The following is a 57,671-nucleotide window of genomic DNA, read 5'->3' as shown; positions in this document are numbered from 1 at the left end:
CAGCAAGACAGGGCGCCCAGCACGTCGATGGATTCCACCGGGGCATCCGAAGCGCCGGCCACGCGCACGCCCGCGTCGACCAAGGCCCGCAGCGGATAGACCCATCGGGCGCGTTCGGGTCCGAGGCATTTTTCCAGCCAGTGCTTTTCCGAATGAATGAACATCGGCTGAGTTGAAACCAAGACGCCCAGCCGCGCCATTCGGGCGATCAATTCCGGATTCAGCAGCGAGGCGTGCTCGATGCGGTGACGCGCGTCAGGTCGCGGATGTTCGCGCTGCAGTTTCTCGATGACGTCCAAACATAGCGCCACCGCGCGGTCGCCGATGGCGTGCGCCGCGATTTGCAGGCCGCCGACGTGGGCCAAACGCATGCGGCCGACGATTTCCTCTTCGTCGCACAGCAGAAAGCCGCTTCGCTCGGGCGCGTCGGCGAAGGGCTCGGTCATGTACGCCGTGCGCGAACCGAGGGTGCCGTCCACGATGATCTTGAGTGCGCCGAGGTAGTGCCCGCCGCGCTCTTCCCGGTGCAACGGCGACTGCCGCGCGACTTCGATCTTCGCGAGCGAATCGGCAAAAAGCAGGCCGTAAACGTTTAGCGGCGCCGCCTCGCCAAGCAGCATGGAAAGGCCCATCACGTCCATCGCCCCGGCTTCCCCGGCCGGGCCGTAATCGTCGGTTTGCAGCACCGCGCCGATCGACGTGATGCCCGCCGCCGCCAAGCGACCGAAGGTGTGCCGCGCCCCCTCGACCAGCGATTCGACCGCCGGAAGGGGCGCGCCGGCCTTAGCTATCGTGGCGGCATTTTCCCGGAAGGGTCCCGCGGGAAAGCCCGACGGCTCGCGGTCGATCCGCCCTCCCGGTGGGTCGGGGGTCTCGGCGGTGACGCCGCAGCGGCTGATGGCCTCGGTGTTGGCGATCACGGTGTGTCCGTCATGCTTGATCAGCAGCACCGGCCGGTCGGGGCAGGCGACATCGAGATCGTGGCGGGTCGGCAGGCGGGGTTCGTCCAGGTTCGCTTCGTCGAAGTCGAGGCCGACGATCCACTCGTCCGGTCCCTTTTCGGCCGCGATGACGCGCAGCTTGTCCTGCACCTCGGCCATCGTGCCCGCGCCGCGCAGGTTAAGGTTCATGTCGTAATAGATCAGCACCGTGGGGTGCATATGCGTGTCGATAAAACCGGGCAGCAACGCCGCGCCCCGCAAATCGTGCGTCTCGTCAACGCGACCGAGCGCCCGGCGGCATTCGCTTTCGGACCCCACGGCGATGATGGTTTCATCGGCGATGGCGACCGCGACCGCGTGGGGCTGATGTTCGTCCACGTTGTAGACATCGGCGTTGTACAAGAGGTGATTCATGCTTTCTCCCGGCTGCGCCGCGATGAAACCATCATTGTAAGCTCGAACCGGCGGCGGTCAATGTTTTCTTGCGATACGGCGCGTGCTAGCTTACAGTCGTGAGCGCCGAAAACCGGGGGGGGAATCATGTCCGACAGCAAATCCCGCGTCGTGCGACGCCGCAAGAAGAAAGAGCCGCCCGCGCCGGCGGTCGAGACGAAAGATCTGACCGCGCCGCCCGTGGGCGAGAAAGCGCCGCCCGCACCGCCGGTCGGAAAGAAAGACATGTCGGCCTATATCGATCACGAGGCGATGACCGACACCAACTTGTCGGATAAACCGCGTGGGAGCGCGGCCGGCAAACGCAAGGGTGTGGTGCCGCCGCGGCGGGACTACAAACTCATCGACGGCATCGATCCCTTCGCGCTTTTCGCGGCCTATCATCTTGGGCTGACGGCGGCCGACGGCTACCGCCCGCAAAACATCCACGATTTAGGACGCCGCTTCCGTACGACGCCCGAACGCATCAACGCGGCGCTCAAGGCTTACGAGATCGATTCCGAGACGGTGTTGAATACCGATTTCGACCTCAGCATGGCCGAATACGATATTCGGGTGGCGCCGACGGGAATCAGCCGCACCGAACTGGCGCGTCAACTCTACGAGGATTTCCGCGACTCGCCGCGCGTGGCCCGGGACTGGGGCGCCGAATTGGCCGCCGACGCCGCGTACAACGATCGCATTTTCAGGAAATTGAAATAGATCACTTGCCGCTTAAGAAGTCGATGACGGCCGGGTTGACCACCTCGGGCCGTTCGGCCTGCACCATGTGACCGCAGTCGTCGATCACCAGCAATTCCGAATCGGGCACCAGCGCGTGCAGGCGTTCGCCGAATTCCAGCGGGATCCACGGGTCCTGCTTGCCCCAAATGATCAGCATGGGGCGCTTGATCGTGTCGTAGTTGGCGACCATGCGCGCGAACTCGGGCGAGAAGAAATCGCTCATCAACCGGCGTATGAACTGGTTGAAACCGGGCTTGGTAAGCGGCCGCGTGTATTCATCCACGAAGGTCTTGGTCAGGAAATCGCGCTGCACGGTGATTTTTTTCAGCGAGTTTTCCACCGTCCAGCGACCGTTTACCTCGGCCAGGACGGCGCCGAGACCCGGCGTGGTGAGCATTCGCAGGACGAGGGGGACTTCCTGGTCGAAACTTGCCGGGTCCAAGACGACGGAGCGCTTGATGCGGTCGGGGTGTTTCCAAGTCAGGTACAGTGTCAGCCCGCCGCCCATCGAAACGCCCACGACGTTGAACTTATCGAGTTTTAGGTGATCCGCCAATTGCAGCACCGCGCCGGCAATATTCTCCACGCTTGCAGCGTAATTTTTGGGCGGGACACCGGAAAAGCCTTGCCCCGGCAGGTCGACCAGGATCACCCGGAAACCCGCGTCGACAATCGGTTGCGCATTTCGTTTCCACGAATACGTGTTGGCGGCGAAGCCGTGCAGCAAAAAGACCGGCTCGCCGCGTCCGATGTCGATGTAGTGGAGCTTGTAGCCGTCCAAGGCAAGATCGTGCCGGTGCGGGCCGACGTAGGCGTTCCATTCCTTGTCGGCGACCTTGCTGTCGGCCAAACAACCAACCAGAGAAATCGCCACCGTGAGAATGAGCAGACGAACCAAAGAGCGCGGGAGGTAGTGCATGTTGTTCCTCGACAGGAATTATCGTTTCGACAATGTGCTGGTGATGTGCTTCTTGATCAGCGCGATGTTCTTCTCCACCGGCTGCAACGTATCGATGGCCAGAAAGGGATACGGATTCGCATCCCAGTTTTCCATGAGTTGGTCGTAAGTTTCCGCGCGGGCGTCGGACTCGGGACTAAAGCGTGTGCGAATGCGCGAGATCGCCGTCTCCCGGTCGCATTGGCATTCCACGAAAAACAGCGGCGTGTCGATGCGGCCGGCCAGTTCCACGATTTGCTTGCGCAGCATATTGCGCGTGAAAGTACTGTCGATCACCACGTCAATGCCGTATTCGTGCACCAATTCGATGATGTAAAACAGCGCCCGGTAAATCATCGCGCGCTCTTCGAAGGTATAGGTTGGATTGGGCAGGATGCGGCGCCGCACCACGTCCGTGCCCAGCGAAGGACAGTCCAGTTGGCGGGCCAGGGCGCGACCGACGGTCGTTTTACCCGTGCCGGGCAAGCCGTAACAAACGACGATCATTTCTCTCGCTCCAAACCGATGACGTATGAGAGTGTGCCGCTAACGGGCAGGCGACTGTAGCAGAGACTCGCCCCCCGCATCAATATCTGCGCCGGTCGCCGCCTCACTTGGTGACGCGGTCTTCCTCGTCGGCCTTCTTCAAGCAGGCTTCCAGTTGCGCACAGTCGTCCTTATGCTGCTCGCAGTCCTGATATTTGGTGGGAATCTTGTCTGCTTTGCAGGCTTCCTTGCAGTCGCTTACGCACACATCGGCTTTCTTGTAATCGTTGTAACGGCACTTGGTGACAAAGGGACATAGCCGGCCGCAAAGCTGCATGCACGCATCGCCTTTCAGCGGGTGTTGCATCTTTAACTCTTCGGGAGGCGTCGTCGCCGGCACTCCTCCCGGCGGCGGTGGTGGGCTTCCCGGCCCCGCCCCCACGCCGGGCGGTTGCGGTTGTCCGGTGGGCGTCGATGATTTTTCCGTACAGCCCGCAAAGAATATCAAACCGAACGCCAACGCCATGACCACAAAAACAAATCGCGTGCGTTTCAACGTGATACCTCCTGCATTGCGTTGCGCCTCAAAATAGATAGTTATGCCCCGCCTTGCAAGGTAAGCACACAGATGCCGTTGCGACCGAGCGCGTCGGGTTTATAATCATCACACATAACCACCAAACCAAGCAGGACGGGTCCACCCACGTGAAACGTCTGATTGCCTTTCTCATCCTGGCCGCCGTGCCGGTGTTGTTGACCGCCGTGGACTGGATCGAAATCCTGCGCGTGCACGCGGCGCCGGGTGACCTGCCGGCCCGAATCGACGGTCAGGGAGAGCGGGCGGGGATGGTGCTGGTATCAGCCGGTTCCTTTGTCATGGGCGGCAACGACAACCCCGATCAAATGCCGATCCGCCGCCGATGGCTGCCCGTCTTTTGGATCGATTGCATGGAAGTCACCGCGGCTGAGTTCGACGCTTTCCTGCGACAACAAGACGCTCCGCCGCCCGGTCCGCCGCTGTGGACCGAAGCCGGGCTGCGACCCGAACTGGGCGAGCACCCCGCGTACCCGGTCACCTGGGAACAAGCCGACGCCTACTGCCGTGCTCGAGGCAAACGCTTGCCCACCGAAGCTGAATGGGAAAAAGCGGCCCGCGGTCCCGGCGGCCTGGCTTATCCGTGGGGCGATGGATTCGACACGAATCGCGTCAATGACCGCGCCGCTACCGTGGGATTGCCGGTCAAGTCGCAACCCGTCGGCGCGTTCCCCGAAGGCGGGTCGGTGTACGGCGCGCTGGACATGGCCGGTAACATTCGCGAGTGGGTCGCCGACCCATACGAACCCGACGCGTACAAGGAGCACCGCTTCACATTGCCCGTGCCTTGGATCGACCGACTCCACGTGCTGCGCGGCGGGTCGTTTATGTCCAGCCCCGATAAGCTGACGACCTTCAATCGCTCGCATTCCGATTTGGACGCAACCAACGCCGATCAAGGATTCCGCTGTGCCGCCGGCCGGTGACCAGGGACCGCGCTACGGGCGGCACGTACTGATCGCCGCTCTGGGCTGCATGGCCGTCGTGCTGGCGGTCAATTTGTGGGTGCACGATGTGCCGTGGGGGTTGGAGCATGACGGGCTGTTCCTGGTCGACACCGACCACGCGGATTGGGAAGCCCGGCAGCGGCCGGTCGGCTACGTTCTGTTGCTGCGGGCTGCGGCGCTGCTGTTCGGTTCCGCCTTTCGCGCCGGACACGTGCTGGCTGCGTTGTTTACGGCGGGATTCGTTTGGAGCGCCTACCGGCTGAGTTGGCGTTTGTTTCGACGCGAGGACGCCGCGCTGTTTTCAGCCGCCGCCCTATTGGTTTTTCCGCGCTTCCTGTTTTCCGCGTTGCTCGCCAACCATGATGCCGCTTTTGCCTTTTGCGGCGCCATGGCCCTGGCTGAGTTGTTCCCCGACGCCGACCCGGCGCGACCGCCACGACCGGTGCGTTTAGGTTTGTGGCTGGCCGCGGCTTACTTGGTCAAGGTCCTCGGACTCTTCCTGTTTATCGGGGCGTTGGCGCTGCTGTTGTTCGAGCGACGTTGGCGCCCGCGTCGCGCGTTGCTCTGGCGCGTGTTGGCGGCGTTTGTTTTGCCCATTCTCTTAGTGAAGCTACTCGGCACGCTGGGTAGCGACGGGGGCGGCGGCGGCCTTCTCCTCGCCGGGTTCCATTCGGCGTTCAACCTTGTCACGATCTTGCTGCAATTGCCGCCGGAATGGGTGGACCAAGCCGGTCCGGGCCTCGTGCTGGTCACGATCGTGTTTCGCGCCGCGGCGGCGGCGCTGGAATGGCTGGCCGAACTGCCGATTCTCTTTACGCCGCTTTTGCCGGTCGCGGCCTTGGTCGTCGCCTTCGACCGTCGCCAACCCGAACGCGCCGTGCGAGTGCGCCGCATGCTTGTCCTGCTGGCGATTTTCGTTTTATGCCTCGTGTTCACCGCGTGGCGCGGCGATGAACAGGCGCGGTATTTCCTGCCCTTCGCCCCGCTGTTGCTCGGCGCTCTTTTCGTCGCGGTGACCGACGCCGTCACCGACCCGGGCCCGCGGCCGCGCTTGCGTCGCGCATTGGGAGCCTTGGTGCTCGTTTTGGCGCTTACCGGTCTGGCATGGAAAGCGGCGCCGCCCTTTGCCCGGGATTGGCGTTACTACGATTGGCAAAGTCAGGGCGACCGCCGTCTGTTGACGCGCGCCGAATCAGCCGCCGCCGTCGATCGCTTGCACGCCGAGTTCGGAGAGGGAACGCTCTTTGCCACCAACAATCCGGCCTTCGGTTTGGAAGATCCTCACCTGATTCACTATGATTGGTATTTCGAGGATCGTTCCATCCCCTCCAACGATCAGTCACAGAAGGGGCAGGGGTTTTACCGCGCCGATTTGACGACCTTCTTGTGCCGCGTTCCGGCAACCGCTTTTCTGTATGACAGCACCGACCGCATCATTCGACTGCATCGCACGGACGATCCGTCGCGCGAGGCCGCCCAATCCTGGCTGCTGCAACCGGCGGCGAAAGTTGGACCGGTCGTGTTGTATCGGGTCAACCGCGGTGCCTGCGACAAAGCGCTTACCCCGCCGGGCAAACCGGTGGAACCTCAGGGGCCGCCGCCTTCGTCGGTCGCGCCGCCGTTGTCGCCGCTGGACCAAAGCGCTCCGGCTCCGAATTAGTTCGCTTGTCACCCCACAGCGCATTTGCTACCGTTAGCGCTGCAAAAAGTAAGTCTTTTCGTGATGATGCGAGTAGCTTGCGGCAAGTAAAACGATCCGGCAGCGGAACCTCGTCGACGTGTTTCGCAGTGTCGCTGCTTGCGTCACCGGTCGTCGGCGGTAACGGCTGAATGGAAAAAAACGCGACATGATCCCTCCTCAAGGCAAACCGACCATTCTGCTGGCGAAACCGGCCCCCGGGTATCATGCCTGGCCGATTGCGGACGATTTCTGCCGCCACTTGTATCGTTGCCCCGCCGCGACCTTTCCCGCCCTGGCCGGCGCCGTGCCGCGCGAAGGCGTAGCGTTCTATGATGGCGTTTTCGAACCCGGCGCCACGCCGGAAGCGCTCGGACGCCTGGCCGCCGATTTTCCGATCGTCGCCTTGGGCGTGGTCTCGCCGGTCACCGCGCTGAACACCCACATGCAAATCCGCGCCATCCGCCAACTGGCGCCCCGCACCAAAATCATCATGGGCGGGCACCATGCCACGATGTTTGCCGAGCGTTGGTTGGAACACGGCGTGGATGCCGTCGTTCGCCAAGAAGGGGAACAAGCTTTCGCCGAATTGACCCAGCGCTATCTGGCGGGAGAGTCGCCGGCGGGCATCGCCGGGGTTACGTGGCGCGACGGCGAACGCACCGTGGTCGAGGCCGACCGCGAGTTTGTTCATTCGTTGGACGATCTGCCGTTGCCGCGATGGGATGTTGTGGATTTCTCTCTCTACGACTTGGGCATGGCACCGCACGGCCGTTCCGCCTCGTTGGAAACGGCTCGCGGTTGCGGCCACGGTTGCACGTTTTGCTGCGTGAGTACGATGTGGCGTCGTCGCCAGCGTTTCAAGAGCGCCGCGCGCGTCGCGGAAGAACTGCGCGACCTGCACGCGCGTGGCGTGCGGCAGTTGCTCATTGCCGACGACAATTTCGGTGCACACCGCGAGCGCGACAAAGAAATATTTGAGCAGACAAAAAATCTCGACATGGCTATGTGGGCGCTCATTCGCCCCGAAACGATCTATCGCTATCCCGATTGGGTCGACGCCGCCGCGGCCGGGGGCCTGAAGATGGCATTGGTCGGCTTCGAGAATCTCGACCAACGAATGCTGCAGGATTTCGACAAAGACGTCGGCCTTGGTTTGCCTGAATACCGCGAGGTGTACCGTCGTCTTCGCGCCCACGGAGTGTTCGTCTACGGCTTGTTTGTCCGCGACTACGATTTCACCGATCACGATGTTTGGCCCTATCGCGGATTGTTCCAGGTGGCGGATATGACGACCCACTGCCGCTATATCCCGATGCCGGGCGTCCCTGCCGCCGACACCCTGATCCAAGAGGGCTACGAAATGCGGGATATGTTCTATCACAACCGTTTCATCCCGGCGTTTCGGCATCACACCCGGATACAAAAAAGCCGCTTTGCCGGCGCGGCGCTGCTGGCCCTGATCCACCCCCGCAATTTCTGGAAAATGTGGCGCGGCGATTACGTGGCGCGCACCTTCTTCCGCCGCGTGTACGGCGGCATTCTTAAAGACTTGTTGAACATGCGCTGGAAGCACATGAAAATCCTCAGCGTCTGGCTGCACCGCAACTGGTCGCCGCAAAAGCGGCAGGATGCCACCGTGCGCCTGGCGCTCGACGACAAGCCGTAGGCGGGGTCCATGCTTGCCTACGAAAAAGCCGCCGCGTTTCTCGCCGGATTGACGCGACGTCGCAGCCGCCGCCCGCGCGATCTACAGGTCGAGTTCACCAACGTATGCGACTGGCATTGCGGCTTCTGCCTGCGCCGCGAAAACGGCGCCCCGGAGCGGCACATGTCCGACGAGGTCGTGGCAGCTCTGGCGCGCAACCTCGACGGCGTCCGACACCTGGGACTCTGCGGCTGGGGCGAGACGCTGCTGCACCCGCGCCTGCTGGAGTCGATCGCCGCGTTTCGTACCGCCGCGCCCCGCACAAAGCTGCGCCTGACGACCAACGGCGAAGGTCTAACGCCCGAGTTGGTGCGCGAACTGGCGCAGCTCGGTGTCGCCGCCGTCTCCCTGTCGCTGGATGCGGTGGACGGCGAGGCCGGTACGGGCCACCCCGCTTCCGCCAAAACACTGGCCAACTTGCGCGCCTTCGCCGACGCCCGCCGGGGTTCGCAACTGCGCCTGGTGATGCAAACGACGATGCGTCCCGGCGCCGCCGATCAAATCGCCGCGGTGGTCGAATTGGCCGGTCGGACCGGCGTCGATATCGTCAACTTGCTGCGTCTGGATACCGGGTTCACGACCGGCGTGGCCCGAGCCGGACCCGATGAGGAAATCGCCATCATCCACGCCGCGCGGCGGGCCGCCAAGGGTCGCACGCGCGTTCTGGCGATCAACGCTCCGTCCTGGCCGTTGCGGCTGGCCACACACGGCGACCGCTTGTGTTTGCGCTCGCTTTTTCACGCGTATATCGATGTGGACGGCAACGTCACGCCGTGCTGTAGGCTCCGCAGCGTGACGTTCGGTAATCTTACTGAGACGCCGCTCATCGACATCTGGCGTTCGCCCGAGTTCCGACGCTTTTTCGCCGATCCGCCCAACGCGTGCCGCCAATGCGACATTTTCACCGGCGAACAGAAACCGGCCGGTCGTGATATCCTAGGGTAATCAAGTGGTGACGGGTTTTCGCCGATGATCCGTTTACCCGGCGCGGGTCGGACACGTCTCTTGTGTCTCGCGTCGGAGTCGCCGGAGGATGCGTGAGCCGCAACCGAAATCTCTTCCTGGCCTTGCTGGCCATCGAAATGGGCGCGATCGACGCCACCCGGGCCAAGGAATACGCCGCCCGGATGACCGCCGCCGGTCCGGCCGATTTTCTCGAGGTGCTCGTGGCCGAGGGCGCGATCTCCACCGCCCAGCGTGACATCCTCGACATGATGGCCCGCGAATTGTACGAGGCTCGCATTCAAGCCCAGATCGATTCAACGCCCTCCCTTCTAGCCGGACTGTCCGACGACTCGACGGCGGCCGATTCCGAGGATGAAGCGTTGCTGCCCGCCACGCCCGAGGCGGCGGGTCGCTACGTGTTTCGAGCGCCGGACAAGAATGCGGCGGAAATCGGGCGCGGTGCGCTGGGGCGGGTACTGGTGGCGTTCGACGACCACCTGGCGCGCGAAGTGGCCGTCAAGGAACTGCTGCCCTTTGTTGAGCCGGACGACGCGTCGGACTCCGAATACGAACAGCTCCAACGCGTGGCCTTGGCCCGCACGGCCCGCTTTCTGCGTGAGGCGCGCGTCACCGGGCAACTCGAGCACCCCAGCATCGTCCCGGTTTACGAAATCGGCCGCCGCGACGACGGCACCTTCTACTACACCATGAAGCTCGTGCGTGGCGACACCTTGGACGAAGCGCTCGCCGCCTGCCGCAATCTCGACGACCGCCTGCAGTTGTTGGGGCACTTTGAAGACGTTTGCCAAGCGCTCGCCTACGCGCACTCGCGTGGCGTGATCCACCGCGACGTCAAGCCGAGCAACATCATGCTTGGCCGCTTCGGAGTGACCGTCGTGCTCGATTGGGGCTTGGCCAAAGTGCGCGGTCAGCGCGACGATCGCGGCCTGGAAATCGAACGCAGCGTCGAGCAGTTGCGCGTCGCCGGCCACACGGTCGTCGGCCAGGCGATCGGCACGCCGACCTACATGAGTCCCGAGCAAGCCGAAGGCCTCATCGAGCAGATCGACGAGCGCTCGGACGTCTGGTCGCTCGGGGCGGTGCTCTACAAAATCCTCACCGGCAGCAGCCCCTTCGAAGGGCGCGTGCCCAGCGAGATCATCGACCGGGTTAAAAGCGAAACCGTGCGGCCCGTGCGCGAAGTGTGCGCCGAAGCCCCGCCGGATTTGGCCGCGGTGGCCGAAAAGGCGTTGTGTCGCGACCCCGGTGAGCGCTACGAAACCGCGGGCGAACTTGCCGAAGAGGTGCACGCCTTTCGCGCCGGTCACCGCATCGCCGCCTACGAATACGGTTCGCTGGAACTCCTGCGCCGCTTCGTGAGAAAAAACAAAGCGCTCAGCGCATTGATCGCGCTGCTTGCCGTGACGCTGGTTGTCGGCTCGGCGCTCGTCTGGCGTGCTTACGGCGCGGCGCGCACGGCGCTGGAAACGGCGGAACGAAACGAGCGCGAAGTCCACTTCAACATCGCCAACTTCCTGTCCGAAAAGGCGCTGGAAGCGTTCGGCCGCCGCGACTTCCTGGTGGCCAAGGTGTTTTCCGCCGCGTCGCTGGTTCACAACCCCTACAATCCTTTCGGCCCCTACCGCTACCCGCAGTTGTCGAACATGGAGCAAACCGACGCCGCGTTGCGCGTCTCGCCGTCGCACTCCGTGCTGTATCAAGCCGCGGTGCATGGATATTTGAGTTTCGATGACGTTCTGGTCGGCCACACCGACAATGTCACCGCCGTGGCCTATTCGCCCGACGGCTCACTGCTCGCCTCGGCGGGCGGCGATAAAGTGATTCGAATCTGGCACGCCCGCTTCCATCGCCCGATCCGCGTTCTGACCGGCCATGCCGACAGCGTGCGCGACGTCGCTTTTTTTGCCGGCGGAACGCGACTGATCTCGGCCGGTCGTGACGGCGTCTTGATCGTGTGGAACCCCCAAACCGGCGAGAGACTCGGCACTTTGACCGGTCACGTCGGCGAAGTGCGGGCCGTCGCGGTTTCTCCGAAGGGCGACGTGGCCGCTTCGGTCGGGCGTGACAAAACCCTGCGCCTGTGGAACCTCGCCGACGGCGTCGCCGTGGCCACTTGGGACGACCACCAAGGCGTCGTGGAAGACGTCACCTTCTCCCCCGATGGGCGCTGGCTGGCCACAGTCGGTCGCGACAAAACCATTCGCCTGCGTGACGCCGTCACCGGCCGCACTGTCGCCGTGTTGCGCGGTCACGACGACGAAATCACCGCCGCCGCCTTCACCCCCGACAGCAAAATCCTGGCGACCGGCGCCTGGGACGCCAAGGTCCATTTGTGGGATGTGGAGACACGCCGCCGCATCGGCACCTTGGAAGGACACACCGACGGCGTGCGCGGCTTGGCTTTCTCCGCCGACGGTCGCCGGCTGGTGACCGCCGGTTGGGACAAAACGCTGAAATTGTGGGACGTGCCGCAACGCCGACTGATCGAAACGGTCGTCGGTCACGCCGACGGGGTTTTTGCCGTCGCGTTTGAACCGGGCGACGAGCACATCGTCTCGGCCAGCGGAGACAAAACGATCAAGGTGTGGCGCGTCGCGCGGCTCAACATGGTCAAAACCCTGCACGGTCACGACGATCGCATCGTTTCGTTTTCCTTCTCGCCCGATGGCGCCTTGCTCGCCTCGGCGTCGTGGGACAACACCTTGAAACTGTGGGACATGGAAACCGGTAAGCTGCGCGCCGACGTTCCCGCTCACGAACAGGGCGTGCTTTCGGTTTGCTTTTCGCCCGACGGCACTACCTTCGCCACGGCCGGCGGCGACCGCACGATCAAGCTCTGGCGACTCGACACGCTTCAACCCATCGCAACGTTGACCGGCCACGAAGGCGCGATCCGTTCGCTGGCCTTTTCGCCCGACGGACTTCTGCTTGCGTCGGCCGGGCGCGACAAAACCGTGCGCTTGTGGGACGTGCAAACCGCGCGGCCTCTCGCCACGTTCACTGACGCCAAGGATATCGTTTGGACCATCGATTTTTCGCCCGACGGGCGCTACGTCGCGGGCGCGGCATTCGATAAAACGGTGCGCTTGTGGGATGTCGAAAAACGGACCCTGGCGCGCACCCTCGAGGGGCACACTCATTGGGTGTCCGGCGTGAGCTTCTCACCGGACGGCCAGGTCCTTGCGTCCTCCGGGCGCGACAAGACCGTGCGACTCTGGCGCGTTGAAACCGGTGAGCCGCTTGCGGTCATCACCGGGCACAACGAGTGGGTTAACTACGTGGAGTTCTCGCCCGACGGCCGGCGGCTGCTTACCGGCAGCGACGACCGCACCGCGCGTCTTTGGGACGCCGACACCGGCTGCTTATTACAGACGATTCGGGTATCCTACGAAGTGGCGAGCATTGCTTTTACGCCCCGCGGTGACGCATTCGCCGTCGACGACAAAGAAGACATCATCGTGTATCCCATCGATTTCGATTACTGGCATCGCGACCCCGAAGGCTTGTTGCGGCAGGCCGAAAGTGAGGCGGGCGCGCACTTGAATGGTTCGGATTTAGCGCCGTGGACCGAGCGCGTGGTTAAGCGCGCTCCGTAACCGGGGATTCGGAGGCGAAGATGGACGACCCCACACGTCCGCAGGAAATCCAGGAACCAACCGGCGACTCCGCCAACTCAGGCTATGCTTGTCTCGTGATGGTTTACGGCGAGTATCCGGGACGCCGGTATCTGATCGAAGAGGAATCGCTTTTAGCCGGCCGCGCCCCGGACTGCGATATCCACCTGGCCGACGCCTCGGTTTCGCGGCATCACTGTCGCTTCGAACCGGAACCCGAAGGCGTGTCCATCGTCGATTTGGAGTCGACGAACATCACGCTCGTCAACGGCACGCCGATCGCGCGGCAGCGTTTGGCGGACGGCGACCGCATCGCCATCGGGCGAAGCCTCTTCAAGTTCCTGCACAACGACAACATCGAGACGTCCTACCACGCCGTGATCGTTCGCGTCATGACCACCGATCCGCTCACCGGCGCGTTTAACCGGTCGCATTTCAAAAAAGAAATCGGGCACGGCTTGTACCGGCTCAAACGCTACAAACGGCCCATCACTTTGGTGTTCATGGATCTCGACCGCTTCCAAAACATCAACGATCGTTTCGGCGAACTCGCCGGCGACCGCGTGCTGACCCAACTGGGCAATCTGGTGTTCGGGGCACTTCGCGCGGGCGACGTGTTCTGCCGGTGGGGCGGCGAGAAATTCGCGGTGCTGCTCCCCGAGACGACCATGACCGGGGCGATCGCCATTGCCGAGCGCTTGCGCCAGCGTGTCGAAAGCACCCACTTTTCTTTCGAAGAACAAGCGATTTCCGTGACTCTTTCCATGGGCCTGGCCGAAGCGAACGGCGAGAACGTGTCGGCCGAGGCGTGGATCGCCGAAGCCGACCGCCGCCTCGACGAAGCCAAAGCTGCCGGCCGAAACTGCGTGAGACCCGTTCGCGACGATACCTGAACGCTGCCTCTGGCGTCTTGGGACACAATGCTTATCATGTTGCTCCGGCTTGTATGCGAGGATCCGCGTGATTCGAAGGATACGTGATGAAACACCGTTTGATTGTTTTAATCCTCCTGCTTTCGTTGGTGATCGCGGCCGGTTCCGCGATGGCCGCAGATCGTGAAGTTAGGCTGCACGCGCGGCACTTCACCCCCACATCACTCGACGTCGACGCCGCCCTGTCGCAATTCTCCGGTCGCCATGCCTTTGTGCAATTCGACCGGTTACCCAACGCGGCAACCCGGGACCAGCTCGCGGCGCGTGGGCTTCGTCTGTTGCGTTCCGTCGGCGGCAACGCGTACATCGCGGCTGTCGCGGCCGAGGTCTCCCTACCCAAAAGCGACCGCGCGACGTTGCGGTGGGTGGGTGAAATCCGCGCGTCGGACAAGTTGCACACCGCCGTTCGAGAGGGACGTTTCGCCCCACATAGCGACGCCGGATTCGGTCGCCGGGTGGTGGACGTCGGTTTTCATTTGGATGTCGGCCGCACGGCGGCTGAACGGGTCCTCGCCGACTTCGACGCCGAACAACACGACTACGCCACGCTGACCAACTCCTTTATCGTCACGCTCGACGCGGCGGAAATCGAAAACCTGGCCGCGCGTGACCAGGTCGTGTGGGTCGCCGAGGCCGGACCGGCGTTGGCTCCCATGATGAACACGGCGCGCGTCACTACCGGGGCCGACATCGCGCAAGAGCCGCCGTATTCGGTGAGCGGCGCGGGCGTGAAAGCGTTCGTGCTCGACGGAGGCTCCCCGGCCACCGGCGCCAACGCGCACCCGGATCTCGCCGGTCGCGTGACGACCAGCGGCTTCTCCATGCCGGATATCATCGGCCACGCCACGCACGTTTCCTGCACGATCGCCGGCGACGGCACGGCGTCGGACGGCTTCTGGCGCGGGATGGCTCCCGAGGCGGAGATCATCTCCACGACGATCCTGCCGATACCCACGTTACCGCCGTTGTACAACCAACCCGGCAACATGGAGAGCGCCTACCGCGACGCCATCGCCGCGGGCGCGTCGGTGTCCAACAATTCCATCGGTTCGAACATCTCCCAACTCGGGTCGATCTTTTGCGACAAGGAAGGCGACTACGAGCGTACCGCGCAGTTGATCGACGGCATCATCGGCGAAGCCTTCGGCCGCATCACGATCGTGTGGGCCAACGGCAACGAGCGCGGCAACAACGACGGCGCTTGTGGGAACGCCTACTACACTACCGCGCCGCCCGCGACGGCCAAGAATTCCATCACTGTGGGCGCGGTCAACAAAGAAGACCAATCCATGACGCCCTTCTCCAGTTGGGGGCCGACCGACGACGGCCGTATGCGACCGGACATCAGCGCGCCGGGCTGCTCGGTTACCGGCGGCTTGGTCAGTTGCAGCGGACCCTTTTCCGGACCCGACACGGACTACATGTCGATGTGCGGCACGAGCATGGCTTCGCCCGTCGTCACCGGTTCCGTCGCGTTGGCGCAGGAATACTGGCGCCGGCAAATCGGCGGCGAAGATGCGTGGGCCTCGACGATGAAAGCGCTGTTCATTCATGGCGCCACCGAGTTGGGACAGCCGGGACCGGACTACCAATACGGTTTCGGCGGGCTGGACGTGCCCGCGACCCTCGATTTGATCGACGGTGCGTTGATCGTTGAAGAATCGCTCGATCAAGGCGGAGAGTACCGGTTGCAACTCGAGCCCACCGGCGACCCGATCAAAGTGACCTTGGCGTGGACTGACGTTGCCGGCTCGCTGCTGGCGGAGCGCACGCTGGTCAACGATCTAGACCTGACGTTGGTGGCCGCGGACGGGACCATCCTGCCGTGGACGCTCGATCCGGCCAATCCCGGCGACCTGGCGACGCGGGCCGTGAACGAGCGCGATCCGGTCGAGCAGATCACCTTCGACCTCGACGGCAAAGCGCCCGTCGAGATCGTCGTGACGGCTGCGGGCGTGCCCGAGGGGCCGCAGCGTTTTTCGTTGGTGATTACCGGCCTGGAGGACGCAGCGCCCGGCGATGACGACTCTGCCGGCGATGACGATTCCGGCGACGACGATTCCGGCGACGACGATTCCGGCGACGATGACGCGACCGGCGGCAACCCCGCCGATGACGATGACGACGATAACGACGGCGGCGGCTGCGGCTGCTGATTTACGCGGGATGAAAACAAGGCGGCCTGGAAACGGGCCGCCTTTTTTGTATGCGGGGCTCTTATTTCAGATCAAACGCGCTTTGGTCGTAGGGGCCGTTGAGGGTCAGCTCGGTGATTTCATAGCGCGAATGCAGACGGCCTTCAAAATCGTACAACTCAGTGAGCAGCGGCAAATCGTGCTCCGGGCTGAAGCCGAGAATCGTGCGCGAGTACTCGAGGCCGTCGGCGGCATTGGGCGACAGGCGGGTCTCGAACAGATGAACTTGCGCGCCGCTGGGCCGGGTGACGACGCCGCGGTCGGTCACGGAAAGTTTGGCCAACGCCTCGGCGCGCTTGTGGACTCTGATCATCCGCCCCAGAAGAAAGCCGATGCCGTATTCGTGAATGCGGAAATGATGCGGGTAAAACTTGTCGACGATGTAGGAATAGTATCCCAGGTGTTGCACGCCGATGAGCTTCAGTTTGCCGGTACCGATGGCGCGGAACTTGTCTTCGCCGTCGCGTTCGGCGATGTGCGAGGCGACCAGGCCGTTGTACCGTCCGCCCTTGTGCCACTGGTAGGCGAAGCTCTTGGACTCCTTGACGATCAGGAAGTGGATGAATTCCTTTTCGTTCAATTTCCCTTTGACCCGTTCCTGTGCTTCGATCTCCCCTTCGAAGTGTTTTACGCGGGCGTAGGATTGCTCCGCCTTGGCCAGAACCGTTTTGAATGTCGTCAACGGATCTTCGTCCGCGGTCGCGCTCGCGGCGAAAATCAACAAGCCAATGAGCAACAACAACGCCGTGGAAAAACAAGTTGTACGCAACACCATGAACGAATCCTTTCAACAAAAAACAATTTGGCAAACGATTAAACAACCGGGCGAGAATTGCAAGGCGCGCGAGGTGAAAACATTCGTATCGCCGCCTGCCGCTTGACCTGCCGGGCGATTTTTGGCTTGGTACCTATAAGTCAAAAAGGAAAGAGAGGCGCCGATGCATCGAATTCTATTCGTTGTTATTTCGTTGTTGCTGCTTCCCGACGCGGCCTGGGCGAAAGCGTCGATCATTGTGTTGGGGCGGGGCGGTTCCACGGCGAACGACATCGCCATGGAGGAAGCGGAACACCAGTTGCGGCGACTCGATAAATGGCAGGTGCTCCCGCCGCCGGCGGTGAAGATGAAACTGCGCGCCAAGGGCATCACAATCCGACCCGGCTATTCTCTCACCGAGGCCGGGGATGCGGCGCGCGCCGTGGAAAGCGATTATCTGTTGTGGGTTGATGGGTGGGACGAGAAGCGTACGCATTTCGCGGTCGTCTTTGTGGACCTGCGCCGCGATGAACTTTCCTCCCGACGCGCTGCGGGCGTGCTGCACCTCGAGTCCGACTTCCTGCGGTCGATGTTCGTCAAAGGCGTTGTGACCACGGCGGCGATGGGTCGCACGCTCGCGCCGCCTGCGGAATCCTATACGCCGCCGAAAATCGCCGGCAAAACGGACTGGGGAATCTGGTCGCGAAGCAAGACCACGCCCGACTTCAACGTGGCGTCGCTGCTCATCGCGGTGGATGAAAAGGGCAAGGTGCGCGACGCCTTTTTGCTCGAGACCTCCTGGCCCAACTACGGCAAGCGGGCGCTGGAAGTCATCGGCAAGTATAAATTCGATGCCGCGCAACGGGACGGCGAGGCTTGCTGCGCCTACGGCCTCATCAACACGTATTCGAAAAACAGTCGTAAAAAAGGCCAACCGCGTGTCGGCGCCAACCAAATTTGGGCCAGCGTCTTTTTGGAAACGCTCGCCGAGTAAGGCGCGCTACTCGATCTCGAAATACGCCATCACCTGCTCGCCCCAATGGTTGTCGCGGAATGCGTCGGCGTAGGGTAGGCCGGTGTTGGCGTCGATCTCGTCGCACGTGATTTCGTCGATGCGCACGTGGGCCGTGTACATTCCGGGCGGCCAGTTGTCCGGCACGTCCCAATCGACCAACAGCGGCGCCACGTCCGGATGCGGGCCGACGGCGATTTCCTCCCGCGCGATCTCCACCCACGAACCGATGTAATTTGCACCCAGCCCCTCAAGCTCAGAGCGACCGTCCGGCTGGTCGGTTTGATCCCACGGCGTGGCATCAACGTAGACGCGCGCCACCGCGTGACGCACGCCCTGCAGGCCGTTATTGCGCACCAACACCGAGACCGTCGCCGTCTCGCCACGCGCCGCACCCGCGATGTCGATTTCGGTCGAATTGACCGTCAGGTCCGGCTGGATCGTGCGCACATCCGCACCGGTGATGGTGACGTCTTCCCGCGGCAGCACGTCGACGGGCAGGGCGTCGAGATACTCCTGCAACGCCAGCCAGATGGGGATACCGGTGTCGTGCATCGGCTCGCCGGTAACGGGGTCGTCGAGCAATATCTTGACCAGCCCCTCACCTTCTTTTTCCGCAACGACCAGGCGGTTGAGCGCGTACACCAACGTGTGCGCCATGCTGTGCACCAGCGCCACCTGGTAAACCTTTTCCGGGTCCGGCGGCTCGCCGTTGATCAGCACCGAGCCCGGCACGACGTGGCGAAACATCGGCGCGGTCATATCGACCTCATACTCGACGCCGGAGATTTGAATGACCTGGATGTTGAGCTGCTCGCCCAGCGGCGGGATCAGGTCCAAGATGTCCGGCAGGCTGTGGATCACTTCCAGCGCGTACTCAATGGCCGTGGTCTCGTAATTCCACGTCCCCGGCACCAGCAGCATCGAGGCGTTGAGCAACCCCGGCTGAAAGGCCATGATCGTGATGGTGTCCGGCGCGTGGCCCTCCAAATCCATCTTGTGCAGCGGCAGCACGTCGTAGGCCCGCTCGGCCGTCACCACGCCGGGCCAGATGTCGGCCCGATACAGCGACGGCACGGCGATGGCGCCATCCACCGCCGGCTGCGATTCGTCCTCGGCCAACATCCACTCGAACGCGTCGTTGATTAGGCTGCCCAAACCGGAAATCGTTTCGGCTCGGTGCGACAGCCAACAATCGCTGGCGATCAGTTCCGTGTCGAACCAATTACCGTACTGCTCCGCACCGCGCACCTTCCATTGCTCAACCTCCACCGCGGTTTGCGGGTCTTCGGGCAAGTCGGAATTGATCTGCACCAGCCGCGAATCCAGCATCTCCATGCCGCCGTCCACGACGTCCACCACGGCGTCCACCCGCGCGGCGAACAAGCCGCCCTCCCGCGCCTGCACGATGGGCGTGATCGTCCCGCGAGGATTGCGCACGAGCACCGGCTTGTTGAGTTGCACGTGGCTGTGCGCGCCGATGAGCAGATCCAGCACCCGCCCGCTGCGCGCCCCGCAGCCGTATTGCGCGATCAAGTGGTCCTTGCCCGGCGGAATGTTGACCCGGTCGCCGAAACCCAGCCCGACGTGCGAGGTGACCACCACCGCGTGCGCGCCGCCGTGCACGAGATTATCAATGCCGGTGTTGATGTACTCATGCTTGCGCGGGTCCGGGTTGAAAAACGTCGCGCCCTGCGCGTAAGGATTCGGTGCGCCCATGAGCTTCAAAAAAAGCGGGTCGCCGGGCACCTGCGTATAGACACCCACTTCGGTCACCGCGCCCAGGATGCCCACGCGGATCGGCCCTTTTTCCAGAATCGTGGTTTGCTGATAGAGCTTCTCGTCGAGCGAATCGTTGAAGTCGACTTCGAAATCCTCGGCCCACGGCAGAAACTCTTCCTTCATGGTTCGCGGGTCGATATTTCCGAACACGATGCGCATCGGATGGCCCTTCGCACCGATCGTGAAGTGCTTCTGGGCTTCAAGGAGTTTCTCGGTCAGCAGCGGGATGCCGAAATGAAAGTCGTGGTTGCCCACCTGCCACACGTCCACGCCCGCGCGGTCCCACGTCGCGATGAGCCATTCGAGAAACCCCGGGATGTCGTTGTAAAGCGTGTTCTCGAAGTCGTCGCCCGCGTCCACGATCACCGTCTCGACGCCCACGCGCGCGTTGTTGGCCCGCACGGTCTGCATCAACCGCACGATCCGCGCCACGCCGCCCTGCAGGTTGTTCGGATGCCCCCACGAGGTCACATGCGCGTGCAGATCGTTGATCGACAAAAAACAAATCGGTCGCCGCCGGCTCGTCGGGGCGGGGTAGGCCGACGCGTGAAAGGTTACCGGCCACGCGCTGTTGTCGCCCAGTTCAGCCCGCACGCGCAGCATGCCCGGCGTGTCGCCGATCGTTATCGTGCACGAGGCGATGCCGTGGGCGTCGGTTACGGTTGAGGCCGGCAGCATTGAAAACGTCGCGCGGCCTTCGTCGGCACCGGTCAGGCGGATGAAGCGCATGCGTTGACCGAGCACCGGTTCGCCGTCCGCGTCAGTGAGCCGTATCTCAAGCGGATCGGGCAGCTCCTCGCCGACGAGTCCCGCTTGAAAATTGCCGCCGACAATCGCGAGGCGGTAGGGCTCGTGGAAGGAATCGCCCGCCGTCGTGTCGTCGTCGGCAGGTGGGTCGGAATCGCCATCCGCCGCGTCGTTGTCGTCGCTATCGACGGCGCACGCGCTGCACAGAAGCGCGGCGAGAATCACCAAAACAATCCAGCAAGGTTTCATGACATTCTCCACCGGGTCATACGGATCACCGGCCGTATTGATCGACCAGTCGTTGGTACACCGAGGCGTCCGCCGGGACGAAACGCTCAATACCGAAGGTGTCGCACACGGCTTTTCCCGCGGCGCTGCCGCAGAAATCCGCCGCCGCTTTCCGTAGCGCCGCCGCCTCGGCCGCGGACACGTTGCCGCCGACCGCCATGATGCCCGTGTTGGGAATCGTCGCCGAGGTGAAGATCACCACCAAGTCGCCCGCGAAGGGCAACGCGGCCAGCGCCTGTTTTTCCTTCGAATCCAGCAGAACCGCGTCCACCGTCCCGGCATGCAGATTCTTGAGCGCCGCGAAACCACTGGTGACCTTCGCCTGCACGTCGTCGCCCAGCTTCAGTTGCCCGCCCAGCACGATGCGCTCGACGAACGCCGGTTCCGCCAGGTGCGCCCCGGCCAGAGTTTTACCCTTGAGGTCGGCGAGCGAACTTGCGCCACCTTTTTTCGCGACGACGAAATACTGAATCGTGTCGCCTTCGCGGAGCACCGCCCGCGTCAAAGGCTGCAGCTTCAATTCATCGCGGTAGGCCAGGTAGAACCCGGGCGTGGTGAACACAAAACCCGGTCGTTGCGACTTCACGTAGCGGTAGCCGTCATCGGTCGTATTGAAGTACCGCGCATCCGCCGAACCTGCGGGCCATCCCGCGGTCGCGGCCAGCCCGTGCATCAAACCCGCCACTTGGGCGTGCGCTTGGTCCGTAGCGGGCGGCCCGCCGGGACGAATGACGGCCAGGTGGTGCGAACCCGCCACTGCGATCGCGGCGATCATGACGAACAACATTCCTGCGGCAAAAACGACATGGCGCCGTGCGTTGGGTTTCATGGCGGCTCCTTGGCAAATCGATAGGAAGTTGTGCTGTCTCTATTTTGCGGAACGACGATCCAGACGCAAGGCGGCAATGGCTGCGGGAATTCCCAGTAGGGCGCCGCCGAACGCGAGGAAAATGCCGACGAACAAAATCGCCCCGAAGTGAGCCAGGCCGACGTAACGCGCCAGCAACAGAGCGCCGAATCCCGTCATGTTCGTTGCGCCCGCCAGCCATACCGCGCCGCCGATCGTGCGCACGACTTTCGCGAGGTCCACGCCGTCGGGTTCGAGCCAGCGGTGGACGGTGTGCACGCCGAAATCCACGCCGATCCCAATGAGCACCGGCAGCGCCAACTGGCTGGCCATGTTCAGCGAACGCCCGGCCAGCGCGAGCAAGCTCAGGGTCGCGCCCATGCTCACCACAAACGGCACCGCGGCGAGCAGCGCCGGCATCGGTCGCCGAAAATCGATCAGGAGCAGCAGCGCGACGAACACCAGCGTCAACAGCAGGGCGCGTCGCAAGCCGTTCCAAATCAGCTTGGAGGTTTGCCGGTACACGACGGCGAAACCGGCCGTGTTTTGCTCGCCCTCGTTCTTGCCCAACACCTCTTGCGCCGCGCCGGTGACCTCATCGACAAAGCGGGCCAGGAAATCCGGGTCCCAAATTTCTTCTTTCGGAAAGACCATGAGCGCCAGGCGTCCCGAGCTGCCCACGAAGCGCAAGCGCAGATCCTCGGGCAGCGACGCCAAGCTCAACGGCTCGCTCGTCGCGGCGGTGGCGAGGCGGCCCCGCAAATCGTCGAACGCCGCCACCAGCGACATCTCAAACCGGTGTTCGCGATCCGCCGCGCCGGGGGCCGACAACGCGACGGCAATCGCTTCCAGGCTCGCCGATGTTTCGCCCAGCGCCGTCACGAGATTCCCCCGTCCTTCGGCAAAGGCTGCTTCCTGGTGACCGGCCAGTTCCGCGGCGAACGCGCGAAGCTGCGCCGCCAATGCCTCGGTGTCGGGGGTCGGAGGCGGTTGCGGTGCGGGCCACGCGGCGACGCGCTTGTGGAGACGCAGCAACGCCGCGCGCTTTTCCTCGAGGTTCGGCGGCAGCATCGACGCCGCGGATTCGATTTTCGCCACTGTGGGCAACGCGGCGATTTTTTCCTGGAGACGCCGCACTTGTTCCAGATTGTCGGCGGTGACGGCAATGAACTGCGTTTGCTGCCCCATCACCTGTTCGAGCCGCTCGGCGACCACCCGCGTTTCGCTGTCGGCGGGCAGGAGATGGTTCACGTCGTAGTCGAAGCCGACTCGCGGCACGAGAAAAATCGCCGCCGGAATGACCGCCGCGCCGCACAGCAGAAACAACAGGGGCGCCCGCGCCACTTGCCGCCACGCCCATTCCAGCGCGCCCGCGCCGACTACGCGAATGTGCGCCTGCGACTTGATCTTCTCGCGGAAGACCATCATCAGCGGCGGCAGGATGAGCATTGTGGCTACCAGCAGGCACAACATCCCGGTGGCCGAAACGATGCCCATTTGCGAGAAAGCCGGCACATCGAACAGTGAAATCGCCACGAAGGCGGCGATGGTCGTAACGGCTGAAGTTGCGATGCCGGGTCCGGCGCCGACAAAGGTGCGCTCCATGGCCCGCTCGGTGTCGTAGCCCTCGATTAATTCTTCGCGGAAACGCCGCATGAAAATAATGCCGTAGCCGGTGCCCAAACTGAACAGCAGCCCGATGAACACCGTCGTGAAGTAGCTGAGATACCCGACAAGCAGGTAGATCAGCGCCGTGTTCCACAACACGCCGAATACCAAGGGCACGAACACGAGCGCCGATTTGGTCAGCGACCGGAACGAAACGTACAGCAGCAGTAAAATGACCAGTGTCGAAAAAAGCGATACGACCAGCAGGTCGCGCTTCATCATCGACACTTCCTCGTCCACCGCCACCGGCCAACCGGTAAAGCCCGCCGTAACGCCGGGATGCGACTTCAGCGCCGCGGCCGTCGCCGCGCGGCTGTAGGCCATGAACGGCGAGATAAACCCGCAGTCGTCGGTCGTCTTCGCCGGCTGAACGAAAAGCAGCGCGCTGCGCCGATCCTTGCCGAGCAAGTAACCTTCGGCGGCAAGCATCTCGGCCGAACCCGGCGGCAGGAGTTCCTCGAACGATTCCGGGCCGAATAACGCGACGTTTTCTTCCTCCCCGGTGAGGAAACGTTTCCAACCGTCGAGCCCTTGTTGCAGGCCGGCCAACTGCTTTTCGATTTGCGCGAAGTCGATTTTCGCCGAGCCGCCCAGTTGCGCCAATTGCGCCAAGGCCGTCGCCGCTGAAGGAGACGCGAGAAGGCCACGCAGTTCGGCTTCGTGACCGGCCAGCCACGCGTCGGCGGTTTGCAGGGAATCCAGCGGTAGGAAATAGGGGCCGATGCGCTCGAAGTACGCGAGGTCGACGCGGTAGAACACGTTGCGAACCCAGTCGCCGTTCTGACCAAGCTCGGCCGCCACGGCATCGGCCGCCGCCTTGACTGCGTCGGTGTCGCCTTCGAGCAGAATGACCAGTTGCGTCGCCGTGCCGAAATCTTCCAAGAAGCGTTCGTAGCGAATTTGCTCGGGTAGGTCGGGCGGGTGCATGCCCTGGCGGGTAGTGCGCAGTTTCAGAAACGGCAAAGCCGACACGGCCAACAGCGTGACCAATCCGACCGCCACAAAAACCCGAAGACGATGGCGAATCGCCAAACCGGCCAGGGCCAGGAACAGCTTGTCGCGCAACGGTTTGCGGTGGGCGTTTCTCACCCGATCAGTTCTCCTTAGGGGCCGTTGAACTTGGCGCGCAGAGAATCAATGCGACTCTGCCAACGGTGCCCCGGCACGCCCCATAGACCGGCATCGGCGCCGAGCGTCATTTTCGCCTCGCGTGCCGCGGCCAGCGCTTCGGCCTTGCGGCCCAGTTCCGAGTACGCGATGGCCAGCATCACCCAATTGGCGGGCATGTCCGGATACCGCTGGACCGCTTGCCGCAGTATATCAATGGCGGCATCCGGATCACCAACGCTCATGGGCCAACTTGGCGCATAAAGCAACAACATGCCAAGGGCTCGAAACGCAGCGCCGCGGCTGTAATCCGGCTCCAATTCAATCGCCCTTTGCAGGTAATCACGGACGTGTTTGACATCGCCCATGTGCGGAGCCGAGCTTTCGCGCAGCGCAAAGCCCAGGTTTGCGCCCGCCAGGAAATGGTATGCGCCGCGCTTGTTGTCGCTCAGCTCCAACGCGCATCGCGCCGCTTCGTATCCGGCCTTGGCGACGTCTTTTCGCTGGAAATCGTTGTCGGTGAATTCCAGCAGCCAACTCGCCGCGCGCGCAACCATAAACTGCGCTGCTTCATTTTGCGGATCAGCGGCGGCGACACGGCAGGCTGCTTGGTAGCTGGTCCATACCGCTTCGGTCGGCCCGCGTCGGTCGAAGGTGGTTTCGGCAATTCGCATCAATTCCGACGGATCGTCGGGCAGCGTACGGACGCCCTGGGGCGCCGGCAACATCGTCTGACAACCGGCGACGGTTAACGCGAGGCACATCATGCCGATAGCCAGTGCTCCGCACAAAGTTTTGACTAATCTGCGTTGCTTCATCTGCGCGCGAATCTCCTTTTCGACTCCGAAAATCGTGGCGAGACTGTACAGAATTGCCCGTCGTGATTCAATACGGCGCTCTTTCGCCGGAAAAAGCCTTGCCAATGCGGCGCGGCGGTCTTACGTCAGTTAGGTATATCGGAGTGACCGTAACGCAACGGAGAATTCATGGATTACCGACGGTTCTGGATCATGTTGATGCTCGTCGTTTTACTGACCTTGTCGCTCGTTGCCGCCTGCGTTCAGGACGACGACGATGACAACGACGCCGCGAGCGATGACGACGACAACGACGACGATAATGATGATGACAACAATGATGATGATAACAACGACGACGACGCCGATGACGGCCTGAATCATCCGTACACGCCGTGCTGTAATTTGACGCCCGGCGACCTGCCGATCGGCGACCCCGGCATCCCCGCCGCGCAGGAAGGACCGTATTCCTTCGTGGAAGTGCGGCGCACATTCATCGACGCGGCGCGGGATCGTGACATCGACGCCGAAATCCTTTTCCCTTCGCGCGACGGTGAAAACATCGCGGCGGACGACGCTCCGTTCCCGATTGTCTTGGTCGTTCACGGCTTTTCCGGAACCAAGTTGCTGGTGCGCGAATACACCGAACGCCTCGCCACCTGGGGCTTTGTCGCCGTTGCGCCGAATCTGCCCTACTCCGGCGCGCTGGCGCTGGCTAAAATCAACCACCGCGAGTCGGCCCTCGACTTGCTCTTTATTGCCAACACCCTTTGTTGCGAAACACAGGATGACCAGTCGCAACTCTTTGGGCTGCTCGACCGCGCCCGCGTGGCGGCAGTGGGCCACTCGCTGGGCGGCAAGCTCTCGACGCTGGCGGCGATCTACGACAACGGTATCGACGCCGTGGCGGGCATCGACCCGGTCGACGGCGCCGGCCCGATCCCGAATCCGGACCCCGAACGATTTCCCCGCGTGAACCCCGACCTGGCCCCCGATCTGATCGTGCCCACGCTCTACCTGGGCGGCTCGGAAAGCGGCCGGGAAGTGTTCGGCCAGGCCTGTGCGCCGGTCGAGGACAACTACCAGCAATTTTTCGGCAACTCGCCGCCGCCCTCGGTCGAAACCACTTTCCGCGGTGCCGACCACACCGATTTCGTGCCCCAACTGCCGCTGGATCCTTGCAACGTCGGCACCGCCGACCATACGGTGGTCAAGGCCTTGGCCAAGAAGTACATCGTGGCCTTTTTGAACCATCGCCTGCGCGGCTGGGATCGCTTCAAAAGCGACTACGCCGGGGACGGCATGCAGGCCGAGGTCGACGCGGAGTTGATCACCTGGCAGGAAAAATAGAGGTTGCCGGCAGCTTAGGTTGCGCTCTTAAAGGCGTCGTGTGGACGTAAATTGCCGCCGAATCGGACACTATCCGGTCGTTGGTCGGCGGCCGAGCGGACACATGCGAGGTTCGCTGCGCCGCGTTTTAGCGTCCTGGTCACAAATTTTCCAGGCAAAAGAAAGGAGCCCGGGGAACTCGGGCTCCATGGACGAGAGGAGGTTATGCCGCAGGGGGCTAGAAGATATTGGCTACAACATCGATGCGAATTTCGGCTCGCAGTTCGTTGCTAATCACCGAAACCGGGTTCTTGCTGACCACCACAAAGTCGTAGAAAACTTCGTCGCCGTCGATCAAATCTTTGAAAACGCTCTCGATTTCCGATTCGCCGCCGTCGCGGGTCATGTCGTAACCGGAGATGGTTTCACCGGGCGCGAGATAGGCTTGCGCGATCAGGCTTTTTTCCGCGTCGAACTCTTCGCTGCCGTACATGTAAACGCGCACTTCGGCGGTGCTGTCGCCCTTGTTGGTGACCGATCCCTTCAGCATCGCATCGTGGATTCCGTCGAGGTGTTTCTTGTAGCTTTTGATGCCATCGTCTTCAAATGACTTGGTTTTCCAGTACACCGGCAGGGCGGCGAACTTGAGGTTTTCCACGATGAGCGGGGCATTTCCGCTTTGGTAAACTACCGCTTCGAGCAGGTACTCGTCGGTCAAAACACTGAACAAATCGGTCAGGTTTTGGTGGATGATCTCACCCGCGCCGGGCAGGTCGGCCGCCGATTCCAAACGCAGGTTCTCATAGGGGGCGAGGGTAATCGTGCCGATATTGATCGCTTGCGCCGGATCGCCGTTGGGCACCGCGCCAAGTGTCACGACGGTGGTTTGCGCGCTTTCGTTTCGCAGCACGCCGCGCAGGAAAAAGCGCGTTTCGCCGATGCCCAGTCGCGATACCTCGATGCTGTCGGAAAGACGGTCCACGCTGACCGGTCCGGCTGCGCGAAAACCGCCGGGCGGAATCACCAAACCTTGCGCAACTGCTACGGATTTCACATCGCGCTCGGCAGCGTCGTCGTGAATCGTGCGGGAGATGGAAATGGTCCGGCGTGTTGAATCTTCGATCAAATCTTCGATGGCGCCGCAGGCCGATAGAAGGAGAGAGAAAGCGGCGAGTAGGATCAAGATGCTGTTTTTCATCGTTTCGCTCCTTTTCCGTTGGATAGATAGAGCAAGGCGCGTGCCAACAAGGAGGAGCAGACGGTAAAGCCGCTACATTACAGCTATTTATGTTTTTTTAGATGGCTTTTGATATTCGCGCGCAACCCGGCCGAAACCGAGCACGATACGCTATCAACATATTGAAATCAAAGTGGAAAAGGGCTCCGGCTGCCGTTCCCAGGCAGCGCATAGGAACCAGCGGAGCGCGGGAAATTCAGCGCTGCAATCGTGTTTGACGTGCCGCGGATATTCGACGCGGCGCGGTGGATGGAAAACGCGGGTCGTGGTCGAAAATCGCGCGGCATTTCGTTGCTTTTCGGGGTCGGGCGCTTAACATACATGAGCAAAATTAATAACGAACCGTCATGGTTTGGTTCGATGACGGTTTATCGCGAGAGGTCTCATCAATGAATCGATTCAAAACCCTCCTACCGCTATTGATTATCGTTATGCTGGCTGCATCGCTCTTGGCCGTGGCGGCATGCGATGACGATGACGATGACGATGACAACGACGATAACGACACCCCGTCGGACGACGACGACGACGATAACAACGACGACAATAACGATGACACAACACCCGGCGACGACGACGATACCACCCCGGGTGACGACGATGACGACAACGACACCGTGGCGCCTTGGGATGACTTGTCCACACCGCTGGGACCCGGCGAAGTGCGGGCCGGCATGATTACCGACGTGGACGAACTGATCGGCGGGCCGCGGGCGCGCGCCGAAATCGGCGACTACAAAATCTATAATTCCCAAGTCGAATTCATTATCCGTTCGCCGCAGCACTCGGGCATTGGCTGGACCGGCTACGCGGGCAACGTGATCGACGCCGACCGCGCTCGTCCGCCGGAAGAAGCGGGAGCCGACGGCCTGTGGGGCTTGGAGCAGATGATCGGCCTGGCGCGTGGGTTCCTGGCCAAGGAAGTCCAAATCGTTGAGTCAGGTGCCGATGGCGAGGCGATGATCCGCGTCGCGGGGAAAGACGGCGGCATTCATTTGGTCGACAGCATCGCGCCGACGTGGGACTACGAACTGACGGTCGTGAACGATTACATCCTGTTGCCGGATGCGGACTACCTGACGATTCGCACGACCTTGATCGACCGATCCAACACGACGCGGCATGTGCTGATGGCCGACCTGCCTTTCTGGGGCGATGAGACGCGGCCGTTTGGTCCGCGCTCCGGTTTCAACATGGACGACTTCGATTTGCTTGCCGGTCTGCGATGGATCGGCGGCGTCAACCGGATGTGGCAAACGGTATCGTACGCCTTGGCCACGAACGCGCCGGACCACCGGTTCTGGGCGCCGTACGTGGATGGTGAAATCGTGCCGCTGATCGACACGGTGCTTAACATCGAGCCCATGGGCCAGGCCACATACGAGCGCTTGTTCCTGGTGGGCGACGGCGACACCGACATGTTTCCCGCGATCATCAACCAATACGACGGCGTGACCGATTCCGCCGTGTTGACCGGCCAGATCAACCTGCCGGTGGGCAGCGATGACTACGAACTGATTGAAGTCATGGTCACCGACGACCGACCCGCCGGGCAGAACTACGTCAGCCTGATCTGGCCCGACGAAACCGGGGCGTTTTCGCTGGAGGTGGAACCCGGCGACTACACGCTGGTGGCGAGCGGACCGGGACGCACCGACTCGGCCCCGTTGGATGTCACCGTGTCGCGCGGGCAGAAGGCGGATGCGGAAATCGTGCTCGGCGATGCCGGGATTTTCTCCTACGACATCACCGACGGCGGCGGCAATCCGGTGGCGGCCAAGCTTTCGTTCCAAACGGGTTACAACGCGCCGGCGACCGCCGGAGTCGCGCATCGAATTTGGATGGTGACCGGTATGGGCACCGAACGAATCATGCCGGGCGATTATACGGTCACGGTCTCCCGCGGCTTCGAGTACGACATCGCCAAGGCGAATGTGACGATCGAAGCGGGCGAGACGGTCTTGCTGGAAGAAAGCATCGAACGGGTTGTGGACAGCACCGGGTACATGACCGCAGACTTTCACATTCACACACAGTATTCGATTGATTCGCAGGCATTGGCGACGTCGCGGATAAAAGAACTCGCGGCCGAGGGCATTGAAATGCCGGTCATCACCGACCACGACACGCTGTCGAATTACGGGCCGATTGCCGCGGCGACCGGGGCCGACGCGTGGCTGCAGCCGGTTGTCGGTTGCGAGATCAGCCCGGTGTTTGGTCACACCAACGCGTGGCCGCTGGTCGCGGATCCGGCGGCGAACGACTACTACTCGATTCGTCTGGTGGAATACGACGAAAACGGCGGCTCGGCGGGACGGCACGAATTCGACGAGATCTTCGATATCGCCCGCAACGAGTTCGGGGCGCAAGTTGTTCAGATCAATCACCCACGGGCAAGCACCGCTTGGTTCGATTGGGTGGGTTACGACCCGGCCGCGGGCGTGGATTCGGTGGACGAACGGCGCTGGACCGAGAACTTCGACGCCATCGAAGTGTTCAACTCGGGCAACAACGACGAAGGAGCGCTCGCGGATTGGTACAGTTTCCTGGATCAGGGATACACGTACACGATGACCGGAAACTCCGACTCTCACACGACAAGCAACACCTTGGGCAATCCGCGGAATGTGTTTTCGATGTCTGACGACGACCCGACCACGGCCGATCCGGACGACATGGTCGCGGCGATTTTGGCGCATCAAAACCAAGTGTCCAACGGCGTGTTGATCGACTTTTTCATCGGCGATGAAAGCATTGGCGGGCTGTACACCTGCGCCGACGGCGGCACGGTGGATTTGGAGATCGTCGTGCAAGCCGCGCCGTGGGTGGCTACCGACTACCTGCGCGTGTACACCAATCATGGCACGCTGGCGGCGGAAGTCGCGCTGCCGGCCTCCACGGATGTCGTGCGTTACGACGACACGATCACCCTGGCCATCACGCAGGACTCGTACTTCGTGATCGCGGCCGGGCATACGAGCGCCACGCTGCACCCGGTTAACACCGAGCGCGTCTTCGGCATCACGAACCCGATTTGGGTCGACACCGACTGCAACGGCGAATTCGACCCGCCGGGCCTGCCTGTCTCTAACTAAGCAAATCAGCGCGGCGGGAGCCTTCGGGTTCCCGTCGCACTTGTGTTTTTTCAGCAAGCGTTTATTTCTAACATGACCTTGTGCCGTCCGTGGTGTAGGCGGCGTTCCAGCAGGTGGAGGAATGTCATGAAAAAATGGGCCGACTTGGCGATTGCTCAGCTCGCGAAGAAAAACATCGACTACGCGGATGCGCGAGCCGTGACCACGACCGACCAACGGATCATGGTTCGCGGCGAGCGGGTCGAAGCGCTGAGCGAATCCGAAAGTCGAGGATTGGGGATTCGCGTGCTGGCCAAGGGTGCGTGGGGTTTTGCCTCGACCAACCAACTTACCGAAGCGGCGGTGACCGCCTGCGCCGAGCGCGCCGTGGACATCGCGCGGGCCAGCGCGTTGACGACGACCGAACCCGCACGCTTGGACGACCGGCTCGCCGAACGCGGGGAGTACACGAGTCCGCGCCGGATCGATCCGGAAGAAGTGTCCCGCGAGAGGAAGATCGATCTTCTCGTTTCGGCCTGCCGGGAAATGGAGAGGCATTCGGACATCGGCTCCGGCAAGGCTCACATGCAGTTCATGCGCGAGCGCAAAGTCTATGTGGATACGGAAGGCGCCGAGATCAAGCAGGATATTTTGCACAGTGGCGCGGCGCTCGAAGCCATCGCGCAGGGCGGCGGGGATACGCAGCGGGTTTCGTACCCAAATTCGCACGGCGGCGGTTGGGGCTCGGCCGGTTTTGAGTTGATCGAGGAACTCAATCTACCGGGCAACGCAGGACAGACCGCCGCGCTGGCGGCCGAATTACTAGCGGCGCCCGAGTGCCCGCGGGGCGAGTACGACATCATTCTCGCAGGGCCGCAACTGGCGCTGCAAATTCATGAATCGTGCGGACACCCGACCGAGTTGGACCGCGCGCTGGGCACGGAGATCAGCCTGGCGGGAGGCTCGTTTATGACGCCCGACCGTTTGGGCTCGCTGCGTTACGGCAGCGAGAAGGTGAACTTGTACGGCGACGCGACGATTCCCGGCGCCCTGGGCAGCTTCGGATGGGACGACGAAGGCGTGCGGGCGCAGCGCTTCGATCTGGTGCGCGACGGCATCTTCGTCGGCTACCAAATGTCGCGGGAGACGGCGGCGGCTTTGGGGTTGGCGTCCAACGGCACGATGCGCGCGGCGGGATGGTCGCGGCTGCCGTTGATTCGCATGACGAACATCAACCTGGCGCCGGATCCTCGCGGTCCGTCGTTGGAAGAACTCATCGCCGACACGAAGCGCGGCCTGCTGATGGACGTCAACAAGAGTTGGAGCATCGACGATCTGCGGTTGAACTTCAGCTTCAGTTGCGAGTACGCGTACCTGATCGAAAACGGCAAACGAACCAAGCTGCTTCGCAACCCCGTGTACGTGGGCATCACGCCGCGTTTTTGGGGAAGCTGCGACGCGGTGGGCAACGAGCAGGAGTGGCGGGTCATCGGCGTGCCGAATTGCGGCAAGGGGCAACCGATGCAAACCGCCCGTGTGGGGCACGGTTGCAGCGCCGCACGCTTTCGCGGCGTCACGGTGGGGGGTGCGTCATGATCGGGCGGGAAGCGATTTTCGCGGCGTTGGACGCGGCGTTGTCGGAGGCCAAGGGAGAAGCGGTCGCCGTGTGCCAGGGACAGTCATCGGGACTGACGCGCTTTGCCGGGAACCGCGTGCACCAGAATATGCATACGGAAAACACGGTCGTTTCGATTCGCGCGCGGATTGATCAGCGCGAGGGAATCGCCGTGACCAACAGTCTCGCCCCGAGCGAGCTTGTCGCCACATTGCGCCGCGCCGAGGCCGTGGCGGCGGCCAACCCCCCGGTGGAGGATTCGCCGCCGTTGCCCGGTCCGCAAGAGTACGGGGAGGTGGTGACCTTCGTGGATTCGACGGCGGAGTATTCGGCGGACGCGCGGGCGCGGTCGGTCAAAACGATTTGTGAAGTGGCGAAGGCGGCCGGAGCGGTGGCGTCGGGCCTGCTGGCCACGGGCGCGGGCGAATTGGCCGTGGCCAATACGGCGGGACTGCGCGCCTACGTCCCGTTGTCGGTTGCGGAACTGATGGCGATCGTTGGCGACGGCCCGGCGTACGGGTACGCGGCGGGTGTATCGCGGGACATGGCGGACATTGACTGCGAGGCGGCGGCGAAACGGGCGTTGGCCAAGTGCCGGGCGGGCCGGGAGCGCGTGGAAATCGAACCGGGCGAGTATGAGGTGATCTTGGAGCCGGCGGCTGTCGCCGAGGCGTTGGAATGGTTGAACGTCATTGGTTTCGGCGCGCGATCCAATGAGGAAGGCACAAGTTTTCTGGCCGGTCGCGAGGGTGAAAGCATCACCGGCGAGGCAATTTCAATTTACGATGACGGGCTCAACGCGCAGGCGTTGGGCGTACCCTTCGATTTCGAAGGCATGCCCAAACAGCGCGTGGATTTCATCAAACGCGGCGTATGCGGGCGCGGCGTGACCGATTTGCGAAGCGGCGCGCGGTCCGGCCGGGTCAGCACGGGCCATGCCGTACCGCCGGGCGAATCGGGGTGGGGCGCGATGGCGATGAATTTGGTGATGGCGGGCGGTGACAGCGACCTGGAAGAGATGATCGCGTCGGTGGAGCGCGGTATTCTGGTGACGCGGTTTCATTACGTCAACGGCATGATCGACACGCGTCGCGCGGTGCTGACGGGCATGACGCGCGACGGCACGTTTTTGATCGAGAACGGGAAGGTGACGTCGGGTCTGCGGAATTTGCGCTTCCAGCAACCGTTTATGGAAGCGTTCGCCAATGTCCGCGCGTTGTCACGGCAGATGCGGTCGACGCCCGCGTGGTGGGGGGAATACGGCGCGTACCTCACACCGGCGGCGCAAATCGACCGCTTCCGTTTTATCGGCGTGCAGAAGGAGCAATAGGATGCCGCGATTTTTTCGAGGGACGTTGTTGAATCCGTCGACGCCCGAACGAGCGTTGTTGTTGGAAGATGGCGGCCTGCTCGTGGACGACGACGGCACGATACTCGCGGCGGGCGCGCGGGAGGAAATCGCGTTGCCCGAGGGGTGCGAGACCGTCGATTTCAGCAACTACCTCGTGATGCCCGGTTTCGTGGACACGCATTGCCACGTCGCCCAGGCGCGCGCGGTCAACGTGCGTCACGCGTCACTGCTCGAGTGGCTGAGCAAAGTCGTGTTTCCCATGGAGTCGGCATACAGTGCCGATGTGGCGATACGAGAGGCGCCGGACTTTTTTCACCGACTGCTGGCCACCGGAACAACGACCGTCGGGCTGTATGTCACCGTGAACGAAGACGCGACCGACGCCGTTTTCGCGGTGGCCGAATCGGTAGGGATTCGCGGGGTGATCGGCAAGGTCATGATGGACCAGCACAGCCCGCCCGCGCTGCAGGAAAACACGGCGGCTTCGCTGGCGGCCTCGCAGCGCTTGTGCGAGATGTGGCACGGGCAGGCAAAGGGTCGGCTGCGGTACGCGTTCACGCCGCGATTTGCGCTGACGTGTTCGGCCGAACTGCTGCGCGAGGCCGGCGCCATGGCCGCTGAGTACAAGTGCCACGTCGCGACGCACGTTGCGGAAAACAAGGCCGAGGTGGCGCGCGCGGCGGAGTTGTTCCCGGAGGCGCGCAGCTATCTGGATATTTACGACCGGGCGGGGCTTTTGGGGCCGCGCACGATTTTGGGCCACGGAATTTATCTCGACGAGAAAGATTGGGACGTGATGGCCGCCACGGGCACCGGCCTGGCGCACTGCCCAGTGTCGAACATCTTGCTTGAGAGCGGCATTCTGGATTTGGCGGCGCCGATGTCGCGCGGCGTCGCGGTCGGCTTGGGTTCGGATATCGGCGCGGGGTCGGACCCGGCGCTCACCGAAGTGGCCGAGTCGGCGATATCGGGCCAGATCGCGCGGAAGGTGCTGGGGCATTCGCATCGTGTGGTGACGCCGGAACTGGCGTTTTATCTCCTGACTCGCGGTGGCGCCGAGGCGATGGGGTTGGCCGATGAGATCGGCGATTTCCGGCCGGGCAAGCAGGCGGATTTCGTGGTGTTCGATCCGCGGGAATGCCTGCCGATGGCCGAATGGACACCGGAAATGGATGCGGCCTCGCTGCTGTATGCGATTTTGTTGCGGTTCCGCGCTACGGCGGTGCGGGCCACGTTCGTACAAGGTAGGCGCGTTTACCCGTCGCTCGAAGCCTGAGTCGGATTCAAGTTGAAGAAGCAATCGACCTTTTGACCCGCAAGGAGAGGCGCAATGCGTTTGGTGAATCGTTTTGGCTTGGTGTTGTTGGTGCTCTTGTTCGTCGCCGGTTGTGCGACGCACGGAATGCGTTTGCCGGAAGTGCCGGCGCCGCGCGGTTCGACAGCGGAGGAGATCAACGGGTATCTCGTGGCCGATCCGTATCGCGACCTGGAAAACGCCGCGCAGGCCGAGGCATGGGTGGAGGCGCAAAACGCGCGCACGCGGGCGTACTTGGAAAAAGTTAAAGTGGACGGCGTGGCGGAGCGGATCGCCGAGTTGTTCGCCATCGGCTTCGTGGGCGACCCGTTCATGGCGGGCGGCAAGGTTTTCTACCTCAAGCTTGAACCCGGCCAAGAGCAACGAAAGCTTTTCGTGCGGGAGAACGGCGGCGACCGGCTGCTGGTCGATCCGGAAAGCGTCGACGCCAGCGGTAAGACGGCGCTGGACTGGTTTCGCCCATCGAAGACGGGGGGCTTTGTCGCCTACGGTTTGTCGAAGGGCGGCGACGAGAACAGCACGTTGTACGTGGTCGATGTAGCGACGGGCAAGCGGTTGCCGGACACGTTGCCCGACACGCGCCACGCGTCGATCGGCTGGTTGCCCGACGACAGCGGCTTTTACTTCACAACCTACCCCGGCGGCGCGCAGTACGATCGTCACGTGTATTTCCATCGCTTGGGCGAGAAAGCGGACGCGGCGACGTACGTGTTCGGCCGCGGGCGGAAGAAAACCGACTGGCCGAGTGTCGGCGTGGACCGCGACGGCCGCTACTTGATGATGAGCGTCGGCACCGGCGTGACGACCAGCGACAGTTACTTGGTGGATATCGCGACGAACCGCGTCATTACCGTGGCGGAAAACTTGGACGCCGAGGTGTGGCCGGCGGCTGTCGTGGGCGACAAGGTGTGGCTGTACACGACGCTGGACGCGCCGAATATGCGCTTTGTGGAAGCGGACATCGACGATCCGTCGCCTGAAAACTGGCGCGACATCCTGCCGGAGCGTGACGTGCCGCTCAAAGGCGTCGAGCGCGTCGGCAAGGACCGGCTCGTGGCGTTGTATCTGGAAACGGCCGTGTCACACTTGCGGCTGTTTGATCTGGCGGGACACGAGCTTGGCGAAATCGAACTCCCGGCGCCGGGCTCCGTGAGCGGGATGAGCGGCGAGCCGGGCAGCGAGCGAATCGTGATCGAGTATTCCTCCTTTTTGTATCCGCAAAGCCTGTTCGTCATCGAACCGGCGCGCTCGATGAAGGCCGAACCGATGATCAAGACCTCGGCGGGCGGCGCGTTCAATCCGGAGGACTTCACCGTCGAGTACGTGGAGTATCCATCCTACGACGGCACGAAAGTGCCGATGTTCCTCGTGTATCGCAAGGACATGGTACGCGACGGCGGCAACCCGACGGTGCTGTATGGATACGGTGGCTTCAGCATCAGCATGGGGCCGAGTTTTTCGCGGACGAATTTGTTTTGGATCGAACGGGGCGGCGTGTACGCGCTGGCGGCGATTCGCGGCGGTGGAGAAAAAGGCGAAGCGTGGCACAAGGCGGGCATGGAAGAGAAGAAGTTCCAGGTCTTCAAGGATTTCGAGTACGCCATGCGGTACTTGATTCGGGAGGATTACACGCGCCCGGAGAAATTGGCGATTCGCGGCGGGTCGAACGGCGGCTTGCTGGTCGGCGCAATGATCACCGGCGTGCCGCACTTGTTCGCGGCGGCGGTCGGCCAGGTCGGGCTTTACGACATGGTGCGCTACCACAAATTCCCGCCGGCGCAGTTGTGGATTCCCGAGTACGGCAGCGCCGACGTGCCGGAGCAGACCGGCTATCTGTGGGCCTATTCACCCTATCACCAGGTGCTGCCGGGCGTGCGGTATCCGGCGTCTTTCATCCACACGGCAGAGTCGGACACGCGCGTGCATTGGCTGCACTCGGCAAAATTCGCGGCGGCGTTGCAGGCCGCGGGGCCCTCACGCGGACCGATCTTATTCGAGTTGCAGCGGCAGGCGGGACACGGCCAGGGGATGAACTGGTCGGACGTGATGAAAAAAACGGCGGACACGTACTATTTTCTGCTCGACCAAATCGGTGACCCTGCCGCGGCACGGTAGGGCGGCCGGGTCACGGGGCGGAGCGCGAATCGGTATCGCAGCACAGCACGTTTTCGGTGGGGAAGGGTTCACCGGTTTCGAGGCAAAGCAAATTCCGCACCGTGGTGGCGGCGATGGCGTGAAGGGCTTCGCGGGTCAGGAACGCTTGGTGCGAAGTGACGAGCACGTTGGGGAAACCGAGCAAGCGCGACAGGTCGTCGTCGGGCAAAATCTCTTGTGACAAGTCGCTGAAAAACACGCCGTCCTCTTCTTCGTAAACGTCCAGCGCGACGCCGCCGAGGTGTCCGGATTTCAGGGCCTCGATGAGCGCGTGCGTATCGACCAGTGCGCCACGGCTCGTATTGATCAGATACGCGCCGGGTTTCATCTTGGAAATCGTGAACGCGTTGATCGTATGATACGTTTCAAGCATCAAAGGTGCATGCAACGTGACGACGTCGGCGCGCCCCAACAGTTGTTCCAGGGGCAAATACGTGACGCCGTGCGACGCCGCCCATTCCTCGTCCGGGTGGGTGTCATACGCAAGGACATCGGTCTGCAGACCGCGAAACACTTGCGCCACGAGCTTACCGATTCGCCCGGTGCCGATCACGCCGATAGTTTTACGGTGAATTTCGCTGCCCACCATACCCTCAAGGGAGAAGTTCTGATCGCGGACGCGGTTGTAGGCGCGATGAATTTTTCGGTTCAGCGTCAACAACAGGCCGAGGGTGTACTCGGCGATGGCGTGGGGCGAATACCCGGGAACGCGCACGACGGGCAGCCGCAGTTCACGCGCGGCTTCGAGGTCGACGTTGTTGAAACCGGCGCAGCGCAAGGCGACAAGCCCGACGTTCATATCCACGAGGATCCGCAGCGTCGAGCGGTCGGCGTGATCGTTGACGAATAGGCACACGGCGTCGCAACCCTCAGCGAGGGGGGCGGTGATTTCGTTAAGATTGAAATCATGAAAATGAAACGCCAGGCGCTCGTCGGCGTGTTGCTCAAAGAATTGTTTGTCGTAGGCTTTGGTTCCGTAGAAAGCGACTTTTATCAAACCCTATCCCCCTTTTATTTTCTTGCACCCTTGCACAAAAGGGAATGTAAGAACGCGGCGGGTCTTTGTCAGGAGGCTATCGCTTCGAGGGCGGAGGGGAGGCGGCCGCGCGTAGGGGTATCGAGAAGCCGAAACGCGCCCATTTTCCGGGCTCCGATTCCGCCCAAACATCGCCCTCGTGCAAGGATAGGATTTGACGGGTCAGGAAAAGGCCGAGGCCGCTGCCGCGTTTACCGCGCGTGTTGGCGTTTCGAAGCCGGTTGAATTTTCCGAACAGTTCGGAGTGCTGCTCCTGCGTGAAGCCCTCGCCTTCATTCCATACCGACACACTCAGCTTTTCCTCGTCGGCGTCGACATTAAGGTGGGCCGTGGCGCCCTCACGACCGTATTTCGCGGCGTTGGTGAGGTAGTTGGTCAAGGCGATGCGCAACAATTCGGCGTCGGCGTAGGCCGTTTGTTTTTCCGGGCACGACGTCGTCAGTGTGATGTTGCGCGAGGCGAATAACGGCCCGGCCATGTCCACCGCCGGCTGTACGACTTCGGCGCACACATCGATATTTTCGCGCTTCGCCTCGAATTCGCCGCGCTCGACCCGCGACAGGTCGAGGTAGTTTTTGACCATGTCGAGCAACTCTTCGGAATTGCGTTTGATGCGCACCAAGAGTTCGCGAACCTTGTCGGGCACTTCACCAGTCAGGCCCTGCATCATCACGTCGATCAACCCTTGGTTTGCCGTCAGGGGCGAGCGCAACTCGTGGGTGACGAAACCGAGCATCTGCATATAGTTGTGGTTGGTGCGCGTCAGTTTCTCGTTCGCTTCGGCAAACTGCCGGTTCCGCTCTTTCAGTCGGTGGTCATGTTCGGCCAAGGCCGACTTCATGGCGCGAATGCTGTCGGCCAGTTGCGACAGTTCGGTAAAGCCGGGCCGAACGTCAATGTTTTCGTCCCAGCGGCCGGCGGCAATGGATGCTGTTTCGTCGCCGAGTTCGCGCAACGGGCGGGTGATGCGCCGCACGAACACAAGACTCAGTGCCGTAGCGAGCCCGAACAACAGGGCGAGCGGACCTAAGAAGCGCCACAGCAGCTTGTTGCGAAGCGCGGTGTATTGGGCTTCGAGCAAGCCCACGTAGGTCATCCCGATGATGCGACCGTCGGGATCTTCGAGCGGGCGGTATCCGCTGAGGTACCAAGCATCGACGACCCAGGCGCGGTCGTACCAGGGTTCACCGCCTTCGAGGACGTGTTGCCGGACTTCGCCGGACACGTAGGTACCCACGGCGCGACGACGGTTTTCGCGGATCACGTTGGTGGCGACCCGGCGGTCTCGCAGAAAGAATGTGACGGTTCCCAGGGGCTTACCGTCGAATTGGCCTTTTCCGAACAGCACGTCGCGCAGGTCGTCGACCAAATCGAAATCAAGGTTCGTGGCGCGTCCGCCGTAAACGATGGCCGACAAGTGCCCGGCGTCATCAAACAAAGGCACCGCGACCCAGCGAAATAGGGCATCGGTGAGGGGGGCGTCATCGCCGTTGGACACGACCATCGCGTTCTGCAACGCGGCGCCGCCTTCCAGGAAGAGGCGTGTAGGATCCAGTAGGACGGTACCGAAAGCGAGGCGGCCGGTCAGTGCGCGGCGGATTACCGGATCGTTTGCGATGGGCACCAGGGCGTCGCTTTGGGGATAGGCGCCCAGAAGGGGGCGGCCGTCGGTGCTGCAGACATTGAGCACCGTCAGATTCATTTCGCGTTTTAGCGCGAATAGGAAATCCTGACGGTCTTTCTCGGCGCGATAGAGATCTTTGGCGTGATTTTGCACCTGTTCGGCCAGGAGCCGCAGCCGTTGGTTGTATTGTGATTCCAACAGGAAGAGGTTGTGGTTTGTGCGTATCTGCGCCTCACGAAGGACACTCTGATTAATGCCGCTGATACCGAGTAACGCGACGACAAGCAGAACGACAGCGGCGATCGTAGCAAAAGCGGAAACGAGGGCCGTGCGAATAGACATGGCTACAGATTTTTCCTTTGGTTGTTCGGTCAAAGAAAAAATAAGCACGCCAACCCGGATTATCAGTTCGCGGACTAAAATTCAGACGGGCGCGCGAAGGACCGCCGATTCAGTTACCGCGGGCGGCCAGTATTTCCTCCAGGGCGTCCATGTAGCGATTGGCCCGCTCCATGAGGGCGTCGTACGCGGCCGGCTTGGTCATATCGGCGCCGGCGCGTTGGAGCAGGTTGACCGGGTGATCCGAGCCGCCGGCTTTCAGCAGGTTGTCATAATACGCTTCGAGCGCGCCCGGTTCTTTGGCGATCACCTTTTGCGACAACACGCTGGCCGCAGCGACGCTCGTGGCGTACTGGTAGACGTAGAAGTTGTAGTAGAAGTGCGGCACGACGGACCATTCGGCGCCCACGATCTCGGGCACTTCCACGATACCCTCGTCGTGACCGTAGTACTTGCGCGCTAGGTCGAGGAACATCTTGTTCAGCTTTTCGCCGGTCAGCGCCTCTCCTTTGGCGATTGCTTCGTGCATCATCAACTCGAATTCCGCGAATTGAATTTGCCGGAAGAAGGTGCCCTTGATCGTGCCGTCGAGGAAGTTGCCGAGCAGGTAGAGGCGTTCATCCTCGTTCTTCACGCGGGTGAGCATCAGGTCGTTGAGCAGATTCTCGTTGAAGGTCGAAGCCACTTCGGCGGTAAAGGTCGAGTAGTACGAAGTCGGGAAGGGCTGCGCGGCATTGGAATAATTGGAATGCATCGCGTGGCCCATTTCGTGCGCCAGGGTGAGGGCTTCTTGATACGAGCCGGTATAGTTCATCAGGATGTAGGGGTGGGTGCCGTACGCCCAACCGCTGGCGTAGGCGCCGGAGTCTTTGCCGTCGTTGGGGTAGACGTCGATCCAGCCGTTGCGGAAGGCGGAGCGCACGGTGTTGATATACTCGTCGCCCAAGGGTTGCAGGGCTTCGAGCAGCAGCGATTCGGCGCGCTCCCAGGTGACGTCGATGGTGACGTCCTCGGTGAAGGGTAAGTACATGTCGTAGTAGTGCAGCTTTTCCTTGCCGAGGGCCTTGGCTTTGAGTTTCAGGTAACGATGGAAGGTCGGCAGATTGCGGTGCGCGGCCTCGATCAGGCTGTGGTAGATCGCCGTCGGGATGTGGTCGTCGTCCATCGACATTTCGAGGCTGGAATCGTAGCCGCGCATCTTGGCGAAAAAGCGGTAGGATTTTAGTTGCGATTGGAGCATTTCGGCGATGGTGCGCTTGAATTGGCCATAGAGGCCGAAAATGGTTTCGAAGGCCATTTTGCGATCGCCGGGATCCAGGCCGCGGCGCACTTTGTTGAAGTTGGAGTACGTCAGCTTGATCTGCGAACCGTCGGCCAGGGTGACGGTCGGGAAGGGCAAATCGGCGTTGGCGAATATGTTGTACGTGTAGTAACCGGCGTCGGCGACGTCGCCCGCGGCGGCCAGGATGCGTTCTTCTTCGGGCGAGAGAATGTGCTTTTGCTTGCGGAGTTTTTCACGCAAGGGAAACGCGTAGTTTTCGAGTTCCGGCCGCCGGCGAATGAGGCGTTCGATTTTCCGCTCGCCCATCGCGACGATTTCAGGATCGATGAAGGACGCGGCTTCCTCGAACCGGGCGCGCAGCGAGCTGATCTGCGATTGCAGAGCCTTGTTTTGGGCGACCTGCGCGTCTTGGTCGGCCAGACGCGAGGTGTAAGATTCCATGTGGCGCATGCGCAGTTCGAGGCTGTAGTAAAGGTCGAGCGCTTCGCCCAGGCGTTTGGCCGGACGGTGCAGTTTGCCTTGGTAGGCGCCAAGGGACTTAATATCCTGCGCAAACGCGTCTTTTTCCTGTTGGAAAGCGTCTAATGAAGGGAAAAGCGCGGTGACGTCCCACTTGAATTCGTCGGGGATTCCCGTGCGCTCTTTGGCGACGGAAACCGCCGCGAAAACCAACAGAACAACGAGCACAAACGCCGTGAAGCGTACCTTGTATAGACGAGTCATCGTCGCGTTCCCTTTCCTCATGTTGTTCAAAAAACAATCAAGCGCCGCAGATTATCAGCCCACGCTCGGCAAGACAAGCCAAACGAGCGTCGCCGAAATTAACATGGTGCGCGGGGTCGTTTATTGATATATTTGTATTTCAAATAACTTCATTGGGGACGTCATATTGGGCCACTTCCGACTTTGGGCGACGGCGTGCGGCGTGTGCTTGTTGCTGTTGCTGCTAACCGTCGGCGCACCACAGGCGGGTCACGAGCATCTGGCACTCATGTACGGAGTTGTGCCGGCGGATATTGCCTTGGCCGGGGCGCGGGCGGAGGGTGTGGCCGGGCCGGGCGCGGCGTTTCATAATCCGGCGGCGCTAGCCGATCTGGCGCACAATTCCTTGACCCCTTGTTACATTTACGCTCAGCCTTTCTTACGTGGCGGCCCGGCGGGGAAGGAGTACGACTTCACCGAGGCGAACAAGGTGTTTTCGATGTCGCTGGGTTGGCCGCTGGGGCGGATGTTTGAGCCGGATGTTCCCGTCGGCATGGGCATGAACATGCTGGTCGACGACAATTTCTCGCGCATTGTCGCCTTCGACGAAGTGAACGAGCCGCGGGGCCAATTCAAGCGTTATGGAATTCGTTCGTTCGCGCTGGCGCACAGTTTGGGCGGGCGCGTGTTCGAGTGGTTGAATGTGGGTGTCGGGTATTTGATGTCGTATAGCGCGGAGGTGAACCTGATTCAGGACGTACAGATTACCTCGTCGACGGAAAACGAGCAGATTCGCTTGACCGGTGCGCCGACCTTTTCGCCGCTCGTGAGTCTTCAATTCAAAACGCGACCGGTGGTCGTCGGTCTGGTGTGGCGCGGCAAGGTGCAGGCGGTCGTTAACCCCGTCACTGGTTTCACGACGCCGAAAGCCGGGGACACCGTGATCGATGAGTTCCCGACGATCATGCAGTTCAAAGACTCGTTTACGCCGAATCAATGGGTTGCCGCCGTGGGTATCGCGCCCGGCGCGATCGTGAGCGCGACGTTACAGGCCGAGGCGCAATTGTGGGCGGAATTCGACGACGAGGTGAGGCGCGGTAACAACTCGCACCGGGAGGCGGACCTGTCCGGGCGGGATATCTTCGTGCCGCGAGTCGGGGTGCGTTATCGGCCGGGAGGTGAATGGGAGGTGCGCGCCGGCTATGCCTACGAGCCATCGCCTTTCGACCGGGTGGGTAGCGAGGATTACGCGATTCTGGACAGCCCGCGTCACCGAGTGGCGGCGGGGGCCGGTTTTAGCGTGGAGCCGAAGTGGCTCGACGCGCCGCTGTCGTTTGATGCAGCCGTGCCGGCGTTGTTGCTATGGCCGCGGGAGAAAAGAACGAAAGACGGCCAAATGCTACGCAGCAGTGGCTACGTTTTGGGAGGCGCGCTTTCCATGACGTGGCGTTACTGAATCGGTGATATAGAAAAGCGGCGATGAGATTAGGAGAGCGGCGTTTTTTGCGGGGTGGCTTGTATGCTTTTCGGCGCTGGGAATTCGAGGAAGTGGATCGCTTTACTTGTGCTGACGACGTTGGCATGGGTGACGACCGCGACGGCGCGGCAGCCGTCATCCCGCGATGTGAAGACGCATAAAGACCACGGCGTGTACCAGCTGGAGATCGACATCGAGGTCCCGCCGGACTTTTTGTATCCGTATCTGATTTATGAAGATCGAATTGCTCGTTGGCAGAAGGACGACACCGTTTCGGTGACATTCCCCGATGGTTTGGAACCGCGGATCGGCAAGCACATCCGGGTGGCGATCGAGGCGCCGACGGACCCCTGGTTCATGATGGAGATCATCAAGCTCGACCGGCCGCATGAAGTGCGCACGGAGTTTGTCGACGGGGTTTTGCGCGGCGACTTCGCCTACTTGTTGGAACCGACCGAGGCGGGGACGCGCTTCGTGCACGAGATGCGCATCAAAGCGGTGGGAACACTCACGACGATCGTGTGGGAGATGTTCGGCAAGCACATGCATCGCCAGAAAATGAAGTCATTCATGGCGAAGATCAAGGAAATCGTCGAGGCCGATTACAGCGCTCGAGTGACGGACGATGTGGCGGACGAGATCGAGTGAGGGCAGCGTGACAAGCCGTTCGTTCATGGTGACCCTTATCTTGTTCATCTGCGCGACGAATGTTTCGGCTTGGTCGGATAAGACGAGCAAAAGAGCGACCAAGGAGGTTCGAACCTTGACGCGAAACGAGATCAAAATCGCTGCACCTCCGGAATTCGTGTTTCCGTACCTGACCGAGGGCGACAAGATCGCTCAGTGGAGTCGTGACGACCGGCTGAAGATCCGTTTCCCACGGGGCAAGGAAGCGCGGGTCGGCATGCAGGTTCACTTTACGATTAAGCTGCCGACCGATCCGTCGTGGCTGGTGGAGATCAGGGCGCTGGACGCGCCGCACGAGATGCGCACCGATATTACCGAGGGGATTTTTCGCGGCACCATTTCTTTTTTACTTGCCGAAACGAAGGCGTCGGGAACCCGGCTCGTGCATGAGGCCGTGATCGAGCCGCAAGGCGCGTTCATGCGATACGCCTGGAAGAAGATCGGACACCAGATTCATCGGAACAAAATGGAAGAGGTCATGGGGCGTATCAAGAACTTGGTGGAAGAAGAATGGCGGCGATCCGGTCAAGCCGCGCCCTCGGGATAAAAAAAGGAGCGAGACGATGGCGAAAAATCGCGCGCAACGCTTTCCCCAACCCAGTGGATCGCAGGAACGGCTTGAACCACGCAAACATGCGGCCGTGGTAGGCGGCGGCTTGGCGGGCGTGGCGGCGGCCGTCGTGCTGGCCGAGCGCGGCGCGTCGGTCACGTTGATCGAGCGGGAAGGCTACCTCGGTGGGCGGGTAGGGGGTTGGACCGACCGCTTGGCGAGCGGCGAAGCCTTCGAGATGGAGCGGGGTTTTCACGCCTTTTTTCGCCAGTATTACAACTTACGCGAACTGCTCAAACGCATTGATCCGGATGGGCGCAGCCTCACGCCGCTGGCGGATTATCCAATTTTCGGGCCGGACGGCTCGGTGGAGAGCTTTGAGAAATTGCCGCGCAAGGCACCATGGAATGTGATGCGTCTGGTGATGCGCACGCCGCACATGACTTTCGGCGACGTGATGCGTTCCAACAGAACGGCCGCGTTGGAGATGCTGAAATACGATCCGGTTGCGACTTATCGCAAGTTCGACGCGGGCACGGCGCGGGAGTACCTCGACTCCCTGAATTTCCCGCTGCAGGCGCGACGCATGTTGTTTGATGTGTTCTCGCACTCGTTTTTCAATCCGGAAGAACGCATGTCGGCGGGCGAACTGCTGATGATGTTCCACTTCTACTTTCTCGGCAACGAAGAAGGCTTGATTTTCGACGTGCTCAACGAGGCGTTCTCCGATTCGTTGTGGCGGCCGTTCGCGCGTTATTTGCAGTCGCTGGGCGTGCAGATTCGTCTCGAAACGACGGCAACGGAGGTCACACGGCGGGAAGACGGTGGGTGGCGCGTCGGGACCGGAAACGACACGGCCATCGACGCCGACGCCGTCGTACTAGCCGTGACAGCGTCGGCGCTGCAGGAAATTGTCACCGCGTCGCCGACGCTGGATGACGGGGAGTGGCGCGCGCGGGTGGACGGCCTTGCACTCACGCTGCCCTTTGCGGTGTGGCGTGTGTGGCTGGACAAGCCCGCGATTTCGGGTCGTCATCCTTTTGTGGGTACAGCCGGACTTGGCTTGCTCGACAACATCTCGCTTTTCGAGTTGTTCGAGGGTGAAAGTCGCCGGTGGGCTTTGCGTGCGGGCGGTTCCGTGGTGGAACTGCATGCTTATGCGGTTCCCGATGAGCGCGACGAGGCGTCGATCAAAGCGGAGTTTTTGGAATACCTGCACGAACTGTATCCGGAGACCCAGAAGGTCGCGATTCTGGAAGAACGATTTCTGCTGCGACAGGATTGCCCGGCCTTCGCCCCCGGCAGTCACGCGACCCGGCCGACCGTGGAAACACCCTTCGACGGGCTGGCGCTGGCGGGCGATTTCGTGCGCCTGCCGATCCCGAGCGCGCTGATGGAGCGGGCGACGGCGTCGGGCTTTATGGCGGCTAACCGGTTACTCGCAAGCTGGGACGTGCGAGGTGAGGCGGTGTGGTCGATTTCTAGGCGCGGTCTTTTCGCGAACGCCGACTCTTAGTGCGCAGCGCGTAAGCGCGTTCGGTATACGCCGCGTCCTCCAACCACAAGCGATGGGCGGCTTTTTTCATTAGCGGTCGGATCAACGAACCCATTTTGAGGGCAAAGCGGAATTCCGGTCTTTCGGATGTGGCGATTGTGGCTTCGGTCACGACGCTGCGGCCGGGGGCGATGGGGGTGGCGTGTGTTTCGACGAGCGAGCCGAGGCCTTCGCCGGCGACGATGGTCATCACGATGGTGCGGGGTTCGGGTGAATGGAAGGTAGCGTCGACCTCTACACAGAAGGGGCCAAGGACGCGATACGCCACTCGCAGCGTGAGCCTTTCAATCGAGACATCGGTGACAACCAGCGACGCGAAGGTGTGCGGATGGTAGTGGTGACCGTGCCAGGGGTCGAGGCGGTTGGCGATAACGTCGTCCGGCTCGCAGGCCGCTTCACGGCGAATGATGGCGGCGATGGAGCGGTTGGGGTCGGGCCGCGGCGCCAGGATGGGTTTGGGCGTGGCCTCGTCTTTCGACCCCATCTGCACCCACACGAGCAGGCCGTCGTCGTACACGGGAAACGCCTGCCAGTGGTCATGGCCGGTTTCGGGGTCGATTTCCAGGCCGTGCCACGGGCAGACGAGCTTGCCGTCGCGGATTCGTCCGCCGGCCAGCGGCCCGCCGAGGTGGGGGCAGGAGTTTTGGCCGATGACGATGCGACCGTTACAGCGGAAGGCGACGAGTTCGCGCCCGTCGATTTCGTACGACTTGGGTTGCGTGCCGATCGCGACGGCGTCATCGACTACGTACCACCCGCCGCTGGGGCGTTGGAGCGCGTGCCGCAGCGCTTTGCGGATGAAGGCGGGGTCGCATTGTTTCCAGTCTGGTTCCGGCGAGATTTTTTGGGCATCGATTGACGGAAGTCGTTTGCCGAACAGAATAATTTTTCCCATGGCTATCCCTTTCGGCGGGTCGACAGCGTTTGGTGCCGAGCCAACCCGTACGAATAAGATAACCGTACCGGAAAACAAAAGCCGCCGCCACAAGGGCGACGGCCGTTGGTCACTCGCGGAGGCTTACCAGAATTTGAGCAGGACGCGCGTGCCCATGCCGTACACGTTCGGCGCGCGGGCACATTTGCTTGGCAGCCAGGTCAGGTTGCGATAATTCACGTAAGGCATGAGCGGCACGCCGAGACGCAAAAGGCTGAGCGTCGCTTGGCCCCACAACATGTTCTTGTAGCCGGGCTTCCACTCCTCTTCGCGTTCGTAATCCCAGACGTCGGATTCGGAATCCCAGTCGGATTGCTGCAACTGGATGAAGGTGTAACGAAAGCTGAGGGTGACCAGCGGCGGCAGCGCCTCGGCCTTGGTCGCGTCGCCCTTAACCAACCACGTGCCCAGCGCGGGCCCCCTGATGGGCACAACATCCACTTGGAACGACGCACCGGTCCAGTCGCCGCCGTCGATCGTGTAGTGCTTGCCGGTGTAGGGCGCGTACGTGAGCATCAGCGGGTTCTTTTCGCCGGTGGGCGATTCGTAGGTTTTGGGTAGAAAGACCTCGTGGAAAAGGTCGACGCCCAACACGAGGCGGCTGTCGAGCTTGTCCGGGAAGAACTTATCGACGCCGAAGTGCAGGCCGAGATCGCCGTTGGAATGCAGATCCCAGGACGTGGTGCCGGAGGTGACAACATCTTCCGGCTCGGGTTGTGTGCCGGTGGGGATGACCACGAGGCCGGTCAGCGCCATGGCCCAACCGGCGCGGCGGAAACTCGTGAAGCCGTCGGTGAAGCGCCAGCGCGTACCGACCTGGATATCGCCGGGCGTCCATTCGTTACCGCGCCATGCCCCCGGCTTGGGCTGGCCCATGGAACCGGCCCACTCCCAGAAATCGCTTTCGGTATAGGAGCGGCCGAGGTTCCACTGATAGTCACCTTCCTCCCATCCGAAACGGGGGTCAACTTCGGCGACCACCATGATCGGGAGGCCGAAGCCCAGCGACCATGTGTCGGTGATGCCGTATTGAACGAGGAAGCCGAGGATTTGCAGTTCGGCGTGCGCGGCGGGTTTCAGGATACCTTGTTTGCCGGCGCCCGGTTCGTGTCGCACCATTTCCTCGATCAGCGGGACCAATTCGCCATCCTTATTCCATTTGTCCTCGACCACGGAGATGAAATAGAAGACGTCAAGCATCCACGTGCTTTTCGGCAAGGTTTCGGTAAACCCGGCGGCCGCATTCAGCGGCAGGCAAAGGAGCAACAAGACCGCGACAAATCCCGCGGCCCTCATGGTTTGGTTCCTTTCCGTATTTCGGCTAGTTCCTCGCCGAAATTGAACTCCTTGAACCCGGCGGTGGTGCAGGGGACACGGCCGGCGGCGACGTGCACGCGCAGGCTATCGGGTTCCATGACGACCGAGAACATGCCGTCGCGTTGATCTTCGAGAAAACGGAGGGCGAGAAGCTGCTTGGCGCGCTCTGCGTCGATATCGCCGTAATTTTCATCGAGAGCGTCGGCGAGATTCCAGAACGCGCGCACCGAGCGCAGGTAGAAGCTGCTCCAATAGCGCTGGGACTGGATCGTGAAATTGATCACCGAGTAGCCGATCTCGTCGAGGTTTTTCTGGAAGTGCGAGGTGGTGAACAAGTCGTCGGGGCCGACGCTGGCCAGCATTTGTCCGTACTGGTCGAGGTTGGCGGGATCGTTCGGGTCCGCTCCGTAGGCGAAAACGCCGCCCTCGGGTTTATCGGTGATATTGCCCTCCGTTTCCACCACGGAGAACTGGCCCTGCGCATCGGCGAGCAAGAAGTTCCAGCCGAAGGTCGGCATTTTGTCCGACAAGTAATCCACGGCGTCCTCGACGTTCTCGGAGGTGCGCAGCATTTCGCGGCCCATGATGCCAATGGGTACGCCGGCCGGTTTCAAGCGACCGAAAATCAAGCCTTCATTGAAGGAGGCGGTGAACGAGTTGCTGAGCGTATCGGAGGAGTTGTAGAGGTAGGAGAGGCCGTCTTCGTTCATGCCGGAGAAGCCCCACACGATGCCCGGATAGCCCGCGGCCACGAAAGCGCGGCCGTTGTCGGGCACGTGCATGATGAGCACCGGGTGCTTGTGGGCGATGTCGCTATCGAGCATCGCGAAGTTGTGGGCGAGAATCATTTCATCGTTTTTCGTGGCAGAGCCACGCACCGCAAAGCCCAAGGCGGGCGGTTGCGAACGGCCGTCGTCCACACCTTGGTTGGGCACCTGCCAAGGCATTTTGCCGTAGCCGGCAGTAGTGAAGGTGAGGCGCTCGTCGCGCATCGACCGCGGATGGTGCGGCGGCGTGCGGACGAACTTTTGCAGGTCGGTCGCTTGCAGCATCAGCGAGATGGCAGTTCCGGGCTCCATGTCACCGGGCGGCGTGAAAGTCGCCATGACGGTTTTGCCGTCGCGCGCGTAGGGCACGACTTCGATGTTGGAGTCGTCGGTGGTATAGACGGTTTCGCCGTATTGAACGCGAACGGATTCCGCGTCGACGCCGGGTCGGTCGTCGTCGATGACGAAGCGGAAAACGGCATCGGTGGGGATTTCGACCATGGCGGCGAATGAGTGTGGTTCGTAGGGATCCATCAAGCCTTCATGCGTTTCGTCGATCTCGCCGTCGCCATCATTATCGCAGCCGTCACTGTCGGTGCCGACAACTTCCACACTGAGTAGTGAGGGGGACTGCTGCAGCTTGATGAAGAAGGTGATCGAACGGAACCCCATCAACGTGTCGAAGAAGGTATTCATGACGAGTATCTGTTCGAAGGGCAGGTTGGCGCCGTCGGCGATGCCCTGCATTTCTTCGATGTATTCGTCGGGGATGTACTCCAACAGGTCCCATCCGGATTCGAGCATCATCTGATAGGAGAACTTGCCGTCGCCGTAAATTTCCTCGTCCTGATACCGAAGCATCACGCTGGCCACGTCGGCCCGCTCGCGGTTCAGGTAGGGAAATATCGATGTTGACAGCAAGCGCGTGTACATCGAACGGATTTTGCTTGCGAAATGTTCACCGTGCTGAAATCCGCGTTCGTAGGACGTGCCGGTCACGGTGTAGGTTTCGTAATAGGGCGGCTGGGAGGATTCGTACAAGAAGTAATCGCACGAGATCAACCAGAACGAAGAAGCAACCATGAGCGCCACGGCGACGAATCCCCACAGAAGCCATCTCCGACGATGGTGGAAGGGCGTTGCAGTCTTCAGGGCTCGCTCCTCTCTTTACGAAAGCAGGCAAATAGTCCGCTGCGTTGATGTTTCACCGACGGCTTGCAAATTCAGCGGTCGAGGCGGATTCGTCCATCGCGCTGTGATCGTTCGGTATCGCGGCCCGGCCCGTCGGTGTTTTTCCGGGCTTTGAAACGTTTGTCTATCCTTCGCTTGGCCACTGTTGTCGTCATCAACACGCTTGATCAGAAGTGGCCGTGTTAATCGAACAAGGAACCTGGATCGGTCCATAGGGTTACCAGGAACTGCAACGCGCCGCGGACGGCATCCGGCGCCGGGTCGGCAAAGAAGGGGCCGACCGGCAATCCGCCCAAGTCGGGCAGGCCGTTGAGGGTGAGCGGGCCGAGTTCCAGCGGGAAGAGGCCCAGAGCCGTGAGCAGGCCGTTGAGGTCGGCCAGGTGCAACGTTTCGATAGTCTGCGAATTGACGTCGTGCGGTGTGCCCTCGTAAAAAGCCGCGCTGTAATTCACGGCGAGGGTTTCGAGTTCCACGGCGAGTTCCGCATCCAGCACGACGTCGCCAAGCAACAGATCGTCAACACCGAGATCGAAGTGACCGTTCCCGTTTAGATCGTCGAAGCGGATCTGGTCGTCACTTTGGTCGTCGGTTTCCGCAGCGAGGGCCGCGAGCATTTCATCTAAGCGGGTAAACGTGTGCCCGAGCGCGCAGCCTGCCTCCTGCATATTTTCGACGCCGCCTTCCTCCAGCAGATACATGAAATCGGGGAATGTCTCGCTGGCGAGCAAGCCGTCGAGCAGGCCGATGATCATATCGATCGTTTCGATGATGTGCATTTCTTCATCGCTGAGCGGGACGCCGATGGCCGTGTAGTCGAAGGAAAGGTTGTGGGCCAATAGGATGTGGATCACGCCGTTGAGCGCCGAATTGAGCGCGGCGAAAAAGTGCAGGTCGGCTTCGTCGAACTCGCCGCCGAAGCTCAACAGCGGCGCTTCATCGATGGAGAGGGTCAACTCGTCGAGTTGGAATTGCAGGTTCGTCTCGGTCAAGAGATCGGCGTATGCCGCCTCGCCGTCCCAGACGACGTAACCGAGTTTCTCGACGAGATAAAGATGAATGGGGTGCGTGTTTTCTTCGTTGTAGTCGCGTTCGGTTTGTTGTTTCTGCCAATCGTTGTCGAAGGTGATGTTGGTGATCGTGCTGAGGATCTGATCGACAAAATTAAGCAGGCGCATGGGCCCGGCGAGCACCAAACCGAATTTGGCGTCGACGGAGTCGGGCTGCAACTCCAAGGCTTCGTTGAAAGCGCGGGCCGCGTGTTCCGCGTCATTGTCGATGAGATAATGTTTGCCCTGCGCGATCCACTCGTCGTAATCGGGCGGCTCGGCATCGTCCGCATCGTCATCGGCGCACGCAGGCACGATACATAAAAGGAATAAAAGGCACAAAAACGACAAGGGGAGAGATAGACTTTTCAACGTGACACCTTTGCCATGCAATCCGCAGAAGCCGCGGAATTCAGAATTGAAGGCCAATTCATTCTCATTCAACGCAGGAAAACTTAACATAAAATGTTGAAACCGCAAACCGGGGGTGAAGCGTTGACAGTGGGCCGAAGCGCCCGGTACGTTTTGCACCACGGCTGACACGGTGGGGTTTGTATGATGTTTGTACGTTCGTCTGTTTCTTGGCATGCCATTGCGGGGCTGATCGCGTTCGTCGCGTTTCTCGGTTTCGCCTGCGCCGCGGACGATGATGACATCGACGACAACTCTCCGAATGGCGACGATGACGACAACAACGACGCGTCCGACATGCCGGATGTCGATCGCCGACATGCGGCGCTACCCGAAGGAGACGTGCCCTACGTGCAAGTCGGGGGATTGCCGGTGCCGACCCATCGCACCGCCGACGATACGGACGTGATGTCGTTGGATGGGACGTGGCTTTTCGCGACGGACCCGGACGACGTGGGTCAAAACGCGCAGTGGTTCGACGAAAGCTACGACCGTGGCGCGTGGGTCGAGATCGCGGTGCCGGGTAGTTTCTCCACCGAGATCCCGGAACTGCTCGATTACAAGGGCGTGGGATGGTACGCGCGTTCCTTCGACGTGCCCGCCGGAGTTTCCGACGCCGAGATGGAAAGCATGTTCCTGCGCTTCGGGGCGATCTTCTTGCGCTCGCAGGTCTATGTGAACGGAACGGAAGTCGTCTTCCATCACGGCGGGTACACGCCCGTATTCGCGCCGGCGATCGGCCTGCTGCAGCGAACCGGCAACGTCGTCGTCGTGCGCGCCGACAACCGCATCACGTGGGGCTCCATACCGGTCGACACGTATTTCCACCCCGGCTCGCACGGCTGGTGGCCCTTCGGCGGCATAACGCGGCCGGTATCGTTACACACGCTGCCCGTGAACTGGCTGTTCAAAATCGAACCGCGCTTCGTGTCGGCGGCGGGCGGCGTGGAACTGACTTTGGGCGTGCGCCACGGCGGCTTCGGCGGCGGCACGGTCGTCGAATTCGAACTCGCCGGGCCGGACGGTGTGACGACCTCCGGTACGCGACGCCTCACCTTGCCCTACGCGGGCGTGCACATGTTTCGCTTTAAGTTGGCGACCGACGCGCCGCGAGTTTGGTCGCGCGAAGCGCCGGACAACCTGTATGTGCTCACGGTGCGCGACGCGGGCGGTGACGAGGCAAGCGTGCGCTTCGGGTATCGCGACCTGCGCGTGGACGGCAACCGCATCATGCTCAACGGCCGGCGCGATTTCTGGCGCGGCATCAATCGTCATTCAGACCACGCGGCTTCCGGGCCGGTGGAGAGCGCACAAACCGTGGCGCGCGACGTGGAGCGCATGCGGCAACTGCACGTGAACCACACGCGGCCGGGCCACTACCCGGTGGACGAGCGTTTGCTCGACGCGCTGCTCGAGGCGGGTATTACGATCATCGAGGAAACGCCGGTCTACCAATTGCAGTTCGGGCAGATGCAGGACGAGCACTTGTTGGCTGTCGCCGCGCAGCAGATGGCGGAGGTCATCGAGCGCGACAAAAACAACCCGGCGATTCTCGCGTGGTCGCTGGGCAACGAGAACGGTAGCTACTGGCCGACTTCCGGCGTGCTGACCAGCCACATGAACGCGCAGGCCAAGCGTTTCGATCCGTGGCGTCCGACGATCGTCGTGGTCGCCAACGAGACGTGCGAGGTGCCGATCAATTTCACGCTGGAGCACGTCGACATCATGGGCGTCAACCAGTACTACGGCTGGTACATGGGTAAGGTCAGCCCGGGGGCGGGGCAGTGCATGGACACCATACATCGCCTCTTTCCCGACAAGCCGATCGTCGCCACCGAGTTCGGCGCCGGGGCTTTGGCGGGCCGTCATTTGCCGGAGGGGCAGGAGCCGGGTCGCGAATCGCTGACCGACCACAGTTACAGCGAGGAGTTTCAGGCTTGGTTCCTTGAACAACAGATGAACCAATTGCTGGCCCGCGATTACCTTTCGGGGACGATGCCGTGGGTGCTGGCGGATTTCCGCATGGAGTGGAACCCGACGACGGGCAATCCGCACCCGGTCGTGGGCATGAACCTCAAAGGGCTGCTGACACACGACCGCGAGACCGAAAAGCTATCGTTCGGGTTGATCTCGGACATCTACGGCGAGTTGGCGGAGGACGGCCGATGAATTCGATACCGCAACGGCTGCGTGTGGAAGGTCCGGACGCGTGGAATTACAGCATGGACGGAATTTTCGTCGCGCAGATTCACTTGCTGGTGGAATTTGCCGGGGCGCTGGATCACGACCGCTTGCGACGCGCCGCGCGCCTGGCGATGGACGCCGAGCCGGTGTTGGGTTGCCGCTTCGTACGGCGCTGGGCGTTCCCCTATTGGGGGCGGCTGCCCGACGCCGTGCTCGACCGGGGCGACTGGCTGCGGGAGAGCCGCGACGAAACGGATATCGACTCGTTCCTGGCCGAACCCTTGGTGGCCGAAACCGGGCCGCAGATTCGCGTGCTGCACGTGGCGCTGCCGGCGGGTGACCGGCTGGCGATCAAGGTGAACCACGCGATGGCCGATGCGGGCGGCACGAAGGAAGTCGGGTACCGAATCGCCGACATCTACCGCCGCTTGGGCGACGAGCCCGACTATCGGCCGCCGATCAATCGCGGTTCGCGCGGCCTCTGGCAAGTGGTCAAACTTTTTGCGCCGTGGCGGCTGCCGGGTATCTTCGCCCAATTCGTGCGGGACGTCAGGCGCAGCAACAAGCCTTTTGCCACCGTGCAATTCCCGGCGGGAACCGAATCGGGAGAACATTACCGCTTCGTCTTTCACCGTTTCGGGCCGGAGCGGCTGCGGGCGCTGCGCACGTACGCAAAGCAAGTCGACGCCACGCTCAACGACATGGTCGTCGCGGCGATGTTTCGCGCGCTGGTTCGGGAAGCCGGGAACCCCAACGGCGCGATGCTGCGCCTGGCCTGCACCGCCGACCTGCGCCGCTACATGCCCGGCGGGCGGGGCGAAGGCATCTGCAACATCAGCGGTTTTTTCTGGCCGCAACTTCCCACCGGCGTCGGCGCCGATTTCGCCGAGACCCTGCGCCGCGTCAAAGCGGATGTCGACGAGGTCAAGAAACACTATCTCGGGCTTAGTTTCGTGGCGATCGGCACCGCGCTGGCCGCGCCGTATCCGTTCGGTATTAAGTTTTGGATGAATCGCAAAATCTTTTCGCACCTCGTTCGCTCCGAAAACATGTGTCCCGTGTTGACGAACCTGGGGCCCATCGAAGAAGCGGCGTTGGAGTTTGGAAGCCCCAAGGTGCGCGGCGCCGAACTGGTCGTGCCGGCGGCGCGGCCGCCCGGCCTGGCGGTGGGGCTGTCGGGGTACGGCGATTCCATGACGCTGACGGTCGGGTGCTTTGCGCCGGGCTTTCCGCCCGAACGCGCCGTCGCCATCTTCGCCGCCGTCGACGAGGAATTGCCGACGTAGGATAAAATTATCCGTTCAATCAAGTATCCCACGCGGTTTCGTTTTCTTCCAAACGTGATACCCTGCCGGCAACTTCCTTCAACCCAGGAATGATTGATGACGGATCCAAGACTGCTCGACGTGGACAGGCTATACGAAATGGTCGCGGAGGCCATCGACGCGGTTTTGCACGGCGCGGATGAGACCATCCGTCGCACACTCGTCGAGTCACTCAGCGCGCAAATCGACGTGGTCGCGGCGGCGGCGGATTTGGCGACTTTCGGGCTGGCGGGAAGGGCCCTCGACGCAGCGCGCAAGCTCGTCGATCTCCTACCCCGAAACCGCGTAGCTACAGAGCAGGACCTGATCAACATCGGTTTGTATGACCTCTCGCGGATTTTGCGGCATAGCCTGGCCGAACTGAGAAAAGACGGCGAGAAAAACCAGAGCCGAATCGAAAAGTTGGAGAAGGCCCTCAAGCGTGTCGACAATTTGATCTGGCAGAACGTCGCCGACGTTCCCGAGCCGGAAGGGTACATCGAGCGCGACGGCAAGCTTGAAGAAATCGCATCGGTTTTGGAGAACGGCGCCGCCGTGGGGATCACCGGCGTCAGCCTGGAAGGCATGGGCGGCGTGGGGAAATCGTACCTCGCCCAGGAATTCGCGCTGTCGTGCGAAGACAAATACGAGAACGTCGTCTTCCTGCGACTCGACGAACTTTTCAAACCGGCGGCGGCGTTGACGGCGTTGATTATCGCCCTGGACGGCAAGCCGCCCGAGGTCGAAGCCAAAGCCGGCAGGCAGGTGTGGGAGTTGGCGCTGCGAAATCACGCCCAAGCGCTACTGGCCGCCTCGTCGGGCCTCTTGGTGTTGGACAACGTCGACAAGTACGCGCAAATCGAAGCGCTGCTGCCGCAAAAGGGTTCCGGTTGGCAAACCATTATCACCACTCGCGACCGGGCGCTGTTCGCGGGAGCCGTTCATCCGCCGGAAATGGTCGAAGTCGCGGCCTTCACGGTGGCTGAAACGGAACGCTTTTTCGCCGATCGACTCGGCAAACTGTTCGAAGCGCACCGCGACAAACTTCTGGCAATAGCCACCGATAAAGTCGAATGCCTGCCGCTAGCTCTGGAAGTGCTCGTCGGTCACATCAAGGTTCGCGGACCAATCGACGGCTTTGATAACGCGATCGACGATTTGACCTCGCGCTTGGAAGAAAGCCTCAGCGCGGCGTTACGGCCCGCTGGTACGGGCGACACGAGCGGCGTATCGGAACGAGACGCGCGTAACCGGCGGATCGTCGATGCCGTGTTGTACCTCAGCCTTAAAGATTTCGAAAACAATGCCATCGCGCGGAATTTGCTGCGGGCGGTACGGGAGTTTCACCCGCAAAGCGGCGGGCGATGCGACCACGTCATCGCGGTGTCGGGAAACGACGAAAACGAAGCTTGGCCGATGTTGGACCGCCTTATCTTTCAGCGGGTCGTTATCCAGGAGCGGCGGGGCGAATTGCGGCGCGTGCGCCTGCACACCCTTATGCGCGAGGTGATCGGAAAAGCCGATGCCGAGTACGACGAAAAGAAATATGCGCGGCGGTTTTGGTTGACCATGCTCGGTTTGCTTTTCGAAATGGATGAAGACACGGGTCGAAACGCCGATGTGGCGATGAAAAAAGCGCAAATGGAAGCTGAGAACTTGCGGAAAACGGCGCTGCGTATCGAGGCAGGCGGTTGGGTCACCGTGGAACAGGGTGCAACGCAATCGGCGCCCGGGCGGTTCGCGGCGGGATTCTCCCAGTGGGCGAATCTTACGTGGTTGCCTGCCGAGCGCCGCGGGTTTTTGGTTGCCGGAAAGCGGGACGCGGACGCAGTACGTGATGCGCTCGCGCAGGCGAACTGCCTTTGGTCGCTGGGCGATTTGGCGCGGCGTGAGGACGATTTGTCGGGGGCGCGAGCCTCGTATGATTCGGCGCTGCCGCTTTTTCGTGCGATCGGGCATCGTTTGGGGGAGGCGAACTGCCTAAGGTCGCTGGGCGATTTGGGGCTGCGTGAG

39 protein-coding genes (1 of these 39 running past the window's edge) are annotated in these 57,671 nt (G+C 61.8%); 22 read left to right on the top strand and 17 right to left on the bottom strand.

Translation table 11 applies throughout. From position 1 onward, the window contains the following. Positions 1–1,355, bottom strand: partial view of an amidohydrolase gene (locus tag P9L99_08640; GenBank protein MDP8223412.1) — the 5' portion only. 244 nt of this gene lie to the left of the window's left edge; 1,355 of the gene's 1,599 nt are visible here — the first part of the coding sequence; it begins with the start codon at positions 1,353–1,355; its stop codon lies off the left edge, out of view. Positions 1,356–1,481: 126 nt separating this feature from the next. Between P9L99_08640 and P9L99_08635 the strand changes: the two genes are divergently transcribed. Continuing rightward, on the top strand, positions 1,482–2,096 hold the full coding sequence (locus P9L99_08635) for a hypothetical protein (protein MDP8223411.1): 615 nt from the start codon (positions 1,482–1,484) through the stop codon (positions 2,094–2,096). Position 2,097: 1 nt separating this feature from the next. On the opposite strand, the gene P9L99_08630 is transcribed toward P9L99_08635, so the two are convergent. The 3 genes from P9L99_08630 to P9L99_08620 form a co-directional block, all read right to left on the bottom strand. Beyond that, complete coding sequence (locus P9L99_08630) at positions 2,098–3,036, bottom strand: alpha/beta hydrolase (GenBank protein MDP8223410.1); 939 nt, start codon at positions 3,034–3,036, stop codon at positions 2,098–2,100. An 18-nt stretch (positions 3,037–3,054) separates the two neighbouring features. Then, positions 3,055–3,561 (bottom strand): ATP-binding protein, encoded by a 507-nt coding sequence (locus P9L99_08625; protein MDP8223409.1) that lies wholly within the window; start codon positions 3,559–3,561, stop codon positions 3,055–3,057. 103 nt (positions 3,562–3,664) lie between these two features. Further along, entirely contained in the window at positions 3,665–4,096 is a 432-nt protein-coding gene (locus P9L99_08620) for a hypothetical protein (GenBank protein MDP8223408.1), read from the bottom strand. 149 nt (positions 4,097–4,245) lie between these two features. Between P9L99_08620 and P9L99_08615 the strand changes: the two genes are divergently transcribed. The 7 genes from P9L99_08615 to P9L99_08585 all read left to right on the top strand — a co-directional run bounded on the left by P9L99_08615 (position 4,246) and on the right by P9L99_08585 (position 16,136). Continuing rightward, positions 4,246–5,061, top strand: a complete 816-nt coding sequence (locus P9L99_08615; GenBank protein MDP8223407.1) for an SUMF1/EgtB/PvdO family nonheme iron enzyme — start codon at positions 4,246–4,248, stop codon at positions 5,059–5,061. Further along, positions 5,045–6,742 carry a glycosyltransferase family 39 protein gene (locus tag P9L99_08610; GenBank protein ID MDP8223406.1) on the top strand — a complete coding sequence of 566 codons (1,698 nt, stop codon included), beginning with the start codon at positions 5,045–5,047 and terminating at the stop codon, positions 6,740–6,742. The genes P9L99_08615 and P9L99_08610 overlap by 17 nt, the downstream gene beginning before the upstream one ends. A gap of 187 nt (positions 6,743–6,929) precedes the next feature. After that, the gene (locus tag P9L99_08605) at positions 6,930–8,429 is read left to right on the top strand and encodes a radical SAM protein (GenBank protein MDP8223405.1); all 1,500 of its coding nucleotides are present in this window, start codon (positions 6,930–6,932) and stop codon (positions 8,427–8,429) included. A gap of 9 nt (positions 8,430–8,438) precedes the next feature. After that, positions 8,439–9,413, top strand: a complete 975-nt coding sequence (locus tag P9L99_08600; GenBank protein ID MDP8223404.1) for a radical SAM protein — start codon at positions 8,439–8,441, stop codon at positions 9,411–9,413. A gap of 92 nt (positions 9,414–9,505) precedes the next feature. Further along, positions 9,506–13,030, top strand: a complete 3,525-nt coding sequence (locus P9L99_08595) for a protein kinase (protein MDP8223403.1) — start codon at positions 9,506–9,508, stop codon at positions 13,028–13,030. A gap of 20 nt (positions 13,031–13,050) precedes the next feature. After that, positions 13,051–13,941: a GGDEF domain-containing protein gene (locus tag P9L99_08590; protein MDP8223402.1), complete on the top strand. Its 891-nt coding sequence runs from the start codon at positions 13,051–13,053 to the stop codon at positions 13,939–13,941. An 86-nt stretch (positions 13,942–14,027) separates the two neighbouring features. Further along, a complete protein-coding gene (locus tag P9L99_08585) occupies positions 14,028–16,136 on the top strand; it encodes a S8 family serine peptidase (GenBank protein ID MDP8223401.1) in 2,109 nt (702 codons plus the stop codon). A 61-nt stretch (positions 16,137–16,197) separates the two neighbouring features. Here the strand turns inward: P9L99_08585 and P9L99_08580 are convergent, their stop codons facing one another. Next, positions 16,198–16,950, bottom strand: coding sequence for a DUF1571 domain-containing protein (locus P9L99_08580; protein MDP8223400.1), 753 nt, complete (start codon positions 16,948–16,950; stop codon positions 16,198–16,200). A 163-nt stretch (positions 16,951–17,113) separates the two neighbouring features. Here P9L99_08580 and P9L99_08575 point away from each other — a divergent pair, with 163 nt between their 5' ends. After that, positions 17,114–17,923: a hypothetical protein gene (locus P9L99_08575; GenBank protein ID MDP8223399.1), complete on the top strand. Its 810-nt coding sequence runs from the start codon at positions 17,114–17,116 to the stop codon at positions 17,921–17,923. Positions 17,924–17,929: 6 nt separating this feature from the next. On the opposite strand, the gene P9L99_08570 is transcribed toward P9L99_08575, so the two are convergent. Genes P9L99_08570 through P9L99_08555 form a run of 4 tightly spaced genes read right to left on the bottom strand, consistent with a single transcriptional unit; the run spans position 17,930 to position 25,198 of the window. Beyond that, positions 17,930–20,719, bottom strand: coding sequence for a hypothetical protein (locus P9L99_08570; protein MDP8223398.1), 2,790 nt, complete (start codon positions 20,717–20,719; stop codon positions 17,930–17,932). A gap of 25 nt (positions 20,720–20,744) precedes the next feature. Beyond that, positions 20,745–21,587 carry a PhnD/SsuA/transferrin family substrate-binding protein gene (locus tag P9L99_08565; GenBank protein MDP8223397.1) on the bottom strand — a complete coding sequence of 281 codons (843 nt, stop codon included), beginning with the start codon at positions 21,585–21,587 and terminating at the stop codon, positions 20,745–20,747. Between the two features lie 39 nt (positions 21,588–21,626). Continuing rightward, entirely contained in the window at positions 21,627–24,362 is a 2,736-nt protein-coding gene (locus P9L99_08560) for an MMPL family transporter (GenBank protein MDP8223396.1), read from the bottom strand. Between the two features lie 14 nt (positions 24,363–24,376). Beyond that, positions 24,377–25,198, bottom strand: a complete 822-nt coding sequence (locus P9L99_08555) for a tetratricopeptide repeat protein (protein ID MDP8223395.1) — start codon at positions 25,196–25,198, stop codon at positions 24,377–24,379. 168 nt (positions 25,199–25,366) lie between these two features. On the opposite strand from P9L99_08555, the gene P9L99_08550 reads away from it, so the two are divergent. Then, positions 25,367–26,527 carry an alpha/beta fold hydrolase gene (locus P9L99_08550; GenBank protein ID MDP8223394.1) on the top strand — a complete coding sequence of 387 codons (1,161 nt, stop codon included), beginning with the start codon at positions 25,367–25,369 and terminating at the stop codon, positions 26,525–26,527. Positions 26,528–26,744: 217 nt separating this feature from the next. On the opposite strand, the gene P9L99_08545 is transcribed toward P9L99_08550, so the two are convergent. Beyond that, complete coding sequence (locus P9L99_08545; protein ID MDP8223393.1) at positions 26,745–27,704, bottom strand: hypothetical protein; 960 nt, start codon at positions 27,702–27,704, stop codon at positions 26,745–26,747. 428 nt (positions 27,705–28,132) lie between these two features. Here P9L99_08545 and P9L99_08540 point away from each other — a divergent pair, with 428 nt between their 5' ends. From P9L99_08540 to P9L99_08520, 5 genes are all read left to right on the top strand, one after another. Beyond that, entirely contained in the window at positions 28,133–30,838 is a 2,706-nt protein-coding gene (locus P9L99_08540) for a CehA/McbA family metallohydrolase (GenBank protein MDP8223392.1), read from the top strand. Between the two features lie 126 nt (positions 30,839–30,964). Beyond that, a complete protein-coding gene (locus tag P9L99_08535) occupies positions 30,965–32,413 on the top strand; it encodes a TldD/PmbA family protein (GenBank protein MDP8223391.1) in 1,449 nt (482 codons plus the stop codon). Next, positions 32,410–33,762, top strand: a complete 1,353-nt coding sequence (locus tag P9L99_08530; GenBank protein ID MDP8223390.1) for a TldD/PmbA family protein — start codon at positions 32,410–32,412, stop codon at positions 33,760–33,762. Before P9L99_08535 ends, P9L99_08530 begins: the two co-directional genes overlap by 4 nt. A gap of 1 nt (position 33,763) precedes the next feature. Beyond that, positions 33,764–35,059, top strand: coding sequence for a guanine deaminase (gene guaD / locus P9L99_08525; protein ID MDP8223389.1), 1,296 nt, complete (start codon positions 33,764–33,766; stop codon positions 35,057–35,059). Between the two features lie 54 nt (positions 35,060–35,113). Beyond that, complete coding sequence (locus tag P9L99_08520) at positions 35,114–37,213, top strand: prolyl oligopeptidase family serine peptidase (GenBank protein MDP8223388.1); 2,100 nt, start codon at positions 35,114–35,116, stop codon at positions 37,211–37,213. A gap of 10 nt (positions 37,214–37,223) precedes the next feature. Here P9L99_08520 and P9L99_08515 read toward each other — a convergent pair whose 3' ends face one another. The 3 genes from P9L99_08515 to pepF all read right to left on the bottom strand — a co-directional run bounded on the left by P9L99_08515 (position 37,224) and on the right by pepF (position 42,256). Further along, positions 37,224–38,249, bottom strand: a complete 1,026-nt coding sequence (locus P9L99_08515) for a 2-hydroxyacid dehydrogenase (protein ID MDP8223387.1) — start codon at positions 38,247–38,249, stop codon at positions 37,224–37,226. A gap of 76 nt (positions 38,250–38,325) precedes the next feature. After that, positions 38,326–40,254: a cache domain-containing protein gene (locus P9L99_08510; protein MDP8223386.1), complete on the bottom strand. Its 1,929-nt coding sequence runs from the start codon at positions 40,252–40,254 to the stop codon at positions 38,326–38,328. A 109-nt stretch (positions 40,255–40,363) separates the two neighbouring features. Next, positions 40,364–42,256: an oligoendopeptidase F gene (gene pepF, locus P9L99_08505; GenBank protein ID MDP8223385.1), complete on the bottom strand. Its 1,893-nt coding sequence runs from the start codon at positions 42,254–42,256 to the stop codon at positions 40,364–40,366. Positions 42,257–42,422: 166 nt separating this feature from the next. Here pepF and P9L99_08500 point away from each other — a divergent pair, with 166 nt between their 5' ends. The 4 genes from P9L99_08500 to P9L99_08485 all read left to right on the top strand — a co-directional run bounded on the left by P9L99_08500 (position 42,423) and on the right by P9L99_08485 (position 46,465). Then, entirely contained in the window at positions 42,423–43,691 is a 1,269-nt protein-coding gene (locus P9L99_08500) for a hypothetical protein (GenBank protein ID MDP8223384.1), read from the top strand. Between the two features lie 63 nt (positions 43,692–43,754). Beyond that, positions 43,755–44,360, top strand: coding sequence for an SRPBCC family protein (locus tag P9L99_08495; GenBank protein ID MDP8223383.1), 606 nt, complete (start codon positions 43,755–43,757; stop codon positions 44,358–44,360). Between the two features lie 115 nt (positions 44,361–44,475). Beyond that, entirely contained in the window at positions 44,476–44,946 is a 471-nt protein-coding gene (locus P9L99_08490; GenBank protein MDP8223382.1) for an SRPBCC family protein, read from the top strand. Positions 44,947–44,962: 16 nt separating this feature from the next. Further along, a complete protein-coding gene (locus P9L99_08485; protein ID MDP8223381.1) occupies positions 44,963–46,465 on the top strand; it encodes an FAD-dependent oxidoreductase in 1,503 nt (500 codons plus the stop codon). On the opposite strand, the gene P9L99_08480 is transcribed toward P9L99_08485, so the two are convergent. The 4 genes from P9L99_08480 to P9L99_08465 all read right to left on the bottom strand — a co-directional run bounded on the left by P9L99_08480 (position 46,431) and on the right by P9L99_08465 (position 52,131). Then, a complete protein-coding gene (locus P9L99_08480; protein MDP8223380.1) occupies positions 46,431–47,399 on the bottom strand; it encodes a DUF5914 domain-containing protein in 969 nt (322 codons plus the stop codon). The genes P9L99_08485 and P9L99_08480 overlap by 35 nt on opposite strands. 123 nt (positions 47,400–47,522) lie before the next feature. Further along, entirely contained in the window at positions 47,523–48,734 is a 1,212-nt protein-coding gene (locus tag P9L99_08475) for a hypothetical protein (GenBank protein MDP8223379.1), read from the bottom strand. Next, entirely contained in the window at positions 48,731–50,605 is a 1,875-nt protein-coding gene (locus P9L99_08470) for a carcinine hydrolase/isopenicillin-N N-acyltransferase family protein (GenBank protein ID MDP8223378.1), read from the bottom strand. The genes P9L99_08475 and P9L99_08470 overlap by 4 nt, the downstream gene beginning before the upstream one ends. 290 nt (positions 50,606–50,895) lie before the next feature. Further along, the gene (locus tag P9L99_08465) at positions 50,896–52,131 is read right to left on the bottom strand and encodes a hypothetical protein (GenBank protein MDP8223377.1); all 1,236 of its coding nucleotides are present in this window, start codon (positions 52,129–52,131) and stop codon (positions 50,896–50,898) included. A gap of 183 nt (positions 52,132–52,314) precedes the next feature. Between P9L99_08465 and P9L99_08460 the strand changes: the two genes are divergently transcribed. The 3 genes from P9L99_08460 to P9L99_08450 form a co-directional block, all read left to right on the top strand. Continuing rightward, entirely contained in the window at positions 52,315–54,339 is a 2,025-nt protein-coding gene (locus P9L99_08460; GenBank protein MDP8223376.1) for a glycoside hydrolase family 2 TIM barrel-domain containing protein, read from the top strand. Continuing rightward, entirely contained in the window at positions 54,336–55,640 is a 1,305-nt protein-coding gene (locus P9L99_08455) for a hypothetical protein (GenBank protein MDP8223375.1), read from the top strand. Before P9L99_08460 ends, P9L99_08455 begins: the two co-directional genes overlap by 4 nt. A gap of 96 nt (positions 55,641–55,736) precedes the next feature. After that, the coding region (locus tag P9L99_08450) for an NB-ARC domain-containing protein (protein MDP8223374.1) at positions 55,737–57,671 on the top strand (1,935 nt) is incomplete at its 3' end.

Source organism: Candidatus Lernaella stagnicola, assembly GCA_030765525.1.
GTDB classification, from domain to species: Bacteria; Lernaellota; Lernaellaia; order Lernaellales; family Lernaellaceae; genus Lernaella; species Lernaella stagnicola.
The sequence above is the reverse complement of the archived record's forward strand: the minus strand, read 5'-3'. Positions and strand labels throughout refer to the sequence as shown.

Excerpts from the sequence above, each read along its gene's own strand:
- P9L99_08510 (MDP8223386.1), bottom strand. The coding sequence starts at position 40,254 with ATGTCTATTCGCACGGCCCTCGTTTCCGCTTTTGCTACGATCGCCGCT.
- P9L99_08480 (MDP8223380.1), bottom strand. The coding sequence starts at position 47,399 with ATGGGAAAAATTATTCTGTTCGGCAAACGACTTCCGTCAATCGATGCC.
- guaD (MDP8223389.1), top strand. The coding sequence starts at position 33,764 with ATGCCGCGATTTTTTCGAGGGACGTTGTTGAATCCGTCGACGCCCGAA.
- P9L99_08530 (MDP8223390.1), top strand. The coding sequence starts at position 32,410 with ATGATCGGGCGGGAAGCGATTTTCGCGGCGTTGGACGCGGCGTTGTCG.
- P9L99_08600 (MDP8223404.1), top strand. The coding sequence starts at position 8,439 with ATGCTTGCCTACGAAAAAGCCGCCGCGTTTCTCGCCGGATTGACGCGA.
- P9L99_08475 (MDP8223379.1), bottom strand. The coding sequence starts at position 48,734 with ATGAGGGCCGCGGGATTTGTCGCGGTCTTGTTGCTCCTTTGCCTGCCG.
- P9L99_08635 (MDP8223411.1), top strand. The coding sequence starts at position 1,482 with ATGTCCGACAGCAAATCCCGCGTCGTGCGACGCCGCAAGAAGAAAGAG.
- P9L99_08585 (MDP8223401.1), top strand. The coding sequence starts at position 14,028 with ATGAAACACCGTTTGATTGTTTTAATCCTCCTGCTTTCGTTGGTGATC.
- P9L99_08605 (MDP8223405.1), top strand. The coding sequence starts at position 6,930 with ATGATCCCTCCTCAAGGCAAACCGACCATTCTGCTGGCGAAACCGGCC.
- P9L99_08550 (MDP8223394.1), top strand. The coding sequence starts at position 25,367 with ATGGATTACCGACGGTTCTGGATCATGTTGATGCTCGTCGTTTTACTG.
- P9L99_08460 (MDP8223376.1), top strand. The coding sequence starts at position 52,315 with ATGATGTTTGTACGTTCGTCTGTTTCTTGGCATGCCATTGCGGGGCTG.
- P9L99_08565 (MDP8223397.1), bottom strand. The coding sequence starts at position 21,587 with ATGAAACCCAACGCACGGCGCCATGTCGTTTTTGCCGCAGGAATGTTG.
- P9L99_08625 (MDP8223409.1), bottom strand. The coding sequence starts at position 3,561 with ATGATCGTCGTTTGTTACGGCTTGCCCGGCACGGGTAAAACGACCGTC.
- P9L99_08570 (MDP8223398.1), bottom strand. The coding sequence starts at position 20,719 with ATGAAACCTTGCTGGATTGTTTTGGTGATTCTCGCCGCGCTTCTGTGC.
- P9L99_08520 (MDP8223388.1), top strand. The coding sequence starts at position 35,114 with ATGCGTTTGGTGAATCGTTTTGGCTTGGTGTTGTTGGTGCTCTTGTTC.
- P9L99_08630 (MDP8223410.1), bottom strand. The coding sequence starts at position 3,036 with ATGCACTACCTCCCGCGCTCTTTGGTTCGTCTGCTCATTCTCACGGTG.
- P9L99_08535 (MDP8223391.1), top strand. The coding sequence starts at position 30,965 with ATGAAAAAATGGGCCGACTTGGCGATTGCTCAGCTCGCGAAGAAAAAC.
- P9L99_08470 (MDP8223378.1), bottom strand. The coding sequence starts at position 50,605 with ATGGTTGCTTCTTCGTTCTGGTTGATCTCGTGCGATTACTTCTTGTAC.
- P9L99_08575 (MDP8223399.1), top strand. The coding sequence starts at position 17,114 with ATGCATCGAATTCTATTCGTTGTTATTTCGTTGTTGCTGCTTCCCGAC.
- P9L99_08580 (MDP8223400.1), bottom strand. The coding sequence starts at position 16,950 with ATGGTGTTGCGTACAACTTGTTTTTCCACGGCGTTGTTGTTGCTCATT.
- P9L99_08495 (MDP8223383.1), top strand. The coding sequence starts at position 43,755 with ATGCTTTTCGGCGCTGGGAATTCGAGGAAGTGGATCGCTTTACTTGTG.
- P9L99_08590 (MDP8223402.1), top strand. The coding sequence starts at position 13,051 with ATGGACGACCCCACACGTCCGCAGGAAATCCAGGAACCAACCGGCGAC.
- pepF (MDP8223385.1), bottom strand. The coding sequence starts at position 42,256 with ATGACTCGTCTATACAAGGTACGCTTCACGGCGTTTGTGCTCGTTGTT.
- P9L99_08555 (MDP8223395.1), bottom strand. The coding sequence starts at position 25,198 with ATGAAGCAACGCAGATTAGTCAAAACTTTGTGCGGAGCACTGGCTATC.
- P9L99_08540 (MDP8223392.1), top strand. The coding sequence starts at position 28,133 with ATGAATCGATTCAAAACCCTCCTACCGCTATTGATTATCGTTATGCTG.
- P9L99_08485 (MDP8223381.1), top strand. The coding sequence starts at position 44,963 with ATGGCGAAAAATCGCGCGCAACGCTTTCCCCAACCCAGTGGATCGCAG.
- P9L99_08455 (MDP8223375.1), top strand. The coding sequence starts at position 54,336 with ATGAATTCGATACCGCAACGGCTGCGTGTGGAAGGTCCGGACGCGTGG.
- P9L99_08545 (MDP8223393.1), bottom strand. The coding sequence starts at position 27,704 with ATGAAAAACAGCATCTTGATCCTACTCGCCGCTTTCTCTCTCCTTCTA.